This window comes from Williamsia sp. Y844 (assembly GCF_056786475.1).
On the sequence record NZ_JBXCJB010000001.1, the window covers coordinates 57672 to 114965 of the forward strand.

A 57294-nucleotide genomic window follows, 5' to 3' on the forward strand; every position below is an offset into this window, starting at 1 on the left:
TCTTCCAGCCGGACAGTGACCGCAGTCACGGTCTTGAAAAAAGTGTAACGTGTTTCAGTTTTGCCGCCAGTGGCAGTTTGTATAAGTGGTCAGTGCAGCCCGGCATCCTTGCCGCCATACTCCTTGCGAAGCGACGGCTTGATGACCTTGCCGGACGCGTTGCGCGGCAATTCATCGATGATGATCAGTTCCTTCGGCTGCTTGAACCGTGCGAGGTGTTCGTTCAGGAACTCGATGAGTTCGTCGAACTCGAGCGTCTGCTCCGGCTTCAAGACGACGATCGCCACCGGTACCTCGCCCCAGCGATCATCGGCCTGGCCCACCACCGCGGCCTCGAGGATCTTCGGATGGGCGAAGAGCGCATTCTCGACCTCGGCGCAGTAGATGTTCTCGCCACCGGAGATGATCATGTCTTTCTTGCGATCGACGACGTAGACGAACCCCTCTTCGTCCATTCGCACCAGATCTCCGGAATGGAACCACCCACCGGCAAACGCATCCGCCGTCCCCTGTGGGTTCTGCCAATAGCCTTCCATCATCGTCGGACCGCGGTAGACGATCTCGCCGACCTCACCCACCGGGACATCGTTCATCTCCGCATCGACCACGCGTGCCTGCACGGCCGGGATCACCTGACCCACCGAACCGAGTTTGCGCAACGCATCCTTGCCTTCGAGCACACAGGTGATCGGCGACATCTCGGTCTGCCCGAACACCGCGACGTTCACCGCATCCGGGAAGGTGTCGGACATCGCGCGCAACACGGTGTCCGAGGCCGGCGCCGCGCCCCACGAGATGACCCGGAGTTTGAGGTTGCGCGGCTTGGCCTGCTGGACGGCACACACGACCTGCCACTGTGCAGGCACCAGGAAGATCGATGTGATCCGTTCTGCCTCCAGAACATCCAGCAACGCCTCGGGATCGAATGCACCCAGTGGATGGATCACCGTGGGCACGCCCATGTAGAACAGCGGTGCCATCGCACCCATCGCCGCGATGTGGAACATCGGTGCCACACACGAGCCGATGTCGTCGATTCGAATCTGCAGTGCCGTGATACACGTCACCGCCTGCGCCTGCATGTTCGAATGAGAAAGCATGGCGCCCTTGGGTTTACCCGTGGTTCCCGAGGTGTACATGATCATGGCGGTCGAGTTCTCGGGCACATCGATCGCCGGCAGGTCGGACGGATCCTCGGCGAGGAGGGTCTCGAAGTCGAGAGCATTTTCCACATCGGAGGGCCCGACGATGACCAGGTTCTCGACACCGGGCGTACTCCCCCGGACCGCATCTGCCAGCGGGGCAAGCAGCGACTCGGTGACGATCACGGTGGCACCCGAATCGGCGATCAGGAAGCCGATCTCGGGCGGTGTCATCCGGATGTTGACCGGCACCGCGATCGCACCGATCAGGTTGGCGCCGAAGATCACCTCGACGTATTCGCTGCGGTTGAGCATCAACACCAGCACCCGGTCACCGAAGCGCACCCCGCGGCGGTACAGCGCTGCGGCGAATGCGGTGGACCGGTCGTCCAGTTGCTTCCACGAGGTGTTCTGCCCGCCGAACCGTAAGGCGGCCGCGTCGGGCTTCATCGCCGCGTGGCGACGGACATGGGTGTTCCAGTTGTTGCGCCGAGACCGGAACGGTTCGGAGACGAGATGATCGGATTGGGGCAATGTGGTGCTCGTCATTTTCCGCTTCCTTGTTATGTACCATTCGCCGAAATCGACCCCCGGCGATGATGTTTCGAATGCTACTGAGATGCCGCCGTCGGTTTTGCCTTTTTGCCACGTGCGAATGCGGTGATGAGAGCCGCGAATTCGGGTGATTGCAACAGTTCTGTCTGACCTTCGGTCTCCAGCTGCAAAGCCAGATCGAAGCCGGTCATCGTCTGGGCATCGATGGCCTTCTTGGTCAGGGCCAGTGCCCGGGGCGACGCCGAGAGTAGCTTGTCCACGACTTGATCAACCTTCTCCGACAACGCTTCTGACGGCAGAACAGCGGTCACCAGTCCGTCGGTGAACGCCTGGGTCGCAGGCAGGCGCTCACCGAGCAGCGCCAGTTCATTGGCGCGGGCGCGACCGACGGCCGCAGCGACTGTCGCCGTCGCGGCGCCGTCGGGCATCAGACCGATGTTGACGAAGGCGAGTAGAAAGTACGCCGTGTCGGAGGCATAGATCAGGTCCGAGGCAAAGGCGATCGAGGCGCCGATGCCGACCGCCGCACCATCGACAACCGCGACGACCGGAACCTGCAACCCCCGGATCGCCCGGACGACGTCGGAACCGGCATTGATGGTCCGCTCGGCGCGCAGGCGCGCTTCGTCCTCGGAGGTCGGCGGCGGTGCCGTGGCCATTTCGATGAGGTCGGCGCCGGTGCAGAAGTCCTGGCCCGGAGCCCCGATGACCACGACCCGAACCGAGGGGTCGACCGCCCACTTCCCGAACACTTCGGTCAGCGCTGTGTTTGCCGCCGAGTCGATGGAGTTCTTCCGGGTAGGCCGGTTGATCAGGACGCGTGCAACGCCCCGATCGTCGACAGATGTAATCAGGCCTTTGTCCCCTGGCATGGTCGCCACCCTAAGCTCAAATACTCACAATTGCGATGTAGATCACGTGAATCCACATTAACTTGTCAGATCCACGCCGGACGCGTCAAGTGTTTGCGAGCGCTTGTCCTCGCTGGTCGGCGGGACCCGGCCCCTCTGGTGCAGATGATCGGTACCTGCCGCTAACATGGATAAATGGCTTCCGCCAACGGACGCGTCAACGACGCCCCCACACCCGCTGCCGTCGCACCGAAAACTCGGCAGCGACCGAAGGACCGCCGCGAACAGATAATTCGTGTGGCCGCCGAGTCCTTCAGCGAACAGGGTTATTTCGCCACCGGTGTCGATCAGATCGCCGGGCAGGTGGGCATCAGCGGCCCGGCGCTGTATCGACACTTCCCCAACAAGTACGCACTGTTCTCCGAGACGGTCCGAACCCTTGGCTCCGACCTGGATCACGCGATCGCACAGGTGCCGGTCCTGCCAGGCGATCCCGAACGCGAGTTGCATCTGCTCATCACCGAACTCACCCGGACCACGATCGAGAACCGATCCCGTGGCGCCCTCTACCGATGGGAGGCGCGATACCTGAATCCAGAGGACCGCAGGCACCTCGGTGAGCTGGTCGGCCGGATGCATGCCCGGTTCGCCGCACTTCTGGACCAGATACACCCGGACCTGGCGACCGGGGGTACACCGCAGCCGGGTCGCCTCGGCACCGATGCGCAATACCTCAGCGGCGCGGTGCTCAGCGTCATCGGATCGATCACCACGCACCGGGCCTCGTTACCCCGCAAGCGGATCGAGGCCGTGATCCTCGACGCCGCAATGAATGTGGCACGTACCGATCTGCCGCCGAACGATCTGACACCATCGACCGCACGACCGGCCGCACCTGTTGGACTTCCGATGGCATCAAAGCGCGAGGCGCTGCTGACCGAAGCGATCCGGTTGATGAGTGCGCGCGGATTCCACGACGTGACGATGGAAGAGATCGGCGCCGCGGTCGGCATGAACCAGTCGGGCGTGTACCGACACTTCGACACCAAGGTCGCCATGCTGTCGACCGCCTTTTCGCGGGCCAGCGAACGCATCACCGCGGGAATCAGCGACGCCCTCGCCGAGTCCGCGACACCGGACGAAGCCGTCGACAAACTGGTCGGCAAATACGTCGATCTCTCGTTCGCGAACAGCGATCTGCTCAACCTCTACCTGTCAGAAATCGGCAGTGTGCCCGAACCCCAACGGGTCGAACTCCGTGATCAGCAACGTCGCAACGTCGAGGAGTGGGCACAACTGGTCGGCCAGGTCAGGCCGGGCGTGCATCCCGTCGAGGCCCGGTACCTGGTGCACGCGGCCTTCAACACCGTTCTCGACCTCGGCAACTGGGTGCGTTACGATCCCCGTCCGGCCACCAAGCGTCGCATCGAGGCCGTGATGACCACGATCCTGCGCCCGAGCACCTGACCCCGCCCAGGATGGCGATTTGGCTCAGACGACCGCGAGGTCCGCGAGCAGCCATACCCCGTCCACCAGTGCGAGCGTCACCTTGACCATCGACTGATACGAAATCCCTTCGGGCAGTTCGGCATCTGTTTGCGGCGACTTGACCCTCTGATCCATCGCCACCAGTACCACCGCGGTGGTCGGTGAAATCGATTGCAGTGCGGCCTCTTTGACTTTCGCCGATGCAACCGCCTGCGCACTCGCGCTGCCTTCACGAGCCTGCCTCGACCCCTCGATGAAGTCCTTGGCGAATGCCGGGGTCGAAATGTCGGTGATCCGCGAATCGAGCTCGGCGAAGTTCGCGGAGTCGTAGGTCAGCAGATCCGCGGCATATTGACCTGCAACCTCGACCGCGCCGGGTCGCAGTTCGTTGAGCTGATCGTCGCCGGACGCCCGGTTGTCGGCCTCGCGATACAGGTAGGCCAGCACCCCGGTCGCCACCAACGCCGCGATCAGCAGGACCGAGAGCACCGGAACCAACCAGCCGACACTTCGACGGACCGGCGCATCGCCGGCCGACTCAGCCGACTTCGCCCCGACGCCACCTCCACGATTGGAGCGCCGCTGCGCGCGGGCCGCTTCCTTGGCTCGCTTGGCCTCGGCGGTCGCGCGCATCTTGTCGCGGTTCCGGCGATTCGCCTCGAGGAACTCGGCGGAATCGAAGGGCGACGGATCCGACCGGACCTCGGAATCGGTGTCGGTCGCCGTGATCTCGGTTTCGGCTGTCGTCGGCGCCGGGGGCTCGGTCGGCGCGGACATGGTCGTCGCGGGTTCAGGTGCTACCTGCTCGTCGCCGGGTTCCCCGGTTCGATCAACCTTCGCTTTCGGACTCATGCCGCCAATGTAAGCCCTCCAGAGACCTGCACCACACCGCCTCCCGCACGCCAGTCGCCCATCTGCAGGTATTCCATCAAATATATGTGATGTGTTAGGTTCAGCCCGAGCCGAACCCCTAGCCAGGAGCATCGTCATGACCACTTTCACGTCTGAACAGACCGACTTCGCCAAGTCGGTCGCAGATTTCTGCGCCCGCGAGGCAGGCACCCGCGAACAACGCGACGCACTGACCGCAGGCGGCACAGAGCTGCACTCGGTGGAGCTCTACAAGAAGATGGCCGACCTCGGATGGGCCGGAATCCTGGTGCCCGAGGAGTACGGCGGCGCCGGCGCCGGAAACATGGAGATGTGCATCCTGCTCGAAGAAGCGATGCGTGGCAACGCCCCGATCGGCGGAATCGGCCCGACCCTGATCACGGCCGCGGCCTACCAGAAGTTCGCAAACGAGCAGTTGAAGAAAGAAGTCCTCGCCGATGTGGTTGCGGGCGAGTCACTCTCGATCTCGATGTCCGAACCCGAGGCGGGTTCCGACGTCGCCGCTCTCACCTGCCGGGCCGAGAAGGTCGACGGCGGCTGGGTCATCAACGGACAGAAGACCTGGTGCTCCAACGCGCACTTCGCCAAGAGCATCCTGCTCGTCGCCCGCACGGATCGCACCGGCAAGAAGCACGAGGGCCTGACCCAGTTCCACATTCCTGCGGGTACCGAAGGTCTGGAGATCAGCGGGATCGACACACTCGGCGGCCGCGAGGTCAACGACCTCTATTTCACCAATGTGCGTGTACCGGACAGCGCGGTCGTCGGCGAGGTCGGCAACGGCTGGAACCAGCTCATGGGCGGGCTCAACACCGAACGCCTCATCCTGGCCGCCATGCAACTCGGCGTCGCGGAACGCGCGTTCACCAACACCCTCGAATTCGTCAGCGAGCGCAAGCAATTCGGCCGCCCGGTGGGTACTTTCCAGGCACTGCGGCACCGCCTGGCCGACCATGCCACCGAGATCGAGTGCACCAAGCTGCTCGTCTACAGCGTGGCCGCACAGTCTGACGCGGACCCGACAAAGATGCTGCCGCGCGAAGCGTCGATGGCCAAGCTCAAGGCCACCGAGGTCTCCAAGGCGATGACCATCGACGGCATGCAGATGATGGGTGGATACGGCTACGCAACGGAGTTCGATGCAGAGCGCCTGATGCGGGGTGCGATCATTTCCACCGTGTATGGCGGAACCAACGAGATCCAGCGCGACATCATCGGCAAGACCTACGGTCTGTGATTTGCCAAGACCTACGAGCGGTAATTTGCACTGATGACCACATCGCGAGCGGCCACATCCCGAAACTCGCTGCGCAGGCGACCTCAACTCTCCGAGGAGGTGGCCGGCCATCTTCGTCATCTCATCATGACCGGCTCCATCCGCCCGGGTGAGTTCATCCGGATGGACGAAACTGCCGTCGACCTGCAGGTCAGTGTGACGCCGGTGCGCGAGGCACTGCTCACCCTGCGTGGTGAGGGGATGGTCAATCTGGCACCGCATCGCGGATATGTGGTCGCCGACCTGACCCGACAGGATGTCGAGGACATCTTCTGGCTCCAAGGCGTGCTGGCCGTCGAACTCGCGGTCCGGATCGCGAAAACGGTGACGCCGGCACAACTCACCGAACTCACCGAACTCAACGACGAGCTCAGGGTCGCGGTCGAATCCGGGCGTCCCGCCGACGTCACCACTGCCGAGTTCGAGTTCCATCGCGTCCACAACCGCATCGCCGACGGCGGCAAACTGGCTTGGTTCCTGCTCAACGCCACCCGCTACACACCACATGAGCTCTATGCCAATGACCCACAGTGGGGAGCAGTTGCCTGCGAGAGCCATGCGAAACTCATCGACGCCTATCGCAACGGCGATCGCGACGAGGTGATCGCGCAGACCCGACGCCAGTTCACCGATGGCGCCGAACGTCTGACCCGTCATCTGGAATCCATCGGCCTGTGGGCAGAGGACCCCGACGCCGACGCGACAACAAAGCGCTGAAGGCAATCCACGCAGCTGTCGCCCACGACTGGATCGACAAACCGATCTGACGCGATGGTCTCGATTCTCTATTCTCATGGCATGCCAGACATATCGGTGCGAGTACTCGGCGCGCTCACTGTCATCCGGGACGGCGAACCGGTTGCACTCGGTGGACCACTCCCCCGCGCTCTGCTCGCCCGACTGGTGATGGCCCGTGGCCAGATGGTCCCCGATACCGGCTTGATAGACGACCTCTGGCGCGACACTCCCCCGCGGTCCGCTCAACTGACTCTCCAGGGTTATGTGGCTTCGCTCCGCAAAGCGCTCGAACCCGAACGTGGTCGATCGGCCCCTGCGATCCTCGTCCGCCGCGGCACCGGATACGCGCTCACCATCGACCCCCAACAGGTCGATGCCGGCAGATTCGAGACCCTGGCAAAGGCAGGTCACGATCAGTTGGCCGCGGGAAACGCCGACGCAGCGCGGCACACGTTGGCCGAGGCCCTCGAATTATGGTGGGGCCCAGCCTATGCCGACGCCGCCAACTGGGAGTTCGCCGCCATCGAGTCCGTCCGCCTCGAACGCCTTCGCGACGATGCCCTCGAAGATCACCTCGCGGCCCGGTCCGATTGCGGCGAATACGCCGCGGTCACTGCGGGGCTCGAAGCCATCGTCGCGGCCGACCCGCTCCGGGAACGCGCATGGGAACTGTTGGCGCTGGCGCAGTACCGGGCCGGCAACCAGGGTGATGCGCTCGCATCGCTGCGAACGGCCCGCGAACGTATTGCCGACGAACTCGGTACCGATCCACGTCAGAGCCTGCTCGATCTCCAGAGTGCGATCCTGAACCAGGACTCGTTCCTGATGTCGGGGCAACCCGATCTCCGGGCGACACCGAAATCGGGTCCGACCGCGAATCCTGAACGCCCCACCGGGAACATACCGTTGGCTCTGACCTCTCTGGTCGGACGTGTCGAACAGATCAAGGACATCGCCGACCTCGTCGCCGAACAACGCCTTGTCACACTCGTCGGCCCCGGGGGCATGGGCAAGACCCGGGCCGCACTCGAGGTGGCCCGAGAACGCAAAGACATCGACGGCCCATGGCTGGCCGAACTCGCCGGCGCACAGAGTGCCGCCGCGGTACTCGACACGGTTGTCTCCGCGCTCGGCCTGACACTCAACGGCGGGATCCCGGTGCTGACGTCGCTGTTGCACGACCGCGATTTCCTTCTCGTACTGGACAATTGCGAACACCGACTCGACGAGGTCGCAGCGTTGACAACCGCGATCCTGCGCACGTGCCCACGGGTCCGGATACTCGCCACGAGTCGTGAGGCATTGGGTGTCGCCGGAGAATCGACCTTCGAGATGCCTCCTCTCGCGGACTCGGCCGAACTCTTCCTCGAACGTGCCGGTTCCGCCGCAGCCGACGCCACGCCCGAGGACATCGAAACACTTTGCGCTGCACTCGATCACATGCCGCTGGCGATCGAGCTCGCAGCCGGCCAATCGGCAACACTGTCGGTCCGGCAGATCATCGACATGCTCGACGATCGATTCGAGATCCTCCGCGGTGGACCCCGGACCAACAAACGGCATGCCACGATGCAGGCCGCCATCGAGGGTTCCTACCAGTCGTTGACCGTGAACGAGCGGCAGTTGTTCTGCGATCTCGCGGTCTTCACAGGCGGCTTCGACCTCGATGCCGCAAAGCAGGTCACCGGCCACCGCGGACTCCTCGCCGACCTGACCGCACTGGTGAACAAATCGATGCTCAAGGTCATGGGCGGTGATCCCCGCCGCTACATGATGCTCGAAACCCTCCGCAGCTACGCACAGGTGCAGCAGGATCCGGAACGCGCCGCATATCTACGTCAGGCCCACATCGACTGGGTGGTCACTCTTGCCACCGCCGCCTATCTGGGTCTACGCGGCCCACGCTGCTTGCAGTGGACCCGTCGCCTCGACGCCGAGATGGCCAATGTCCGCGCTGCGATCGACTGCGTCGACCCCCATTCGCGGACATATCTCGAGATTGTCGGCAATGTTTATTGGTTCTGGTTTCGGCGGGGTTTCGCCGACGAGGGCATGCGCATGCTCGAACCCGCTGTCGACGCTCCGACAAGCGTTCCCATCGCCACCCGGTCGCGCGCGATCGCCGGCCGCGCGATCATGTGCTACCTCGGCGCCGACCTCCCGGCCCTGTTTGCAGCATTGACCCGCCTCGGCGAGATCTGTGCCGAGTTCGATATCCGGTCCGATGACGGGGTCGAACAAGTCGCCCGCGGCGACGCCACGGTGACACTGGCCTTTTTCGAAGCCGGCTCCGGCGTGGTCGACGCCGCCCGGATACATGCCGACGAAGCACTCGAGATCGGTCGTAGGTACAACTCACCATGGACTGTCGGCGAGGCCTTGATGTCCTTGGGTACCGCAGACTTCCGCGCAGGCAACCACGTGTCGGCGGGTGAATACCTGGATGCCGCCGTCGCGACCGCACGCGACTGCGGCTACGACTGGCTGGGCGCATCCGCACTCTGGATACATGCCAAAAGTGATATCGCCCAAGGGAAGTGGGATGGTCCCGCAGAGCGCAAGCTGGCCCAGATGGTCGGATACTGCGAACGGGCCTACGACCTCACCTCTTGGATGGTCGCGCTGTTCACATTGGCATATGCCCTTTTCCGGCGCGGGCGCCATGACATCGCGAGCCGTCTCATCGGCGTCGTCGACAACATGACCGAACTCACCGGCTACAGCCCGGAGAAGATGGACGTGGTCGAGCTCGCCTCTTTTGGTGCGACCATGCGCTCGGAGATGGACCCAGAGGTCTTCGCCAGCGAATCATCAACCGGCCGCGCAATGACCCGCGACGAGATCCGCGGTCTGGTTCAAGAATGGGCGGGATCAACAGAGATCTCTTGATCTGATTTCCATCCGTTTCCCTAACGTAATACGGACAAGTCGGTAGTGATCTGCCCACCGCTCGGTTGATGTCGGGATCCACGATCAGAGCGCTGTATGCCGATGTTCTAAGCCATCAGATCTATGCTTGGACTTGTCGAACCCCCAACTATTGCGTTCTTTTGCCTTCTTCTCAGGTCAAGTTGTTATGATTGACCTCCATCAGCCTCGAATTGGTGTTCGTCGGTCGCAAAAATGAGTGGAGAGTCCAGAAGTGGCTAAGAAGCAAGTAGTAGAGTTCATCGACGACCTCGACGGAAAGGTTCTCGAAGAATTCGAGACCGTGCGATGGGGACTCGATGGCAAACAATATGAGTTCGATACTTCCCCGAAGCACGCAGAACAATTCCGCCGGGTACTCGCCAAGTACCTGAGCGCATCGCGGCGTGTCAACACCTCCCGCCAGGGCGGCCGGGCAGCGGAGAAGGTCGAAAAGGCTCCCACACAAGCGATTCGGGAGTGGGCCAAAGAAGAGGGATACGAGATCAGCGACCGGGGTCGAATTCCGGGAGCGATCATCGAAGCATACGACGAAGTGCACTAGACATCACCGGATCCGAGCCCGCCATTGCGCACAAATAGGGCACGGACCACCGCGTAGCGCGGCCAGAACACGTCTGCCCCGACCCCGACCAGGGTTGGGGCAGACGCATTTGTCAGACCAATTCCCCGTACCGGCGATCTGCAGTCCTGACGAGCACCCCATCGTGCAAGTCACGGTGGGGACCACCTATTGCGCAGGTCACACTTCTCGATTTCCGGGGTATTCCTCTCGCTGACGACGCACGAATCCGCAAGGTTTTCGACTACCCCGCACACTCATCCAACGAGGGCCTCGTACTCCGCTGCAGCACAACATAATTCGTTTCCATCAACGATGGTTTCGTGACACCTACTGGCGCGCAAGAACTTAACGCCCATCGGCGTCACACCGCTCAAATTTCGCTCATAAGCGCTCCGCCTATTCGCATACGCTCCACGTGGGACGCGTGTAAGTGGAGCAGATCGATCCAGGCGGAGCATTTGCTGCATCAGGGCCGCCACACCGGCATATGGTGAATCCACCAATCCACCCTCTCAGGCCGCCTCGGCGACAGATTGGGTCGGCGCCGGCTGTACGTCGTCGGAATCACGATTTTCGTTATCGGCAGCCTTGTGGCCGCCACGGCAGACAGTGCGACCAGCTTGATCGTGGCCAGAGCTGTGCAGGGTGTCGGTGGCGCATGTGTCCTGCCTGCCACGTTGTCCACGATGAACTCCATCTTCCGCGGCAAGGACAGAGCGGTCGCATTCGGTGTGTGGGGTGCCGTCATCGCAGGCGTTGCCGCAATCGGGCCACTGCTCGGAGGCTGGATCACCACGGACTTCACCTGGCCATGGATCTTCATCATCAACGTTCCGATCGGCGTCGCCCTACTGATCGCGACGTTCGTGGTGGTTCCCGAAACGCGCGCAGGCGTCCTCGAACCGGGACTGGACGTACCGGGACTGCTACTGAGTGCCTTGGGTTTCGGCGCATTGATCTTCGCCCTCATCGAAGGTGGCACGCTCGGCTGGTGGACGCAGAAAGCAGATCTGCATCTATTCGGACTGACGTGGTCGACTGACGCACCACTGTCCGTGGTGCCGACGATCGGCACGATCGGGATCGTCTTGCTGATCGCATTTGTGTTGTGGGAGGGACATCGCGGGCGAGTCCATCGGTCCGCGATCCTGGACTTGAACCTCTTTCGCACATCTACATTCAGCTGGGGCAACGTAACGGCCATGACGGGGCGATCGCCGAGTTCGGACTGCTGTTCGTCATGCCTCTCTATCTCGTCAACGCGCTGGGTCTGAGCACGATGGGGGCCGGCTTCGTACTCGCGGCCATGGCAGGCGGCGCATTCATATCCGGTTCGCTCGCAAGGCATCTCACCGCACTCATCGGTGCCCCCGGGACGGTGATCCTGGGATTGCTCCTGGAACTCGTCGGGGTGATCGTCGTCGCGGTATTCGTCACTTCGACTGTGGCACCGTGGCTTTTGGCCCTACTCCTGGTGATCTATGGAACCGGACTCGGACTCGCTTCCGCGCAGCTCACCGGAATCACCCTGGCTGACATACCGCCGCAGGAATCAGGTCAAGGATCAGCAACACAGAGCACCGTCCGACAGTTGGGTTCAGCCATCGGAACTGCCGTGGTCGGTGCGGTGTTGGCTTTCGGGTTGTCGAAAAACCTGCCGGACACACTCGAATCAGGCGGAGTACCGCCGCCGGAAGCCACTCGACTCTCCGACGCGACACGGGAATCCGCGGGCAGTGCCATCGGAGCCCTTCGAGAACAGGGCGGCCACGGGCAACTGAGGGAAACGGGGCCGGACGTGGTGCGTTTGTTGTCCGACGGGTTTGCCGAGGCAACGCGCTACTCGCTCTACGTGTCCGCGGCCTTCCTGGCGGTGGGTCTGCTCGGGGCGCTGCGGGTCAGGGCGAGTGCCCGAAAAATCGCGTCGCAATGAGCCCGAAAGGGGGTCCAACCGCGAGACCATGGTGGGGCGGGCGGGGCTCGAACCCGCGACCTATGGATTATGAGTCCACGGCTCTAACCAACTGAGCTACCGCCCCATGTGCGGCGAAATCGTCGCCACAAACCTCGCTGATGCTACCGAGTGAGCGCCTCTTTCGCGTAACCCGCCCCCCGGCACGGCGCGTTGGCCATGCGCCGGCGAAGTGCGGACCAACAGCAGTCGACGATCGTGGACATCGATCACCGGTCCGTGGGCGACGACGGGTGCAAAAAAGGTCCAGATCTCTCGGCGGAAACCGGGTGACCTGGACCTTTGCGCTCCCCCAACTGGACTTGAACCAGTAACCCTTCGATTAACAGTCGAATGCTCTGCCAATTGAGCTATGGGGGAATATCTTGGCCCTTCGGCCGAAAAGAACTTTAGCGCATGAGGGTGGTTGAGTGCCAAATCGTGCTGGTGACAGGCATTTTGTAGGCCAGTTTCCCCCACCCTCGACGGGATCAGGCAGGATGGGAACACCACCCCGGCGGACGCACCGACGACGTCCGCTGCGCACTGCACCACGGAGGCCTGAGCACTTATGGTTCGATTTCTCGCTGCACTCGGCATTGGCTACGTCCTGGGGGCCAAGGCCGGCCGAAAGCGCTACGAGCAGATCAACCGGGCGTACCGCTCCATCGCCGAGTCCCCGGCCACCAAGAAAGCCGTGGACGTCGGCAGGCAGAAGCTCTCCGAGAAGATCAGCACGCAGCCGAAGCTGACGGAATTGCGGACCATCGATGAAGAGACGACCGTGCTCGGTCCGGACGAATACCGGAACAACTGAGCACGACGAACACCCGGCCGAACTAGGCCGTGTTCTCGTCCGGTCCCACGGCCAGCTCCAGCAGACTCCGCCGATAGGCCTCCAAGGCCACCAGATCGCCAAATAGAGCGTTATAGGCGTCTGGGTCGTCCCCTGGTGACATCCGGCGCAGTTTCGACTTCAGATCAGCGATCTGAGAGCCAACCCAGACTTCCTGGAGCCTGGCGAGCACGCTGCCGATGTACTTCGGGATCATGTTCTCCGACACCAGCATCGACTCGACCGCAAGTTCTGTGACCAACGACTCCAGAACCGCGCCGTCCATCGACTGACCGATCGTCTCGACCCACTGCGCTCCCCCATGGGATGCGCTGGTGCCCCCGGCAGCCTCGATCGCCGCCCGGATCAGCTGGTAGGCGGGCTCGGTGAAGCACTCCTGCGGCAACGAGTCGAAGACGGTCCCGGCGATGGCCGGATACTGCAGCGCCGATTTGAGGGCCTCGCGCTGGGCCCACAACTTCGGGTCGGACGGCCGTGGCCGCACCACTCCCGGGTTCTTCGCGTCGATATCCGGTTCGGGCACCGAGGGGGTTGTCGTCTGCACCCGCCGGTCCCGCGACTTCGAGGTGTCGGGGGCACCCGACCGCGCGACCTTCGCCTGCCTGACGGATTCCTCACGCACTCGCTGCAACACCTGCGGGACTTCTTCCCAGCCCACCCATCCGGCCAGCTGGCGCGCGTACTCGCCCCGCAGCGCCACATCACGAATCCGGGCCACAACCGGTACTGCATCGCGCAGCGCATGCACGCGGCCTTCTGCGGTGTCCAGATCATGGTTGCCCAGCAGTGCCTTGACCGCGAACTCGAACATCGGGATACGACGGGCGATCAGATCCCGGACCGCGGCATCACCATGGATCTGCCGCAGCTCACACGGATCCATACCGTCCGGGGCCACCGCAACGAAGGTCTGTCCGGCGATACTCTGCTCGCCCTCAAAAGCCTTCAGTGCCGCAGCTCTTCCGGCGTCGTCGCCGTCGAATGTGTAGATCACCTCGCCGCGGAAGTAGCTGTCGTCCATCATCAGCCGCCGCAACAATGCCAGATGGTCTTCGCCGAAGGCGGTTCCACACGACGCAACCGCGGTGGTCACGCCGGCCAGGTGCATGGCCATGACGTCGGTGTATCCCTCGACCACCACCGCCTGATGTCCCTTGGCGATGTTCTTCTTGGCGTGATCGAGACCGAACAGCACCTGAGATTTCTTGTACAGCATGGTCTCTGGCGTGTTCATGTATTTGCCGAGGTTGTCGTCGTCGAACAACTTGCGGGCACCGAAGCCGATGATGTCGCCGCCGAGGTTCCGGATCGGCCACAACAGGCGACGATGGAACCGGTCGATCGGTCCGCGCTGACCTTGCTTCGACAGACCGGCCGCCTCGAGTTCGGCGAACTCGAATCCCTGCGTCATCAGAGCCTTGGTCATCGTGTCCCAGCCGGCCGGCGCATAGCCGCAGCCGAACCGCAGTGCCGTGGCGCCGTCGAAGGACCGTTCCGTGAGATAGTCGCGGGCCTTTTGAGCCTCCGGCGACTTCAGCTGTTCGGCGTAGTACTTCTGCGCCGCTGCGTTGGCTGCCACCAGCCGCGCGCGGGTCCCGCGATCACGCACGACACTGGTGCCACCACCCTCGTAGCTGATCTGATAGCCGATCCGATCGGCCAGCTGCTCGACGGCTTCGACGAAGCTGACGTGTTCGACCTTCTGGAGGAACGAATAGACGTCGCCGCCCTCACCACAGCCGAAGCAGTGGAAGTGTCCATGGTTGGGACGCACATGGAACGACGGCGACTTCTCGTCGTGGAAGGGGCAGAGCCCCTTCAATGAGTCGGCGCCCGCCTTGCGAAGCGCGACGTAGTCGCCGACAATCTCCTCGATGTGCGTGCTTTCACGGATTGCCGTGATGTCACGATCGGGAATTCGGCCTGCCACGCAGATCAGTCTAGGCGGAACTCCTTATGAGTCCGCCTGCCCCCGACGTTTAGCCCAGGTGGGCCGATGCGCCCATGTTCTGACGATCCATCCGCTCGAGGCGTCCTTCGGTCATCGAGGCGATCTGATCAACGACGACCCGCACTCGAGCGGCGTCGTCGGCTGCGGAATTCCAGGCCGGTACCAGCAACGGATCCAGACCACCGGGCGCGGCGTGGAGAAGCCAGTTGGCCACCCGGTGGATGCGGTCACGCTGACGGGCCTGATGAGACCGGTGCCGCGGATCGGAGAAGATGAACCGCAGCGCCAGCGTCTTGAGCATCGCGACCTCGGCGGCGACGATCGGCGGGACGACGAGGTCTGCCTCATAACGACAGACCGCCCGCTCGGACGACTCTCGACGGGTGGTGGTGATGGCCGCCGATGCGAACCGTCCCACGAGCTCACTGGTCAGACGTTTGAGCGCCACCAACCGGATCATGGTGCCGTCGTAGGCGCCGACATCTTGCACGATGTCCATCGCCCACAACCGCGCCGCGGCCTCGACCAGAACGTTTTCTTCCAGGTCCGGGAATTCCTTTAGGCCCACTGCGGCCAGATCGCGCTGTTCGGTCCGGTCACCGAGGCTGCGAAGATCGATACGCCCGGCCATCACACCGTCTTCGACGTCGTGGACGGAGTACGCGACATCGTCGGACCAGTCCATCACCTGACACTCGAGCGACTGCCGGGTATCGGTACGACCGTTCCGGATCCACGCCAGCGCGGCGGCATCGTCGTCGTACGCACCGAACTTGCTACCGGGCTTCTTGCGTGTCCACGGATATTTCAACGTGGCATCGAGCGACGCCCGCGTCAGGTTCAGCCCGACGCTACGGCCTTGCGAATCAAGGAGTTTCGGCTCGAGCCTGGTCAGGATGCGCAAGTTCTGCGCGTTGCCCTCGAACCCGCCGAACGCACTGGCGACCTCGTCCAGCGCCCGTTCACCGTTGTGTCCGTACGGCGGATGGCCGATGTCGTGCGCCAGTCCGGCCAGCTCGACCAGATCCGGATCGCAACCGATACCGATGGCGATGCCCCGCCCGATCTGACCCACTTCCAATGAATGGGTCAGTCGGGTACGCGGGGTATCACCTTCGTGTGGACCCACGACCTGGGTCTTGTCGGCCAACCGGCGCAGTGCCGCGCAGTGCAGTACGCGAGCGCGGTCGCGGGCGAACGCACTGCGGTAGTCATTGCGGGTGCCGGTCAGCCCAGCAACCTTCACGCCCTCCGGAATCGGCCGCTCTACGTCGGATTCGTCGTAGTCGGCACGGAGAACCGCGGGCGGTGTATCCGCCGACAAGTCAGTCAAGCACCCAGCCGCGAGCGATCGCGAAATCGGTGACACGCTGACGGATCGCCAGGATCTGGGTTGCGGTCAAGGTTCCGGAGGCATCGAGCAGCAGCTCGGTGATCTCCTCCGAGAACGCACCCGAATCGAGCGTCGCCGAATCATTGCTACGCGACGGCCGACGACGATCGTCACGACCGGCGCCACGGCTCTCCTCATGGCGACGTTCCGGACGTGCCCGCTCTTCGCGACGCGGACGCTCGGGTGCGGCACCGGCAGGCGCCGCTCCGGTCACCACGAGATTGACCGCCTTGGATCCACGGTCGGTCTCTTCGATGTCGAACTCGACCTCAGCGCCCGGTTTGAGGGAACTCTCGTCGATGTCGATGTCGTTGATATGCAGGAAGACATCCGAGCCGCCGGCATCAGGCGCCAAGAATCCGAAGCCCTTGTTGGCGTCGAAATGAACGATTTTTCCACTCACAGACACGGTTTACCCACTCTCTCGCCGCATATACCGACCTCACCCCATGTGTGGCCGAACGGCTTGCCCAACCTTCAGTATCTCAGATACCGGCCGGTTCATACACCCAACCGGCCACGGGCCTGCCGAATCGACTGCGAAAGTGACGCGCGTGGGCTAACGGTGGTCCTTCTTGGCCTGGCGTCGCTTACCCGCAGCCTTCGAAGAGGCCTCGTATTTTTTGCGGCCGGATGACTTACGCGTCGCATCGACACGGTCTTTGCCTGCGGAGATGACCTTGCCCTTGCCCTCGGCCGACCCGCTGAACGACTTACCGTCGCCTTTGGCCTGACCCAGGCGAAGGTCCTTGAGGTCGGCAGCGCTCTTCTTCGCAATCACCCCGAGCTGACGACTGACCCGCGACAATGCGGCCTCGAACACTTCGGCTCGGGCCGCATTGTCGGCGTTGGCGGGACGCGCGACGCCCCGGCCACCCTTCTTGGTGACCTTGGCGGCGCCCGCCTGCCGATAGTTCTTCACATGCTTGTTCCGCGCCCGCCGCGTGCGCATGTGCAGGTCGATCAGAGCGTCCTCATCGAGATCCGCGAGTTTCTTCCGTTTGGTCTTCCGGACCAGACGGTATTCCTCGTCGGACAATGACCTGTGGATCTTCTTCATCAGTCGCTCCGACCTCTACGTGTCAGCCTCGTTGCCGTTTGGCGATCATAAGCAATCGAAGCGGATCTCAGCAGCCGATCAGCCGGACTGCCAGGTAGTCGACAACCTTGTCCAGGGCGACGCGTTCCTGCGTCATGGTGTCGCGCTCGCGCACGGTGACCGCCTGATCGTCGAGTGTTTCGAAGTCGACCGTGACGCAGAACGGTGTACCGATCTCGTCCTGACGGCGGTAACGCTTGCCGATGCCCTGGGCGTCGTCGAATTCGACGTTCCAGTTCTGCCGGAGCTCGGCGGCCAGCGCCTTCGCCTTGGGCGAGAGCTGCTCGTTACGCGAGAGCGGGAGCACCGCGACCTTGACCGGCGCGAGTCGACGGTCGATCTTCAGTACCGTTCGAGTGTCGGTGCCGCCCTTGGCGTTCGGCACCTGCTCCTCGGTGTAGGCATCACACAGGAACGCCATCAGCGAACGCGTCAGGCCGGCTGCCGGCTCGATCACGTACGGCGTGTAGCGCTCGCCGGTGGCCTGATCGAAGTACGACAGGTCCTCGCCGGAGTGCTTCATGTGGGTGCTGAGGTCGAAGTCGGTGCGGTTGGCGATGCCCTCGAGCTCGCCCCACTCACCGCCGGCAAAACCGAATCGGTATTCGACGTCGACGGTGCCCTTGGAATAGTGCGAGAGCTTTTCCTTGGGATGGTCGAACAGACGCAGGTTCTCCGGATCGATACCCAGATCCGTGTACCACTTCAGCCGGTGATCGATCCAGTACTGATGCCACTGCTCGTCCTCGCCCGGCTTGACGAAGAACTCCATTTCCATCTGCTCGAACTCACGCGTGCGGAAGATGAAGTTGCCGGGTGTGATCTCGTTGCGGAAGCTCTTACCGATCTGGCCGATGCCGAACGGCGGCTTCTTACGCGACGTCGTCATCACGTTCTTGAAGTTGATGAAGATGCCCTGAGCGGTCTCTGGACGCAGATAGTGCAGTCCTGCCTCATCATCGACAGGGCCGAGATAGGTCTTCATCAAACCAGAGAATGCGCGGGGTTCGGTCCACGCACCGGGCTGACCGGTGTCCGGATCGTTGATGTCTGCCAAGCCGTTGGGCGGCAGATGTCCGTGCTTGTTCTCGTATGCCTCGATGAGGTGATCGGCGCGGTAACGCTTATGCGTGTGCAGCGACTCGACGAGCGGATCGCTGAACGTCTCGACGTGTCCGGACGCTTCCCACACCTTGCGCGGGAGGATCACAGACGAATCGAGCCCGACGACGTCGTCGCGGGAGGTGACCATGTTGCGCCACCACTGCTTCTTGATGTTGTCCTTGAGTTCAACACCCAAGGGCCCGTAGTCCCACGCCGATTTGGTGCCGCCGTAGATCTCTCCACACTGATACACCAACCCCCGGCGTTTACAGAGGTTGACTACGGTTTCCACGAGATTGGTTTTGCCTGCCACGGATCACAGCCTATCGGGCGCCGCGGGGCACCTGACGCCCGGCGGGCGCCCGCCTCATCGGGCGGTGCGAACCCGCGTCAGGATGTGCTTGTTTGACATGGCCGCTCACGCATATGAAAATGGTTTCCAACAGCCGCTCGATTCCCCCCGCCGCTACGGAAGTGCCCTGTGACAAGTCAGCACGCAACCCCGGCTTCCACCGCCGTCGACAAGAAGGCGCTGGACGCTGCAGGCGAACTACTGCGGGCACTGTCCGCCCCCGTGCGGATCGCGATCGTGCTGCAATTACTCGGCGGCGGCCGGTGCGTCCACGAATTGGTGGGAACTCTGGCGGTACCCCAGCCACTGATCAGCCAGCATCTGCGCGTGCTCAAATCAGCGGGTGTGGTTCACGGTGAACGCTCTGGGCGCGAGGTCGTCTACTCATTGGTCGACGACCATCTCGCGCATATCGTCACCGACGCCATCGCACACGCGACCGAGGAGAGCGATTCATGAGTTCGGGTACCGAACAGCGCCCGGTCACCGGTGTCCGCTCCACCCGACAGCGCAGCGCGATCGCCGAACTCCTCTCCGGTAGCGAGGAGTTCCGCTCGGCTCAGTATCTGCATGACCAACTCAAGGCCGCAGGCCAGTCGATCGGGCTCACCACCGTCTACCGGAATCTGCAGGCGTTGGCCGATGCCGGCCAAGTCGACGTCCTACGTACCGACAACGGCGAATCGGTCTATCGGTTCTGCTCGTCGGCGCATCATCACCATCACCTAGTCTGCCGAGAATGCGGCAGCACGGTCGAGATCCAAGCCGACAGTGTGGAGCAGTGGGCCACCGACGTCGCCGCACAACACGGCTTCACCGACATCAGCCACACCGTCGAGATCTTCGGTCGCTGCCAATCCTGCTCGTGACCTCGGCCCGCAGGCGGCGTGTTCGGCCCGCTCGACGGTGATAGGTCAGCCGCGGATGGTGACGCCGACGTCCGCGCCGGTCCCGAGCACCATCAGCAGCATGGTTCGCAGCGCGTCGTCGCTCAGGGTTCCGGCCGGAAACGTGTAGTGCAGCAGCACATCTGCGGTCACCTCGTGGACCGCCAGTTTGACGGTGCCGAAGTTGGAGGCACCAGAGGCGGCTTCCACGTCGGTGCGCAACTGTTCGGTGACCGGTAGATCCCACGCCAGCACCTGCGTCAGCGACAGCACATCGAGACCCGGCGCCAGCGCGAGCGCCCTCATCGAGACCACCGTCCCCTGGTGGTAGATGGTCAGCGAATCGTCGTCGCCGCGCTGCACCGACATCTCCGGGGCCAACAGCGCTGCGGTCCGCTCGATGAGGCCGGACTCCCCGTTGTCCTCAGGCACCGGTAGACCCCGGTACCCCGCCGAAACGCCGGTCCCGGCTCGCATACTCCACGCACGCGTCCCAGAGGTCGCGGCGGTCGAAGTCGGGAAAGAGCTTGTGCTGGTACACCATTTCGGCGTAGGCCGATTGCCAGAGCAGGAAGTTGGAGATCCGCTGTTCCCCCGACGGACGCAGGAACAGGTCCACATCGGGCATGTCCGGCTCGTCGAGATACTTGGCGAAGGAAGCTTCGGTGATCCGTTCCGGATCGAGTGTCCCGGCGGCGGCACGACGAGCGATCTCTTTGGCCGCGTCCGCGATCTCGGCCCGCCCACCGTAGTTGACGCACATCGTCAACGTCATCACGGTGTTGTCCTTGGTGAGCTCCTCGGCGACCTCGAGTTCGCGGATGACGCTGCGCCACAACCGCGGTCGACGACCGGCCCACCGGACCCGCACACCCATCTCGTTCATCTCGTCGCGACGACGACGGATGACGTCGCGGTTGAAGCCCATCAGGAACTTCACCTCGTCCGGGCTGCGACTCCAGTTCTCGGTGGAGAACGCGTACGCCGACAGCCAGCCGACACCCATCTCGATGCAGCCGCAGACGGTGTCCATCAAGACGGCCTCGCCGCGCTTGTGGCCTTCGGTGCGGGGCAGTCCCTGATCGGTGGCCCACCGTCCGTTGCCATCCATCACCAGAGCAACATGCTTGGGTACGAATTGCGGTGGAATCGCCGGCGGGCGGGCTCCGGACGGATGTGGATCCGGTGGCCGGACCTCTTTTACCGGTTCAGCCTGCTGCGCTGTGTTGCGCCGTCGCGCGATCACGTGTGTCCTTCCTGCCGGTATCGGCATTCGCACCGGCGGCCGCCAGACCGCGATGAGGGGCCTCGCGCTCGATCAGCGGCAACGTGCGTAGCTGCCGTTCGAGGTGCCACTGCAGGTGCGCCGCGGTCAATCCACTGGCCTGCCGCCGAGCGGAGTCGGTCGCCTCGGTGGTGTGTTCCCATTGGCCACGGTAGAGCGCGTCCATCAGATCGAGGACGCCGGGTGAGGGCGTCGCCGATCCGGCCGGACGACAGTGCACACACACCGAGCCGCCCGCGGCGACGTGAAAAGCCCGGTGCGGGCCCGGATCTCCGCAGCGAGCGCAATGTTCCAGCGCCGGCATCCATCCCGCGAAATCCATGGCCCGAAGCAAGAACGCATCCAGTACAAATTCTTTGGGACGCTCTCCTGCCGCGATCGCCCGGAGTGCACCCACCGTCAGTCGTTGAAGGCGGTCGGCCGGGGCCCGCTCTTCACCGGCGAGCCGTTCCGCGGTTTCGAGGACCGCGCAGGCCGTGGTGTAGCGACCGTAATCGGACACGATGGCCGAGGCAAAGGTGTCGAGGCTGTAGACCTGGGTGATGATGTCGAGGTTGCGGCCCGGGTGCAGCAGCAGATCGACATGCGCAAACGGTTCGAGCCGGGCACCGAACTTCGACCGGGTGCGCCGTACCCCTTTGGCAACCGCACGGACCAGCCCGTGTTCCTTGGTCAGCAACGTGATGATTCGGTCGGCCTCCCCCAGCTTGTGCTGGCGGAGGACAACGGCCTCATCGCGATACAACCTCACTTGGTCAGTCTTCCACTCCCCACCGACCAACCGCACCGCGACATGCCTGCCCCGGATTTCTGATCACACTGCTTCGTGGACTCCCGGGTGAGCGGCCGGCTCCGGTGGACGACGGATCAGCCCCTTGCGGTCATACAAGATGCAGGCGATCGGCCCGGCGATCAGTCCGACCAGGGTGAAGATCACGAACATGACAACGGCCTCGAACAGACCGGCATCGACATTCGCATCGAAGTACAGGATCGAACGCAATCCCACGAATGCCTGGTGCAACGGTTCCACCACGGCCAACCCGCGGACGAACCCGGGCACCGCCTCCAACGGCACCGTGCCACCTGAAGAGGGTATGCCGAGGATGACGAAGTAGATCAGATTGATGATCAGGCCGGCGTTACCGAAGATCGCCAGGATCGCATTGGCGAGGACACCGATGCCGGTGATCACCAGCACCCCGAACATCCACAGCGCCATCTTGTTGGGTGTGTACATACCCACCCACTCGCAGATCAGTACGTAAAACCCCGAAACGATGATCGCGACAAGGAACATCGCCGACCACTTGATCACCATCGTCCCGAGCCGCGAGGACGGTAAGCGTTCGCGCAACCGGTAGAACGGTCCTATCTCGAGCGGCGCGAACCCGAGTCTGCCGTCGACGATGGCGGAGACGATCATCGTTCCGGTGAAACCGGCCAGGATCAGCAGCAACCCGAGGTAGAAAGCAGTCAGACCTCTGCCGGCAGAGTCCGGAAGCGGGTTCGCCTCCGAGGCCTTGATATCGATCGGTTTGCTGATGGCGGTCAGACTGGCGCCGGTGACCTTGACGCCGGCCGCATCGGTCTGTTCGACGAGTGCGGCAGTCAGCCTCTCGCCGAACTGGGTGTTCACCTGCTCCATCGCCTGATTGAAGAACAACGTGGCGATCTGCACGGTGAACGCACCCGCTCCCGGGTTCGTCAACACCTCGATCACGGGCTGCGGGACCTCGGTGTCGCCGATCGCCGAACCGAGAAACGCAAAGCTGGCCGAACTGAAGTCGGCGGGTACGACTATCGCTCCGTACGCCTTCGCATTGTCGAGCCGATCGAGCGCGGTCTGGCGGTCGACGACCTGCAGATCGAACTTACCCGGATATTGCTCGTCGACGCCGGCCTTGAGGCCTGCGATCAGCTCTTTGCCCAGATATTGCATCTCATCGGTGGTGCCGGGTTGCAGGGCCCCGGTGTCGGCGTCGACCACCACGATCGGAAAGTCGTCGAGGTACTTTTCCGGATTGACCACCGGCGCCATGTACATGAACCCGAGCAGGCCCATCACCAGCACCACAACAGTTACCGGAAAGGTCCACAGCTTCCACGACCGCAACTCCGCCGCAAGGCCGGCGTCGAGCGACCCTGGCGGAAGTTCGTGTTTGCCTTCCGGCTGTCCGGGTTCCGTCATACCGCCAATTCAACCCTGCCGGTACCGGGTCGTGGCTGCGAATCGCCGACCGGTCAGAAGCCGAGGCGCCCCATTTGTTTGGGATCCCGCTGCCAGTCCTTCGCGATCTTCACGTGGAGATCGAGGTAGACCTTGGCGCCGAGCATCTTTTCGATCTGCTTTCGGGCCACTGTGCCGACCTCCTTGAGGCGGGCACCCTGTTTGCCGATGATGATGCCTTTTTGGCTGCTCCGCTCGACGTACAGGATGGCGTGGACGTCGACCATCGGGATCTGATCGTCGCGGCGTTCGCGTTCGACGATCTCCTCGATCACCACGGCCAGAGAGTGCGGCAATTCGTCGTGGACGCCTTCGAGCGCTGCCTCCCTGATGAACTCGGCCATCAGTACGGTCTCGGGTTCGTCGGTGAGTTCACCGTCCGGATAGAACGCCGGACCGGGCTCCATCAGCCCGCGCAGGACGTCGATGAGTACGTCGAGTTGTTTGCCCTTGGTGGCGGAGACAGGAATGATCTCGCTGTCGGGCCCGAGGAGCTCCGACAGTGCCATCAGTTGCTGCGCAATGCGTTCGGGCTTGACCTTGTCGATCTTGGTGACCAGGCCGACCACGGGTGTCTTGGGTGCCATCTCCCGCAGTTGCTCCGCGATCCACCGGTCGCCGGGCCCGATCTTCTCGTCGGCGGGGACGCAGAAACCGATCGCGTCGACTTCGGAGTAGGTGTCGCGCACCAGATCGTTCAGGCGTTTGCCGAGCAGCGTCCGCGGCCGGTGCAGGCCGGGGGTGTCCACCAGGATCAGCTGTGCGTCATCACGATTGACGATGCCGCGGATGGTGTGGCGGGTGGTCTGCGGACGACTGGAGGTGATCGCGATCTTCTCGCCGACCAGAGCATTCGTCAGCGTCGACTTGCCGGTGTTGGGACGGCCCACAAAACACACGAAACCGGAACGGAAATCTTCGGACTGAGCTGTCATCGTTGATCCAATCGACGCGGGTTCCCGCCTCCTGCGTCCGCGACGATCGCGTACGCCGACGAGCTCACTTCAGTCAGCGCCGCCAGTCCGGGGTCCGTGTCTGCACGACCCCCGGTAGTCGCGGGACCGCCGACAAGCAGCCCCGCTTCGAGTCCTTCTGCACCGCTGGCGAGCGCCATCGCGATGGCCACCTGGAGCGCCGAGAGTTGTAGTGCGGCAAGTTCAACAGGTCCGGCCGCATAAGTACGTCCGTCGGAGTCGCGGACCGCGGCCCCGGAGGTCGCACCGGCCCGGGCCATCGCACCGCGGGCCAGGGTCAGCAGCTTGTTGTCTTCGGCATCAAGTTCCGATTCAACCGGTTCAGACGTCATGAGGCCTCCTCGTGCCGATCGGAACGTTCCGTGATCTCCGGCGAGTTGTCGGCCTGCTCAACCTGTTTCGTGTCGGACTCGTCAGAATCCGGTGCGCTGTCCCGCTTCTTCTTGCGCTTTTTCTTCTTTTCGAGCTCTTTTTCGGGGATCTTGTGGACCACCACGGACGCGATGCGAACGCGGCCCTGCCGGTTGGGTCCGCCTTCGGCAACCAGCCGCAGGCCGTGCATTTCGACGGTCGCACCGGGCAGCGGCACCCGGCCGAGCACGAGCCCGAAAAGACCACCGACGGTTTCGACGTCGTCCTCGTCGATCTCGACATCAAGTAGTTCTGCGAGGTCCTGGACCGGAAGTCGTGACGACACCCGGTAACCGCCGGACCCGTCCTCGAGCGGTTCGATGGGCGGTACCTCATCGCTGTCGTATTCGTCGTTGATCTCACCGACGATCTCCTCGAGCACATCCTCGATGGTCAGCAGACCGGCGACGCCGCCGTATTCATCGACCAGCACCGCCATGTGGTTGTGGCTGCGCTGCATGTCGGCGAGGACCTTGTCGAGTGGCTTGGAATCGGGGATGAACTCCGGCGCACGCATCAACTCCCGCACCTCGACAGCAGACGGCTGCGCAGGCGGAAGCAGGCGCTGGACAAGGTCTTTGAGGTACACGACACCGAGTACGTCGTCCGGGCTCTCACCGATCACCGGAAGACGGGAATGTCCGGAGCGCACGGCGAGCGAAATCGCCTGCGCGGCAGATTTGGTGGACTCGATCCACACCATCTCACCGCGCGGAACCATCACCTCACGAGCGCTGGTGTCGCCGAGGTCGAAAACCGACTGGATCATCTTGCGTTCCCCGGCCGCGACCACACCGGTGAGTTCGGCCATGTCGACGACCTCACGCAGCTCGACCTCGGTCGCGAACGGGCCGTTGCGGAAACCCTTACCGGGCGTGATGGCGTTACCGAGTGTGATGAGAAGTCTGGTCAGCGGCGTCAGGAGTACGCCGATGGCCTGCAATACTGCCGCCGAGTTCACCGCGATCGAATAGGCATGCTGCGCACCCAGGGTCCGCGGCCCGACACCGATCACGACGTAATTGATCACCGCCATGCCCGCAACCACGACCACGACGCCCCAGGCGGTTCCGAGCTTGTCCATCGCGTAGACGGCCGCGGCCACGGTGGCCGCGGTCTCGGCCGTGATACGCAGCAGCACTGTCAATGCCACGTACTTCGGCCGGGCGGACAGCACCTCCCGCAACCGTCGGGCGCCGGGGCGGCCGTCCTTCACCAGATCGTCCACCCGCGCCGGGGAGACGGTCATCAGAGCATTGTCGACAGCGGCAAAAAGTCCGCCTATGGGCACCAGCGCCACCGCAGCAAGCAGCGGCAACAAGTCAGAAAGCACCGGTGATCAGCTCTCCCCAGCCGGTTTGTCTTCTCCGAACCCGATGTTGTTCAAAAGCTTTGCGTCACGCTCGGCAACACGGGCGGCGCGCGCGCGCGACCGGCGGTCGTCGTACCACTCTTCGATGATCTGGCCCTGGAGTCCGAACATCAACTTCTCTTCCTCGGGCTCGGCATGATCGAAACCGAGGAGATGCAGCACGCCGTGCACGGTCAGCACCGACAGTTCGTGATCGGTGGAGTGCCGTGCGTTGGTGGCCTGCTCGGCCGCGAACTCCGGGCAGAGCACGATGTCGCCGAGCATCGACGGACCGGGTCCGGCCGTATCTGGCCGTCCACCTGGACTGAGTTCGTCCATCGGGAAACTCATCACGTCGGTGGGCCCTGGCAGATCCATCCACCGCATGTGCAGCTCTGCCATCGTCTCGTTGTCCACCAACACCATCGACAGCTCTGCTGCCGGGTGCACGTCCATGCGGCCGAGCGCGAACGTCGCGACGTCGATCAGCATCTCCTCCGGCACCTCGATACCGGATTCGTTGGCCACCTCGATGCTCATGCCCGCCTCCTGGCGTCGCCGGGGGTACTTCGGCGTCGTCGCCTCGCGTGAACTGACAAACTCAAAGCCGGGATCCTCATCGGTGTCGCCCATTTCCGGCACGGCGCTGGGCGCGGTTTCCGTGCAACTCGTTGGCGGCCTCGGCGCGCCCGTACGCGTCGACAATGTCGGACACCAGTCGGTGCCGGACCACGTCGGCGCTGGTCATGTGCGAGAAGTGGATGTCGTCGATGCCTTCGAGGATGCGGGCGGCAGCGCGCAGCCCGCTCTCGGAGCCACCGGCGGGGAGGTCGATCTGCGTACCGTCGCCGGTCACCACGATCTTGGACCCGAACCCGAGGCGGGTCAGGAACATCTTCATCTGCTCGGCCGTGGTGTTCTGGGCCTCGTCGAGAATGATGAAGGCGTCGTTCAGTGTGCGGCCACGCATGTATGCCAGCGGCGCCACCTCGATGACACCGGCTTCCATCAGCTTGGGAATGGCCTCGGGATCCATCATGTCGTGCAGCGCATCATGCAGCGGACGCAGGTACGGGTCGATCTTCTCGTGCAGCGTGCCGGGCAAGAACCCCAGCCGCTCGCCCGCTTCGACCGCGGGACGGGTCAGGATGATGCGGCTGACCTCTTTGTTCTGCAACGACTGCACGGCCTTGGCCATCGCCAGGTACGTCTTGCCGGTACCGGCAGGCCCCATCCCGAACACGATCGTGTTCTTGTCGATGGCGTCGACATAGTGCTTCTGGTTGAGCGTTTTCGGGCGGATCGTCTTGCCACGGCGCGAGATGATGTCCAGGCTCAGGACCTCGGCAGGCGACTGTCCGGAACCGTCGGTCAGCATACGCACGCTGTGCCGGACCAGGTCAGGGTTCAACTGGGTGCCCCGACGGACCACCGACACCAGTTCCGAGAGCACCCGCTCGGCGAGCGCGATGTCGGCAGACACCCCGGTCAATGTGACGGCGTTGCCCCGGACATGAATGTCTGCGGCGAGATGCGATTCGAGTTCTTTGAGGTTTTGGTCACCGGCACCGAGCAGTCCGAAGATGACATCGGGCGACACTTCGATTGTCGAGATCACCGCGCCAGGCGCCTTGCTTCCAGCCGCGCCGCTCCGCGCCCGGATCGCGCTGTTGTCATCACTCACGAAAAGTATTTCTCCTGCTCTGCCAGATTTGTCGGTGCTTTGATTCTACGTCCATCAAACGCCGCGATTCACATCAATATTTCGCGTCCTGTCAAGACCCTCATATCGCGTTGTCGAGGCCCTCATATCCCGAGCACCCGGACCGTTTCGCGATGCCCCCGGCTCCGCGGATCGACGAACACGTCGTGCCCCTCACCTGCGACCTCGATCAGCTCGGCCGACTGACCGGCCGCACCGGCGCGACGTACGTAGTCGCGGCTGACCTCGACCGGGACCGCAGTGTCCTCGGTTCCATGGATGGCCACCACGTGTGCTCCGAAGACCGGCTGGTCCACCGGCGAGGCATCGGCATATCGAGCCGGGAAATCGGTGATCGAACCGCCCATCAACGCCCGCAGGGACGGACGGGACGTGCGTTCACGAACCTGGAGGTCCAAGGGCGCGGCCTGGGCGATGACGGTGGAGATGGCCGACTTCCTGGTTCGGGCGCCGAGCCGCGCGGTTGCCCAGACGGCCAGCTGCCCACCCGCCGAGTGCCCGATGACGCTGACCTTCGACCAGTCGATCCTGCTCAGGATCTCCTCGGGCAGCGCATAGCGGACCGGTGCATCGAGTGCGGAGATCGCGGCGATCACATCGTTGCCGGTGCGTGGCCAGCCCCCACCGTCCTCGCCGACGCGGCGGTACTCGATGTTCCAGACCACCGCGCCGCGTGCGGCCAGATCACGCGCGACCGCGGTCTCGATGGTGAGCGCGAACTCGGTGCTCCAGAACCCGCCGTGGATGAGCACGATCACCGGCACCGAACCCGGCACCGGAATCTGCGGCAGGTAGACATGACCGAACTGTGAATTACGTTCCCCATAGGCGACTTTCACCCGTTTGACGGAGTTCACCACCGGGAGCGCACCTCCCACCGCGACGTGAGGGCACCGATCGCACCGAGTGCCACCGCGGCCGCACTCGACGTGCGCAACACCTCCGGGCCGAGCAGCACTGCCGTGGCGCCGACGGCGGTCAGATCGTCGATCTCGGAATCATCAAGTCCGCCTTCGGGACCCACCACGAGCATGATCTCGGGAACATCGAGTTCCAGCGAACGCAGGCTGGTGGTCGCGGATTCATGGAGTACCGCAACCACACCCCCGCGCACGACGACGTCGGAGGCCATCGATCGCACGTCACTGGTCCGGGCCAGCGGGGCGATGTGCGGAATGTGGGCCCGGCGACTCTGTTTGGCGGCCGCAATCGCCGCCGACCTCCACTTGGCCACACCCTTGTCAGCCTTCGGCCCAACCCATCTGGCGACGCAACGGGCACTCTGCCAGGGCACGATCTCGTCGGCGCCGGCCTCGGTGGCGAGATCGACGGCGAGTTCGGACCGTTCGGATTTGGGCAGCGCCTGAACCACCGTCACCCGGGGAACAGGTGACGGGGTGGCAACGGTTTCCAGGACCCGGGCATGCAGCGCCGACTTGCCCTCGGTGGCGATCACCTCGCACAGCCCGGTCATCCCGGCACCGTCGCCGAGGATGATCCGTTCGCCGACAACAACTCTGGTGACGGTGACGGCATGCCGTCCTTCGTCTCCATCAAGGAGGACGTCGTTGCCTGCGTCCGGCACATGGTCGACCCAGAACAGCGGTGGGCTCATCGCTGCGGTGTCAGCGCCCGGCGAATGCGTTGCGCAGGCGCGAGAACAATCCGCCGGTGTTGGACGATTCGCTGTTCACCAGCTCGATCTGATCATTCTCCGAGAGCTTGCGGTATTCCTTGAGTTTCGCGGTCTGCTGCGCATCGAGGCGAGTGGGCACCACGACATCGAGATGCACGTGGAGTGTGCCTCGCACGCCGGTGTGCAGATGGGGCATGCCCTGTCCGCGAACCTTCGAGACCTGGCCTGGCTGCGTGCCCGGTTCGATGGTCACCTTGGTGGATCCACCCAGGACCGTGTCGATCTCCAGCTCGCCACCAAGGGCCGCATCGACCATCGGCACCCGCACGGTGCAGTGCAGGTCGTCGCCGTCACGGACGAACACACTGTGCGGTACTTCGACAACCTCGACGTACAGGTCACCGGCAGGTCCGCCACCGGGTCCGACCTCACCCTGCCCGACCAGGCGCACGCGCATCCCGTCGCCGACACCGGCCGGGATCTTGACCGTCAGCTTGCGCCGGGCCCGGACACGTCCGTCGCCGCCACACTTGTGGCAGGGGTCGGGAATGGTCTCGCCTGCACCGTTGCAGGTGGGGCATGGTCGCGACGTCATGACCTGGCCGAGGAACGAGCGCTGGACCGACTGGATCTCACCGGCACCCTGACAGGTCGCACAGGTGACCTGCTTGCTGTCACCGTTGGTACCCGATCCGGTACACACGTCACACAGCACGGCCGTGTCGACGTTGACCTCTTTGCTGACCCCGGCCGCACACTCGTCGAGGTCGAGCTTCATCCGCAGCAACGCATCCGACCCGGCCTGCACTCGTCCGCGTGGTCCACGCCCGGAACCGCCGCCGGCGTTGCCGAAGAACGCCTCGAACACGTCACCGAGGCCACCGCTGAATCCACCGTTGCCGAAACCGCCGTAGCCACCTGCACCGGCCGATGCCAGCGGGTCACCACCGGCGTCGACGATGCGGCGCTTCTCCGGATCGGTCAGCACCTCATATGCGGCCGAAATATCCTGGAATCGGGCTTGGGCGGACTCGTCGGGATTGACGTCGGGGTGCAGCTCACGTGCCAATTTGCGGTACGCGCGCTTGATCTCCTGATCAGTGGCACCCCGTTCGACGCCCAGAATCCCGTAGTAATCACGTGCCACGGCGATGCGTTATCCGTTCTCTCTTCAGTTCCGGAAGTTCACCCAACCGGTGTCCGGAATATCTCTGTTTATTGGTCAATGTGCTTCGTTGCACGTCATCGGTCGGCGAGAACCTCGCCGACATATCTGGCAACGGCCGCGACCGAGGCAATTGTTCCCGGGTAGTCCATCCGAGTCGGGCCCAGGACTCCGAGCCCGCCGAATACTGTTCCCGAGGCACCGTACCCGGTCGAAACCACCGCCGTACCTCTCAGGTTCTCCTCGCGGGTCTCCTCACCGATCTGAACCGTCACGGTTCCGGTGTTCTGGGTGGCAGCCAGCAGTTTGAGGACCACCACCTGCTCCTCGAGTGCCTCGAGCACCGAACCCATCGCGCCTGCCATCGGCGCGAAGTCAGCGGCGGCACGGGCGAGGTTCGATGTGCCACCGAGCACCAACCGGTCGGCGGACCGTTCCACCAGGGTCTCGACCAGCACCGTGGCCACCCGGATGAACGGCTGGCGGAGATCTTCGGGCGCCTGGTTGGCCAGTTCGGCCACTGCATGCGAGGCGACATCGAGTCGCTGTCCGTTCAGGGCCGCCGAGAACATGTCCCGCAGCTGGGCGATGTCGCGGTCGCCCAGGTCATCACCGAGATCGACGATGCGCTGTTCCACCCGTCCGGTGTCGGTGATCACCACCAGCAACAACCGGGACGGTGTCAGCGAGACCACCTCGAGATGGCGTACCGCCGACGACGAGAGCACCGGGTACTGGATCACCGCCACCTGGCGGGTCAGCTGCGCCAGCAATTGCACCGAACGCCGCAGCACGTCATCGAGATCGACGCCGGAGTCGAGGAAGCTCAGGATCGCGCGGCGCTCGATCTTCGAGATCGGCTTGACCTCGCTGATCCGGTCGACGAACAACCGGTAACCCTTGTCCGTTGGCACTCGCCCCGAACTCGTGTGCGGCTGCGTGATGTAGCCCTCGGCCTCGAGTACCGCCATGTCGTTCCGGACTGTGGCACTCGACACACCGAGATGGTGACGATCGACCAGCGCCTTGGATCCGATCGGTTCCTGCGTGGCGACGTAGTCGGTCACGATCGCGCGCAGAACCTCGAAACGACGGTCCTCAGTGCTCGACACGAGCGGTCACCTCCAGCCCTCACGTTGGCGTTTGCGTGTTCGGTGAGGGACGTATTCGCCCTCACGGCGTTTGACCAGTCTACGGCGACCGATACCGGTTACGGTGAACCGGTGATTTTCAAGGGCGTCCGCGACGGCAAACCGTATCCGGACCATCAGCTGTCGATCCGCGACTGGGCCAAGATCCCACCGAGGCAACTCCGGCTCGACCAACTGACAACCGTCACCACCGTGCTCGCCCTGGACAAGCTGTTGTCCGAGGATTCGACCTTCTACGGCGACCTGTTCGCGCACGCCGTGCAATGGCACGGAGAGATCTACCTCGAGGACGGACTGCACCGGGCCGTGCGGTCAGCGCTCCGGAACCGGAACGTCATCCATGCCCGACTACTCGACCTCGACCATCTCTCCGCCGCCTCGGCCAATCCGGAGAACATGGACAGCACAAATGATCTACCTACCCCGCCAACAGGTTTCGGACGACGCCGTCCGCGAGTAGCCGACCACGGTTGGTCAGAACCAGGTCATCGCCGACCAACTCGATGAGTCCGTCGGCAATCGCCTGACGAGCCCGGGACTGCTCACCGGCGTCCAGTTCGGTCCACGGCAACCCACTCGATCGCCGAACGGTCAGCATCACCGTCTCGGTGTGCTGATCCTCGGGGGTCAGTTCCTCACTGCCTGCCACCGGCAGGTCGCCGGCGGCCACTGCGGCCGCGTACCTGGCCGGATGCTTGTGATTCCACCAGCGGACCCCGGCCACGTGCGAATGCGCGCCGGGCCCGGCACCCCACCAGTCCGCGCTGTCCCAGTAACCGAGATTGTGACGGCACTCGGCGCCCGCGACATCGGGTCGGGCCCAGTTCGACACCTCGTACCAACGCATCCCCGCCGCGGTGAGCCGCGAATCGATCATCTCGTACCGACTGGCCAGCACATCGTCGTCGGGAGCAGGCAGATCGCCTCGCCGAATCCGCCGGGCCAGCGCCGTCCCGTCTTCGACGATGAGCGCATAGGCCGAGACGTGATCGACGCCTGCCTCCAGGACTGCGTCCAGCGACAGCGCCAGATCCTCATCCCGTTCACCCGGCGTCCCGTAGATCAGGTCGAGATTGACGTGCTCGATCCCGGCGGCGCGTGCTTCCCGCGCGGCGGTCACCGCCCGGCCGGGGGTGTGGGTGCGATCGAGGACCGCGAGCACATGGCTTGCGGCAGACTGCATTCCGAGTGACACCCGGTTGAACCCGGCCGCCGCGATTCCGGAAAAGAACTCCGGTGATGTCGACTCCGGGTTGGACTCGGTGGTGATCTCGGCGCCGTCGGCGATGTCGAAGTAGTTCCGCACCGACGTCAAGACCTGTGCGAGCCCGGCCGCACCGAGGAGCGAGGGCGTGCCGCCGCCGACAAATATCGTCGAGACCGGACGCACCGGAGTCAACTGCCGGGCGGCCATCTCCAGCTCTCCGTCCAGCGCGGTCATCCACTGGTCCGGCGACGAGGCACTGCCCAGCTCACCAGGGGTATAGGTGTTGAAGTCGCAGTACCCACAGCGCGTGGCACAGAATGGCACGTGGATGTAGAGCCCCAGCGGTGTGGCACTACTGGACTGCGGAATCAGAAAGTTTTCCATCGTAAAACGATCATCCCAGGCACGCTGGTCACAACAAACTCAGGACGACTTCACGCGACAGGGGTCATGCCATGCCAACCACAGACGAGTCGGACACAGGCGGGTCTGGCACAGGCGGGCCGGGCACGCCTGTGGTGGACGCACGGAGGGCTGGTGCGCACGAGGCCACCAAACCGGACTGGCCGACGACCATGTTCGTCTGGGCGCTGGTGCGGTCGGTGATCACTGTTCTGGCCTACCTCGTCGCCTACTTCGTTTTCCCCTGGGACAGGTTCAGCGACTGGGCCGGGCTGTTGATCGTGATCGCATTCCTGGTCATCGCGACGATCACCGCGGTCTGGCAGGTAGGTAAGATACTGAGATCGCACGTCCCGGCCGTTCACGCCATCGAAGCCCTGGCGATCATCGTGCCGATCTACCTGCTTGCGTTCTCGCTGGGCTACTTCATGTTGTCGGACAACAATCCGGACCAGTTCACCGAAGAACTTTCGCGGATGAGTGCGCTCTACTTCACGCTCTCGGTCTTCGCGACCGTCGGCTTCGGTGACATCACCGCCGCCGTCGATGTCTCCCGTGCCGTGGTCAGCGTCCAGATGGTGCTCAACCTCATCGTTGTCGGGGTGGGGATCAAAGTCATCCTCGCCGCCGTGCAATGGAGCCGCGACATGCGCAATGGAAAGCTTCCACCTCGGAATGACTCCTCCTCACGGGTTGTTGACTCTGATTTGAAGGCGAAACAATCCGACCGGCCGACTTCCACTCAGCATGAGTCGAAGTAAGCCCAAGTAGACGCATCGAGGGGGGCCGTGGCACTATGGGCGACGTGACTTCTCAAGGGGTGTGGCTCGCAATGCGGCGGCACATTGATCTCAAGCGCGCATGCAGCGCGCTGTGTCGCATGTAACCAGCACGTCCGCTTCGCGTCCCGCAGTCCGGGATCGCACCGGGTTCTCATACGTGCCACTCACGGCTTCCCCCTCACTTCATTTCGCAGGATCATTCGGGTGCCATCGGCACATGCCCAGCGCTGCCCTGAATGGATCCGTCAGACAGGAGCATCATGACGTCGACGACCGACGCCCCCGGAAAGCCGCCGCAGCGCCGCGCGCGTCCCACCAAACGCCGGGCAGAAGGTCAGTGGGCGCTCGGCTACCGCGAACCGCAGAACCCCAACGAGCAGGTCAAGAAAGACGACAACCCGCTCAACGTTCGGGCCAGGATCGAGAACATCTACTCCAAACAGGGCTTCGACTCCATCGACAAGCAGGATCTGCGTGGCCGGATGCGCTGGTGGGGGCTCTACACCCAACGCGCCGAGGGCTACGACGGCACCTGGACCGGTGACGACAACATCGACATCCTCGAGGCCAAGCACTTCATGCTCCGGGTGCGGTGCGACGGCGGTGCGCTGACCACCGAGCAGCTGCGTACCGTCGGCCAACTGTCGACGGAGTTCGGCCGCGACACCGCCGATCTCTCCGACCGGGAGAACGTTCAGTACCACTGGATCGACATCCGCAACGTCCCGGAGATCTTCAGCCGCCTCGAGGCCGTCGGACTCAAGACCACCGAAGCCTGCGGCGACTGCCCCCGCATCATCCTGGGATCCCCGCTCGCGGGTGAAGCGCTCGACGAGGTCCTCGACCCCACTCCCGCGATCGACGAGATCGTCCGCCGCTACATCGGCGATCCGAAATACTCGAACCTGCCCCGCAAGTTCAAGACCGCGATCTCCGGCCTGCAGGACGTCGCCCACGAGATCAACGACATCGCGTTCATCGGTGTCAACCATCCCGAACACGGTCCCGGACTCGACCTCTGGGTCGGCGGCGGCCTTTCGACCAACCCGATGCTCGCGCAGCGGGTCGGCGCGTGGATCCCGCTCGACGAGGTCCCCGACGTCTGGGAAGGCGTCGTCTCGGTCTTCCGCGACTACGGCTACCGCCGACTGCGCACCAAGGCGCGCCTGAAGTTCCTGATCAAGGACTGGGGCATCGAAAAGTTCCGTCAGGTTCTCGAAGACGAGTACTTGGGCCGCAAGCTGATCGACGGACCGGCGCCCACACCGCTGACCGCCCCTCGTGATCACATCGGCGTTCAGCGGCTCAAGAACGGCCTGAACTCGGTCGGGTTCGCCGCCATCGCCGGCCGCGTCTCCGGTACCAAACTGACCGCAGTCGCCGATGCCGCGCAGCGCGCCGGCTCCGACCGTGTCCGGTTCACGCCGTACCAGAAGCTGGTTGTCCTCGACGTCCCCGACGACAAGGTCGAGCAGCTCATCGAAGAGGTGTCACAGCACGGCCTCGAGGCCCGCCCGTCACCGTGGCGTCGCAACCTGATGGCCTGCTCGGGCATCGAGTTCTGCAAGCTCTCGTTCACCGAGACCCGCAAGCGTTCGCAGATCTTGGTTCCCGAGCTCGAAACGCGGCTGGCCGACATCAACGACCAGCTCGACGTGCCGATCACGGTCAACATCAATGGCTGCCCCAACTCCTGCGCCCGCGCCCAGATCGCCGACATCGGCTTCAAGGGCATGCTCGTCGAAGACGACGCGGGCAAGACGGTCGAGGGTTTCCAGGTTCACCTCGGTGGCAGCCTCGGGCAAGATTCCGCATTCGGCCGAAAGCTGCGCCAGCACAAGGTGCTCTCAACCGATATCGGTGACTACATGGAGCGGGTTGTCCGCAACTTCGTCAAGGAACGCAATGAAGGGGAACGCTTCGCCCAGTGGGCGATCCGTGCCGATGAGGAGGATTTGCGATGAGTACCGCAGTTCGTAATGAAGCGGAATTGCGTGAGCTGGCCCAGGCCGGCGCCGCAGAACTTGGTCCCGATGCCTCCGCGCAGGATCTGTTCCGTTGGACCGCAGACACATTCGGCAGCGACTTCCTGGTCGCGTCGAACATGCAGGATGCCGTCCTGATCGATGTTGCGGCGGGCGCGATCGATTCCGAGCAGCTCGGCGGGAACAAGCTCAAGGTGCTCTTCCTCGACACCGGCTATCACTTCGCCGAGACCATCGGAACGCGCGATGCGGTCGAGCAGGTGTACGGCGTCGAGATCGTCAATGCGGTGGCCGAGCAGAGCGTGGCCGAGCAGGACGCCATCGTGGGACGCAACCTGTTCGCCACCAACCCCGCTGAATGCTGCCGCCTTCGCAAGGTGGTGCCGCTGAAGCGGGAGCTCTCGGGTTACCGGGCCTGGGTCAGCGGAATCCGCCGGGTCGAATCCCCCACCCGGGCCGATGCCCCACTGATCTCGTTCGACGATGCCTTCGGTCTGGTGAAGATCAATCCGCTGGCCGCCTGGACCGACGAGCAGTTCCAGGACTACATCGACACCAACGGCGTACTCGTCAATCCCCTTGTCGACGAGGGCTATCCATCCATCGGATGCGCGCCCTGCACCAGCAAGCCGATTGCCGGTGCCGATCCACGAAGCGGCCGCTGGGCCGGTCTGGCCAAAACAGAATGCGGGTTGCACGCCTCATGACCATCGAACAGAGCACCAACACTTTCCCTGTCGACACCCTGCCCGCCGACACCCTGCCCGTCGAAACCGCCGATGAGTTCACCACTCTCGACGCCCTCGAGTCCGAGGCGATCCACATCTTCCGTGAGGTCGCCGGAGAGTTCGAGCGTCCGGTGATCCTCTTCTCCGGAGGCAAGGACTCCACCGTCCTGCTGCACGTTGCCCTGAAGGCCTTCTGGCCGGCCCCGCTGCCGTTCTCGCTACTGCACGTCGACACCGGGCACAACCTGCCCGAGGTCTTGGCGTTCCGCGACGACGTGGTGGCCCGCCACAACCTGCGTCTGCACGTCGCAAAGGTCGAGGACTACCTCGCCGACGGCCGGCTCACCGAGCGGCCCGACGGCATCCGCAACCCGCTGCAGACGGTGCCACTGCTCGACGGCATCACCGAGAACCGCTTCGACGCGGTCTTCGGTGGCGCCCGCCGCGACGAGGAGCGCTCCCGCGCCAAAGAGCGGATCTTCTCGCTCCGCAACGCATTCGGCCAGTGGGATCCGAAGCGTCAGCGCCCCGAGCTGTGGAACCTCTACAACGGCAAGCACGCACCGGGTGAGCACGTCCGGGTGTTCCCGCTGTCCAACTGGACCGAACTCGACGTCTGGCGTTACATCGCCCGCGAGCAGGTACTCCTCCCGTCGATCTACTACGCCCATCAGCGTGAGGTCTACTCACGTGACGGTATGTGGATGACCCCGGGCGTCTGGGGCGGTCCGGCCGAAGGCGAAGAGCTGCAGACCCTTTCGGTTCGTTACCGGACCGTGGGCGACGGCTCCACCACCGGCGCGGTTCTGTCCGACGCCACCGACAACGAAGCCGTGCTGGCCGAGGTCGCCGCTTCCCGACTCACCGAACGCGGAGCCACCCGCGGCGACGACCGCGTGTCCGAAGCCGCCATGGAAGACCGCAAACGAGAAGGCTACTTCTGATGAATCACGCTACTGATCTGCTCCGACTGGCAACAGCAGGCAGCGTCGACGACGGCAAGTCCACCCTGGTGGGCCGGTTGCTCTACGACACCAAATCGGTTCTGGCCGACCAGATCGACGCCGTCACCCGGGCGTCGGTGGACCGCGGTCTCGACCAGCCCGACCTGTCGCTACTGGTCGACGGTCTACGCGCCGAGCGCGAGCAGGGCATCACCATCGATGTCGCCTACCGCTACTTCGCCACTCCGACCCGGTCGTTTGTTCTGGCCGACACCCCCGGACACGTGCAATACACCCGCAACACCGTCTCGGGCGCCTCCACCGCCGGACTGGTGATCCTGCTTGTCGACGCCCGCAAGGGTGTCATCTCGCAGACCCGTCGCCACGCCGCAGTGATGGCACTGCTCGGTGTACCCCGATTGGTGTTGGCGGTCAACAAGATCGACCTCGTCGACGACCCCGAGAAGGTCTTCAACGAGATCCGCACCGAATTCACCGACATGACAACGTCGCTCGGCTGGAGCGCCGAACGCGTCGTGTCCATCCCGGTGTCCGCGCTGCACGGTGACAACGTGGCCATCCGATCAGACAAGACGCCGTACTACAACGGCCCCACGCTGATCGAGCACCTGGAATCGGTACCTGCCAGCGAGGATCGCAAGCCGGTCGGGTTCCGGTTCCCGGTCCAGTACGTGATCCGGCCGCGCACAGCGGAATACCCGGACTACCGCGGCTATGCCGGTCAGGTCGCCGCCGGCCGCGTGACCGTCGGTGACGAGGTGGTGATCCTGCCGTCCGGCACCCGCACCACGGTCGAACGAATCGACACGGCGGACGGTTCGCTCGAATCGGCACACACCGGCCGCAGCATCACCCTCATCCTCGCCGAGGACGTCGATGTATCCCGCGGCGATGTCATCGCCGCCGTTGCCGACGCGCCCGAACCGATCTCACAGTTCAGCGCAACGGTCTGCTGGCTGGGAGACAAGCCGCTGCGTCCCGGCGCGCGACTGCTACTCAAGCACGGGGCCCGCACCACCCAGGCCATCGTCGGCGAACTCGAAGTGCTCTTCGACGAGCAGGAACTGGTCTTGCGTGAATCACCGGATTCGCTGGAGCTGAACCAGATCGGTCGCATCTCGGTGCAGACCGCACAGCCGGTCAGTGCCGACGACTACAACACCAACCGCGAGACCGGCAGCTTCCTGCTGATCGATCCGCAGGGTGGCAACACTCTCGGCGCCGGCCTGGTGGGTGACGCCCTGTCCACGTTGCACCTGAAAGAGCTTGTGTGACAACACTGGTTCTTGCTGCCCACGGTAGCCGCGATCCCCGGTTCGCGGCCACTGTGGAGCGGATCACCGCGGCCGTCCGCGCCCGCCTGCGCGACGTGGATGTCCGGCTGGCCTATCTCGACCTGAACACCCCCACGGTGTCGCAGGTTCTGGCCGGCTGCAGCGGCGAGGTTCTGCTGGCACCGCTGCTGCTGTCGGAGGCATTCCACAGCAAGGTCGACCTGCCCGCGCTGGTCGAACAGGCCTGCGCCGCGAACCCGACTCTGACGGTCCGCCAGTTGCCGACCCTTGGCGGTGACCCCCGGATCATCACCGCGTTGACGCAGCGACTCGATCAGGTCGGCCTGCGACCCACCGACGGCGTCCTGATGACCGCGGTCGGATCCAGTGACACCGCGGCCGACGACGCCGTCCGGCGCCGCGCCACCGAGCTTGCACTCGAAATCGGTACACCGATGGTGCAACTCGTGTTCGCCACCCGCTTGGGCGAGGACAACCGCAACCTGCGCGCAGCCATCGACACGCTGCACGGCGAGGGTGCCCGTCGCATCGTCGTCAGCCCGTATTTCCTGTCGGCAGGGCTGCTGACCGAACGGTTCGACAACGCCGTCGACAACCTGGCCCCCGGCGCCCAGATCGCCGGACCACTCGGAGCTCACCCGGCCCTGATCGACGTCGTCTGCGACCGCTACCGCGCCGCACTCCCCACTGGTTCCCGCGTCTACGTCTGACACCCCGCCCCGCCCCGCTCCCCCGCAAACGCTCCACTAATACAAGGATGCTCCACATATTTGTGGAGCATCCTTGTATTAGTGGAGCGTTTGGGCGCCAGATGGCACGGGCAGGAGCGGAATTCCGTCGTACGTTCCCGACAGCGCCCGACCGGCCGCGAGCAACGGCGCCTTGCTTCGCATCGTTCGTGCCATCACGAACGCACCCTCGAGCGAGCAGATGATTGCGGTGACGACTTCTTCGGCGAGATCTTCGTCCAGACCGCGACCCTGAAAGTACATGCGCCCGAGCGTGATCCAATCACCGAATACCGATGCCGCAGCCAGCCGCAATGATTCGTCGGCGTTGGCTACCTCTCCGGCGACGGTCGACACCGGGCACATGTTCGCGTATCCCGTCAGCTCCATGTCATCGGCGGCCTGGGTAAACGCCGCCCTGATCCCGGCACCCAACTCCGATTGGTCGGCCATCACCATGGGAATGACCGCAGCGTAGGCGACCCCGGAATTGATCAGCGCTTCCCTCGCGATCTGCGCCTTGCCCTCTGGAAAGTGGTGGTAGATCGAGCCGATCGGCGCACCCGACGACACCACTATCTGCTTCATGCTCAGTGCCGCGTAACCGTGGACACGCATGAGTTCGACAGCGGCCGTCAAGATTGTCTCGCGGGTACCCCTTGCCATCCGAACCTCCTGCATTCCATACTAGAACAGTCGCTCTAGAACGAACGCTCTAGGAGATCCTGATGGAGAACGTCGAACTGACCGCCGGCACCATCGAATACCGGGAGGCCGGCGATCCGCACGGGCCGCCGGTGGTGTTCACCCACGGCCTGCTCATGAACGACCACCAGTGGGACCTGGTATTACCACTGCTACCCAACACATTTCGATATCTGCTGCCGGTTCTACCCCTCGGCAGCCATCGCATCCCGATGAAGCCCGACGCCGACCTGACCATGCCCGGGATGGTCGGCGTTCTCTCCGACTTCCTGGCAGCGCTGGACCTGCGGGACGCAACAGTTGTGCTCAGCGACTGGGGCGGACCCCTGTTCTTACCCGAACTGCAGACCGGACAACGGGTGAGCCGCCTCGTGATCTGCCCGGCCGAAGCATTCGACAACTTTCCTCCCGGATTCCCGGGAAAGATGGCCGTCCTCGCGGCCACGGTGCCCGGCGGAATCAAGTTCGCGCTTCGTCAGTTCCGCAGCCGGATCCTTCGCCGGACCCCGATGGTGCTCGGACTGATGGCCAAGAAGCCCATCCCCGACGACATCATCACCGCATGGACCGATCCCGGCCTCGCCTCGGCCGACGTCCGCCGCGACGTACTCGCCTATGGCCGCGGAACCTCTTACGACAAAGCCACGTTGGTCGCCAACACCGAGAAGCTGCGTCAGTTCACCGGTCCGGCGTTGGTGCTGTGGGCACCGGAGACCAAGGTGATGCCGCGTGATCACGGCCGCCGATTGGTCGACCTACTCCCCCAAGGACGACTCGTCGAGATCGACGACGCCTACGTCCTGATCATGCTCGATCAACCCGAACGCACCGCCGAACTCATCACCGAGTTCCTGCAGACCACCTGACCAATGCCTCGCGGCCGCCTGACCCGCAAACGCTCCGGAAATACGAAGACGCTCCACTAATTTGTGGAGCGTCTTCGTACAGGTGGAGCGTTTGCGGGGGGTACGGGATCAGGCGAGGGCGGCCTCAGGGACGTGGGTGGCCCGCACGTACACCTCCTCGCCCTCGTTCAGACCCAGTGCCGCCGCGTCGCCGCGGGTGATCTGCGCGTGGAAGTCCTCGTGCGTGGCGAGATTCTCGAACTCCACCCGAACTTCGAAACCCAGGTACACCACACGCTTGACCCTGGCCTTCAAGACGCCTGTCTCCGCAGCCGCCTTGCCGGCGGTCTCCAACGCCAGATCAGGTGTGCGACCAACCCGAATGTCGTGGGGTCGCACCAGAACTCCGTTGAGCTTGGCAACCGAACCGAGGAAGGACATCACGAACTGATTCTCCGGACGATCGTAGAGATCCGACGGAGTGCCGATCTGCTCGATGCGCCCCTTGTTGAGCACCGCGATCCGATCGGCGACGTCGAGCGCCTCCTGCTGATCGTGGGTCACCAGGACGGTGGTCACGTGCACCTCGTCGTGCAGACGACGGAGCCACGCCCGCAGATCTTCGCGGACCTTGGCGTCGAGGGCACCGAAAGGCTCGTCGAGCAGGAGCACCTTCGGGTCGACGGCAAGCGCCCGGGCCAACGCCATCCGCTGACGCTGGCCACCCGAAAGCTGGGCCGGGTAACGGGTTTGGAAGCCGGCCAGCCCGACAACCTCGAGCAGCTCGTCGACCTTCTTCTTGATCTCGGGCTTCGGGCGCTTACGGATCTTCAACCCGAACGCGACGTTGTCCCGCACCGTCATGTGCTTGAACGCGGCGTAGTGCTGGAACACGAACCCGATATCGCGGTTCTGCGGCGACACGCGGGTGACGTCGTCGCCGTTGATGAGCACGGTTCCCGAGTCGAGCTGGTCGAGACCGGCGATCGCCCGCAGGAGTGTCGACTTGCCCGATCCGGACGGTCCGAGCAATGCGGTCAGCGAGCCGACCGGGATGTCGATCGATACGTTGTCGAGCGCGGCGAAATCTCCGTAGCGTTTGTTCGCGTCAATTACCGAGATGGTCATACCAGTTCACTCTCCTGGGCTTTCGGGCTGGTGGGAGCCGGGGCAACGGACGCATCGGCCTCTTTGCTCGCGCGTCGGCGGGGTATTTGATTGGTTTCGGTTCTCTGCCCGACCAGGGTCATCAGCAGCAACACGATGATTGCGATGATCATCAACAGAGTCGCGGCGGCATATGCGCCGTACTCGTTGTAGTCGTCGGTGTACCGCGACGACACCAGCAAGGTCAGCGTCTGCGAAACACCCGGCAGGTTGGACGACACCATGATCACGGCGCCGTACTCACCCAGTGCACGGGCAATGGTCAACACGATGCCGTAGGACAGACCCCACCGGATGGCAGGCAAGGTGATCCGCCAGAACGTCTGCCATCCATTGGCACCGAGTGTTGCCGCGGCCTCTTCCTGTTCGGTACCGATCTCACGCAGCACCGGCTCGACCTCACGGACCACAAAGGGCAGCGTCACGAACAGTGTGGCGAGCACCATGCCCGGCAGGCCGAAGATCACCCGGAATCCCAGGCTCTCCAGACCACCGAACCAACCGCCGTAACCCCACAGCAGGATCAGGGCCACACCGACAACAATCGGTGAGACAGCGAACGGGAGATCGACGATCGCCTCGACCACACCGCGGCCACGGAATCGACCACGTGCCAGCGCCAGTGCTGTGAACACACCGAAGATCACGTTGAGCGGCACCACAATCGCGACGATCAACAAACTCAACTGAAGTGCCGAGATCGCGGCCGGGGTGGTGATCCAGTCCCAGAACTGGCCGAGGCCGTGTTCGAAGGACCGCCAGAAGATGAGCCCGACCGGGATCACCAGCAGGACGAACAGATAGAGCAGCGCGATGATGCGCAACGAGATACGCGGGAAGGCAGACAGTTTCATGAGCTCATCTCCTCACGGCGTGAGGTCCGACGACCCGCAACGCGTAGTACCAGCAGCACCACAAACGCGATCAACAGCAACATCACCGAGACGGTCGCAGCGTCGACGGGTGAGTCGATCTCGATCTGCTGCTGGATGTACTGCGAGGCAACCTGCGTATCGCCGGGGATGTTGCCGCCGATCAGCACGACGGATCCGAACTCACCGATGGCACGGGTGAAGGCGAGGCCGGCACCGGACAGGACCGCCGGGGCCAGAGCCGGGAAGATGATCCTCCACCAGATCACCCAGTTGGTGGCGCCGAGGGAGGCCGCGGCCTCCTCGACCTCTTTGTCGATCTCGATCAACACCGGCTGCACCTGACGCACCACGAACGGGAGCGTCACGAAGGCCAACGCGATGACCAGCGCGGGCTTGGTGGCATTGAGTTCGATATCGATCGGGCTGTTCGGGCCGTACAGCGACAGCAGCACGAGGCTGGCGACGATCGTCGGCAGAGCGAACGGAAGATCGATCAGGGCATTGACGAATCGCTTACCCGGGAACTCGTCACGGACCAGCACCCAGGCGATGATCGTGCCCATCACCACGTTGATCAGGGCGACGACCAGCGAGACCAGAACCGTGATCTTGAGGGTGTCGATGGCCGCTTCGGCGGTGAAGGCGTCCCAGAAACCACTCCACCCGTCGTCGAACGCCTCGCTGGTGATCGCGGCGAGCGGCAGGAGCACGATCACGGTGAGCCACAGCATCGCAACGCCGACGCTCAGTGGGCCCACGCTGCCCCAGGTGCGCTTGGTTGGTCTGGCGGCGGGGGGCGGCTTCACTGCTGATACTTCAGTGCTGGTCATACCTTGCCTCCGGCGTTGTAGATCTCGGTGATGGCACCCGATGTGCCGAACAGCGCCTTGTCCACTGCGGACCAACCTTTGAGGTCTTTGCCGTCGTTCTTGGCAGCGGTTCCTTCACCGAGAACAGCGCCCAATTCCTTGATCGTCCAGAGTTTGGCGATGTCGCCCGGGAAAAGCGACTTGGTCTCCTCGATCACCGACTCATCAACTGGACGGAATCCGTTCTCTGCCCAGATCCGTTGCGCAGCAGGGGTGAACAGGTATTTGACGAAGGCGTTGGCCGCTTCCTTCTCCTCACTGAAGTTCACCACCGCGACCGGGTTCTCGATCTTGAAGGTCTCGGAGGGGATCACGTAGTCGACCCGCTGGCTGGGCTCGGACGTCGCGTTCTGATTCTTGAGGAAGATCGCTTCGTTCTCATAGCTGATCAGCACATCGCCCTGGCCCTGTTCGAAGGCCGTGGTGGCCTCACGTCCGGACTTCGGCTGGATCCGGGTGTGATCGCGAACGAGTTCCGCGACGTAGTCGAGGCCGGCCTGCTTGTCGACGCCACCCTTGCTCTTCGCGGCGAACGGTGCCAGCAGGTTCCATTTGGCCGAACCCGAACTGCCCGGGTTCGGTGTGACCACCTGGACGCCCGGCTTGAGCAGGTCGTCCCAGGTCTGAATGTTCTTGGGGTTGCCCTCACGAACCACCAACGCCACCACCGAACCGAACGGGGTGCTCCCGTTGGGGTACAACTCAGCCCAATCCTTGTCCACCACACCGGCTTTCACCAACCGTGTGATGTCCGGCGCGACCGAGAAGTTGACCACATCGGCCGGCACCCGGCGGGCGACCTTGCGCGACTGATCACCCGAGGCTCCATAAGAAGCCGAGAAACCGATGCCCTCACCTTCGGGTGTATCGCGGAACGCCGGGATGATCGCGTCGAAGCCGATCTTCGGCACCGCGTAGGCATAGAGATTCAGATGCCGCGAACCACTGGAGATGTCCTGGCCTCCGGGCTCATCTGTCGAGCCGCCCCCGCAGCCCGACAACACCAGCGCCGATACGACAAGCACGGTGAGCGAACCGGCGACGGACAGGTCTGTCCAACGCTTTCGCCCCCGTGGCCGCGCATGGCGCGAGAATCGGAAAAGCATAGTTGTGTCCCCTTGTTTCACGGTCAGAAGGTGATGGAAGAGCGAGTCGGCGGGCTCAGCGCCCGAACAAGACGGCGTTCAACGACAGAGAGCGTCGAAAACGCAGCGATAGTCAACCGCGATGAGCGCCAACGTATGGCGCACGCGGTAACCACTGGCTGCAGACATAGGCGGAACACTAGCACCAGAATTCGGCGTGTGAACCCGACCACCTCGGGGACCGGTCACGGCAACTCAGCGCAAAAAGAACCAGGCGACGACAACCAAAACAACCAGAGCAATCAACGCAACTGTCACCTTCGAGCGCGGCATTACCGTTCCCCTCCATCGACGTCAGCGGAATCGCGGCGGTCAAAGAGCCGAAACGATGCATCTACCAGCACATTCATCAACACAGCGATGCCAACGGCGAGCGGGACGACGATCGCCACGCAGACGAGTATCTGCGGCACGAACGACAACGACGTCAGCCACTCTTCGACGCCATCCCACCATCGGGTCAATGAATCCACCGGACCACCCTATCCCCTCCATTTTTGATCACCGTGATTAAAAGTCCACGGGTGCCATCACCAGGGGTCCGGGGTCCGCCACACCCGTCTCTGACCGAAATCCCTCCACCGGTGGCAGCGGAGTACGGCCGCCACCATGATGGATCCATGACAACCACATCCGAGGACAGCAGCATCTCTGGCCTCACCGACACCGGCACACCCGGTCCGACGGGCACGACCCACAAAACGACGCATTCCGCCCTGAGCTCACCAGCACCCAGTGCCTCTCCCGGAATGCCGCAGAATGCGTTCCCGCCGATCGGCGACTACGCATTCCTGTCCGACTGCGAATGCAACTGCCTGATCGCCCGCAACGGCTCGGTGGAATGGATGTGTGTCCCCCGCCCGGACTCCCCCAGCGTGTTCGGCGCCGTCCTCGACCGTAGCGCGGGCCATTTCAGACTGGCGCCCTACGGTGTAAACGTCCCGGTCGACCGCCGCTACCTACCCGGCAGCCTGATGGTCGAGACCACCTGGCAGACCGACACCGGCTGGCTCATCGTCCGCGATGCACTGGTGATGGGTCCCTGGCACGACAACGAGGCCCGATCGCGCACACACCGACGCACCCCCACCGACTGGGACGCCAAGCACGTCCTGCTCCGTACGGTCCGTTGTGTGAACGGCACGGTAGAGCTGGCGATGAGCTGCGAGCCCGCCTTCGACTATCACCGCGGCGGCACCAAGTGGGAATACGCAGGCCCGGCGTACAGCGAGGCGATAGCCACCGCGACCGGTGTCGCAGCAGGCGACGTGCAGTCATTGAAATTGACCACAAGCCTCAAACTCGGGCTCGAGGGACGCGAAGCCCGCGCACGTACCCGCATGGTGGAAGGCGACAACCACTACGTCGCCATGAGCTGGGGCAGTCAGCCGCCTCCGCAGGACTGGGCGGAGGCCGCCCAGATGATGTGGGAGACCTCCGAGAGCTGGCGGCAATGGATCAACATCGGCACCTTCCCGGACCACCCGTGGCGCAACTACTTGCAGCGCAGCGCCCTGACCCTCAAGGGGCTGACCTATTCACCCACCGGCGCCCTGCTGGCGGCGGCCACCACCTCGTTGCCGGAAACACCTCAGGGTGAACGCAACTGGGACTACCGCTACGCGTGGGTACGCGACTCGACCTTTGCCCTGTGGGGTCTGTACACCCTGGGCCTCGACCGCGAGGCCAGCGACTTCTTCTCGTTCATCGCCGACGTCTCCGGCGCCACCAACGGTGAGCATCATCCGTTGCAGGTGATGTATGGCGTCGGAGGTGAACGCACGCTCGAAGAAGCCGAACTCAATCATCTCTCCGGCTACGACGGAGCCCGGCCCGTCCGCATCGGCAACGGCGCCTACAACCAGAGCCAGCACGACATCTGGGGCACCATGCTCGACTCGGTCTACCTCAACACCAAGGCCACCGAAACGGTGTCCGAGACGTTGTGGCCGGTCCTGAAAGCTCAGGTCGAAGAGGCGGTCAAACACTGGCGCAAACCCGACCGCGGCATCTGGGAAGTACGCGGCGAGCCACAGCATTTCACCTCGTCCAAGGTCATGTGCTGGATAGCCCTGGACCGCGGCGCCAAACTCGCGGCCATCCACGGCGAGACGTCCTATGCGAATACGTGGAATGAGATCGCCGACGACATCAAGGCCGACATCCTCGAATTCGGTGTGAACGATCGCGGCATCTTCACCCAGCGCTACGGCGACGACGCGCTCGACGCGTCACTGCTGCTGGTCCCCCTGCTGCGGTTCCTCCCCTCTGATGATCCCCGCGTGCGCAACACCGTGCTCGCGATCGCCGACGAGCTGAGCGAGAACGGACTCGTGCTCCGCTACCGCGTCGAAGAAACCGACGACGGCCTGTCCGGCGAAGAGGGTTCATTCACCATCTGTTCGTTCTGGTTGGTGTCGGCGCTCGTGGAGATCGGTGAACTGCCGCGCGCGAAGACCCTGTGTGAGCGACTGCTGAACTACGCCAGCCCACTCAAGCTCTACGCCGAAGAGATCGAGCCACACACCGGCCGCCATCTCGGGAACTTCCCGCAGGCCTTCACCCACCTGGCGTTGATCAATGCCGTGATGCACGTGATCCGGGCCGAAGAAGCCCAGGGCCACAACACCTTCATCCCCGCCAACTGACCGCGGTCCACCCCAAACGCTCCGGTTATACGAGGACGCTCCACAAATATGTGGAGCGTCTTCGTAATTGTGGAGCGTTTGGGTGGTCGGGGTCAGGTCGGGAGGAGCCCCCGGCGACGCAGGAGCGGGTCGATCTCGGCGGGACGGCCCAGGAGTTCTTGATGCGCCGTGATCGGATCGGTGCTGTCGCCACGGGACAACGTGGTTGCCACGAAGCCGGCACCGCGTTCTGCGGAGAGTCCACCTCCGTCGAGGAACCATTGCTCGGTCTCGGCGTCGAGGACCTCGGACCAGATGTAGGAGTAATAGCCTGCCGAGTAGCCGCCACCGAAGATGTGGTTGAAGTACGAGCTGCGGTACCGCGGCGGGATCAGGTCGGACGACGCACCGGCCTTCACCAATGCGGCCTTCTCGAAGGTCTCGACGTCGGTGATCTCATCGTCGATGGTGACCCGATGCCAGGCCATGTCGAGGACAGCCGCGGCCAGGTATTCGATTGTGCCGTGCACTGATTCGACGTCGGCATCGGCGCGGGCCGCGTCCGCCAGCTCGGGTGGAATCGGCGCTCCGGTCCTGTGGTGCGTCGCGTAGTTGTCGAGCACCTGCGGGTGCAGGGCCCACATCTCGTTGACCTGGGATGGGAACTCGACGAAGTCCCTGGGCACCGACGTTCCCGACTGCGACGGGTACTTGACCGCCGACAACAACCCGTGCAGGGCATGGCCGAACTCGTGGAACAACGTGGTCAGCTGATCCATCGTCAGCAGACATGGTTGCCCCTCTTCGGGTTTGGTGAGGTTCAGGACGTTGACCACCACCGGACGCTTGTCGAGCAGGTAGCTCTGGTCGACGAAGTTGTTCATCCACGCCCCGCCGCGTTTGCTGGGCCGGGCGTAGAAGTCGCCGAGGAACAATCCGACTGACGTGTTCGACCGGTCGAGCACCTCCCAGACGCGTACGTCGGGATGGTAGACGGGCAGATCCGTCAGCTCCCGGAACGACAATCCGTAGAGCCGGCCGGCCGCATAGAACACACCCTTCGTGAGGACCGAGTTGAGTTCGAGGTAGTCGGAGAACGTGTCCAGGGGCACCGCGGCGCGTTGCTGATCGGCTTTGGCCAACAGATAGGTGAGGTCGGCCGCGCCGATCTCCGTACCGTGCTCGACGGACAGCGCGGTCAGTTCACGTCCGCCGGCTCGCATGGCCGATGCCACCAGGTCGGACAACAGGTCTTCGACCGCCTCTGGGCTGGGCGCGGTCTCCTCTGCGATCACGAACTCGGCGTGATCGCGGTAGCCGAGCATCCGTGCGCGTTCGGCGCGCAACCTGACGATCTCGAGGACGATGTCGCGGGTGTCGTTGGGGCCGCCCTGGGCGCAGCGCGTCACCGAGGCCTCGAACACCCGGTGTCGGGTTTCCGAATCCTCCAGGGAGGCAACCGTGGACTGGCTCGTCGGCAACTCGATGGCAAGCAGGTAGCCCGACGGATGGCCTGCGTCCTTGGCTGCCCGGCGAGCCGCCGCGATCTGCCCATCGGACAGTCCCGCAAGCTTGTCCTCGGTGTCGACCAGGACCGCGGCCTCGTTGCTGCCCTCGAGGACGCGTTGCCCGAATTCGGTTGTCAGGGTGGCCAGACGCTCCGAGATCTCGCGCATCCGTGGCTGCTGTTCGACGTCGAGTCCGGCGCCTGCCCGGATCGCCTCCCGATGACGCTTCTCGAGCAACCGCATCGACGGTTCATCCAGATCGAGACTTTTCCGGGTCTCGAACAGCTGGTTGATCCGCGCGAACAGCCCCGGATTCAGCGCGATCGTGTTGGCGTGGGCCGTCAGCTTCGGTGCAAGCTCCGTGGAGATCGCATTGCGCTGCGGATTCGTATCGGCACCGGTGAGGTTGTAGAAGATCCCCGCCGCCCTGGCCAGCGCCTGACCACTGCGTTCGAGCGCTTCCACCGTGTTGGCGAACGTCGGCTCGGCCTTTTGCCCGGCGATCTTGTCGACCTCACGCAGATGCTCGGCCATCGCCTCATCGAAAGCAGGCAGAAAATCGTCGTCGCTGATCGACGGGAAGTCGGGCAGGCCGTGCAGGTGCACACTGGGAATCAGGACAGGGTTGGATGCCATGGACCGATCGTAGTGTCGCGCGCCCGAAGTCTCCTGCTACTTGCCCTTCTTGTCGCTTGGGTCATCCGAGGACAGCGCCGCCACGAACGCCTCCTGCGGAACCTCGACGCGACCGATCGTCTTCATCCGCTTCTTGCCCTCTTTTTGCTTCTCGAGGAGCTTGCGTTTACGACTGATGTCACCGCCGTAGCACTTGGCGAGCACGTCCTTCCGGATGGCCCGAATGTTCTCTCGCGCAATGATCTTCGACCCGATGGCGGCCTGGATCGGCACCTCGAACTGCTGACGCGGGATCAGCTCTTTGAGCTTGGTGGTCATCTTGGTGGCGTAGGCCATGGCGCCGTCCTTGTGGACAATCGCACTGAACGCATCCACCGCCTCACCCTGCAACAAGATGTCGACCTTGACCAGCTGCGAGATCTGCTCGCCGGACTCCTCGTAATCAAGGCTGGCGTAACCGCGGGTCCGCGACTTGAGCAAATCGAAGAAGTCGAAGATGATCTCCGCCATCGGCAGCGTGTAACGGAGTTCGACCCGGGTCTCCGACAGGTAGTCCATACCGCCGAGCTCACCGCGCCGTGACTGGCACAGCTCCATGATCGAACCGACGAACTCACTGGGCGAGATGATCGTGGTTTTCACGACCGGCTCGTAGATGTTGCGGGCCTTGCCCTCTGGCCAGTCGGACGGGTTGGTGACGACGTGCTCGGTGCCGTCTTCCATCTCGACCCGATAGACCACGTTGGGCGCGGTGGAGATCAGGTTGAGGCCGAACTCGCGCTCGAGGCGCTCCCGGCTGATCTCCATATGGAGGAGCCCCAGGAAGCCGCAGCGGAAGCCGAAGCCCAGTGCCACCGAGGTCTCCGGCTCGTAAGCCAAGGCGGCGTCGTTGAGCTGCAGTTTGTCCAGTGCTTCACGCAGGACCGGATAGTCCGACCCGTCCACCGGATAGAGCCCCGAGTAGACCATCGGCCGCGGTTCGCGATAGCCGGTGAGCGGCTCGGTCGCACCGTTGCGCGCCAAGGTGATCGTGTCACCGACCTTCGACTGGCGGACATCCTTCACACCGGTGATGAGGTAGCCGACCTCGCCGACACCGAGCCCCTTCGAGGGTTTCGGGTCAGGAGAGACGATGCCGACCTCGAGTAGTTCATGGGTGGTCCCGGTCGACATCATCTTGATCTTCTCGCGGGGCACGACCCTCCCGTCGACCACACGCACGTAGGTCACCACACCGCGGTAGGTGTCGTAGACGGAGTCGAAGATCATCGCGCGGGCCGGAGCGTCCGGATCGCCGACCGGCGCCGGGATGAGCTTCACGACCTCGTCGAGCAACTCGGTGACGCCGACACCGGTTTTGCCCGACACCCGCAGCACGTCGTCGGGCTCGCAGCCGATGATGTGCGCGATCTCCGCGGCGTACCGATCAGGGTCGGCGGCAGGCAGATCGATCTTGTTGAGCACCGGAATGATCGTCAGCTCTTTGTCGAGCGCGAGGTAGAGGTTCGCCAGCGTCTGCGCTTCGATGCCTTGGGCCGCGTCCACCAACAGCACCGCACCTTCACACGCCTCCAGCGCCCGCGAGACCTCATAGGTGAAGTCGACGTGGCCGGGGGTGTCGATCAGGTGCATCACGTAGTCGGTGCCGTCGACGTTCCACGGCAGCCGCACGTTCTGTGCCTTGATGGTGATGCCGCGTTCCCGCTCGATGTCCATCCGGTCGAGGTACTGCGCGCGCATGTCGCGACCGTCGACGACTCCGGTGACCTGCAACATCCGGTCAGCAAGCGTCGACTTGCCGTGGTCGATGTGCGCGATGATGCAGAAGTTCCTGATCTTGGCCGGATCAGTGAACGTGGTGTCGGAAAGCCTGGGAATTGAACTCACTCCTTGGGTGACGCGGGTGATGCTGGTCGAGCTCGCCCCGGCGTCTTGGCGCCGCGCGTGACCTCCAGTTTCTCATGGCCGGGCCGCGGTGTCGGCATTCGGTGCGCTACGCAGCGGCTAGCGTGAGTTCATGACTGTCATCGACTGGGATTCCGACGGTGTGGTCGGGGCCCTGCACCGCCCCTCCGGCACCGCGCTCGCGGTGGCGGTTCTCGCGCACGGCGCAGGTGGAAACCATAATTCACCGATGCTGCGCGCGATGGCCGAACTGCTCTGCGAGCGTGATGTCGCAGTGGCCCGGATCGACCTCCCATACCGGCAGAAACGGCCCAAGGGTCCACCCAGCCCGTCCGGGGCTGCCGCCGACCGCGCCGGGATCGTGGCCGCGTGCGCCGCGTTTCGAAGTGAATCGACCGGACCACTACTCGTCGGTGGCCACTCCTACGGCGGACGACAGGCATCGATGGTCGTGGCCGACGACCCTTCCGTCGCCGACGGGCTGGTGCTGACGTCCTATCCCCTGCATCCGCCGGGCAAACCCGACCGACTGCGCACCGAACACCTGCCTTCGATCACTCGACCGGTCCTGGTGGTCCACGGCGCGAGCGACCCCTTTGCCACCACCGACGAACTCACCACCGCGCTCGATCTGATCCCGGCTCCCACCCGGCTCATCGACCTACCGAAAGTCGGGCACGACCTCAAACCGGACCGCTCTGGCGCACCCCAACTCGCCGCCGATGCGATCTTCGAGTTCTTTGCGATTGCCCGCGGCCAATAGGCTGAGCCGATGGCAGGAAAATTCAGCCGACTGGCGATGTCGCTGGTCCGGCAACACGGCCCGAGGCTGCTGCGCGAACTGACCAATTCGTCGGGCAAGAAGTCCTCGCCTGCACCCAAGCAGGCGACAAGGCCAGGCACCAGGTCCGGACCGACTCCCACCCGTCCCACCGGACAGCGTGCCCGCAAACTCGAGTACTCCCCCGAAGCCGACGGCAACGCCGACCCCGGCGAAATCGTTTGGACATGGGTCGAATTCGAAGAGGATCCCACTCAGGGCAAGGACCGACCCGTGTTGGTCGTCGGCCGCGACGACAACACCTTGCTCGGCCTGATGCTCTCGAGCCAGCAGCATCGTCGCGACGACCGGGACTGGGTCAGTATCGGCACCGGATCGTGGGATCGAGAGAAACGGGAAAGCTTCATCCGGCTCGATCGTGTCCTCGACATCGCCGAGAACGGGATCCGCCGCGAAGGCGCCATCGTGCCCCGCGCGCAGTTCGATCAGGTGGCCGCGGTCCTGCGCAGCAGATACGGCTGGCACTGAAAGCGGCACTAAACACAACAGCCCTGAAAACTGTGAAATAGGCAGGTGCCGAGGGATATTTGCCCTCGGACACCCGCTATACAACAGTTTTCAGGGCGTACAGATCGGTCAGGCCAACCGGGTGATCTCGACCTTCACTTCGAGGTCCTTCGCGCCGGCCCCGGTGTAGATGCCCTTGAGCGGTGTCACGTCGGAGTAGTCGCGACCGACGCCCACCGACACGTGCCGCTCGGTGATCGTCACATCGTTGGTCGGGTCGTAGCCCCACCATCTGCCGGTCCAGGATTCGATCCACGCGTGAGACTGGCCTTCGACGGTTCGGTTGATGGCCGCTTTCCGGTTCGGATGCAGGTACCCGGATACGTAGCGCGATGGGATACCCAGGCTCCGCAACATCACCAGGCACAGATGCGCGTAGTCCTGGCAGACGCCCTTCTTTTCCTTCCAGGCGTCGACGGCCGAGGTGTGCACGCCGGTGGTGCCCGGCACGTATTCCATTTCCGTATTCACCCACTGGCAGACCGCGAGTACCGCTTCCTGCGGAGTCATCCCTTTGGTCAATCGCTTTGCGATCTGCGTCAGCTGACGGCTGTTGGGCACATAGCCGGTATTGCTGAGGAGCTCGTCATACCTGTCGATGACGCCGTAGGAGTGCAGGTCGTCCCAATCGAGTTGTTCTTCCTCGCTGGGTATTTCGTCGGGTTCGGTCTCGACGACCGACATCCCCGAGACCTCCAGCTCCTCGTGCGGGGCGTGCAGGTCGAACGCGGTGACCGCGGTACCCCAGTAGTCGGTGTAGCGGTATGAACGAGTGGCCGGAATGGTCTCGACGCGGTTGATGATCACGTTCTGGCGAGTGTCGCTGCGAGGCGTGAGCCGGGCCTCGTTGTACGACGATGTGACCGGGGCGTTGTAGGCAAAACCCGTCGAATGCACAACCCGCAGACGCCAGCTCACAGTTCACTCTCCTCGATGAAACGGTCTACGGAATCGCTGGCCGATACCCCGGCCCACGCGACATAGGGCGAGACGTGGAAGTACTGCGCCGTCACGGCCTCACTCACTTCCCGGCAGGTCTCCTGCAGGTCCACCAGTCGAGGTTGCAGGTCTTGCAACAGAATTCCCGGTTGCATGAACTCCAGGCCGCTGCGTGCACGTCCGAGCAGACGCTGTGCCTCGGCCCGCGCGCCGACGCGGCTGGGGCGATTGTCGAGTTCGAGGAGCTGCTGTTCGGCCAGATTGATGGCGTGGAACACCGACCGCGGGAACAGTCGGTCGAGCAACATGAATTCGACGACACGGGTCGCGTCGAGGGCGCCGCGGTAGGTCCGCAGATAGGTGTCGTGGGCGCCCGCCGAACGCAGGACGGTGACCCAGGCCGGTGAGCCCGAGCGATCCCCGGCCCGCGACAACAGCATTCGGACGGTCATATCGACCCGCTCCACAGAACGTCCCAGCAACAGGTAGCGGTACCCGTCGTCGTGGCTCAGGGTGGCGTCGGCCAATCCGGCGAACATCGCAGCGCGGTTCTTCACGTAGGCGAGGAACTCGTAGGGTCCCAACTTGCGGGCAACCCGTTCGGCATCACCGAGGCCGTTGTACGTGGTGTTCAGACACTCCCACATCTCACTCGACGTGACTTCCCTTGCCCCGCGGGCATTCTCGCGAGCATGGCCGACACTGTCGACGATCGAGCCTGGCAGGGTCTTCGAGTACGCGACGCGCTCGGTCAGCGACCAGGCATCCAGTGCCTCACTTTTCGGGGGCAGCTCCATTCCCAGGACCTGCAGGACCAGCCGACACCGCGCATCCGGGTCAACGGTGGTGTCCTCGAGGAGCTGATGGACCGCGACATCGAGGATGCGGGCGGTGTCGTCGGCACGTTCGACGTAGCGACCGATCCAGTAGAGCGACTCAGCATTTCGGGCCAGCATCATCAGCGGCCACCGCCTTGCTGCTGCTGTTGTTGCTGCTGCTGATCCTGCTGTGTCGCGATGTCGGGTCCCTGTTCGGTCGGCGCGCTGGGTGTGGAGATGTGCGACGGACTCACCAATTCGTCGCCGGCCAGTTCCCGCTCTTCGGCAGAGCTGCGGGTGGCGAGCACCCAGGTGTCCTTGGAGCCGCCACCTTGACTGGAGTTGACCACCAGCGAACCCTCGGGCAGCGCAACCCGCGTCAGCCCACCGGGCAGCACCCACACCGATTCGCCGTCGTTCACCGCAAACGGCCGCAGGTCCACATGCCTGGGCGCCAGCTGTCCCCCGATCTTGGTGGGAACGGTCGAGAGCTGAACAACAGGCTGTGCGATCCAGCCGCGCGGATCCTGACGAACCTTGCGGGCCAACACATTCAGCTCATCGGCTGTGGCATCCGGTCCGAACACGATGCCGTAACCACCCGATCCTTCGACAGGTTTGACGACGAGTTCGTCGATGCGGTCGAGAACCTCTTCGCACTCGTCTTCGAGCCAGCAACGCAATGTGTCGACATTGCCCAGGCTCGGCTTCTCCCCCAGGTAATACTCGATGATCTCGGGAACGTAGGTGTAGGTCAGCTTGTCGTCACCCACTCCGTTGCCGACGGCGCTGGAGATCACGACGTTGCCTGCCCGCGCGGCGTTCAACAACCCGGCAACACCGAGCATCGAATCGGGGCGGAACTGCATGGGGTCGAGGAAGTCGTCGTCGATACGGCGATAGATGACATCCACACGCTGCTCACCTTCGGTGGTGCGCATGTAGACAATGTTGTCACGGCAGAACAGGTCTCGGCCTTCGACGAGCTCGACACCCATCTGGCGAGCGAGCAACGAGTGTTCGAAGTACGCCGAATTGGCCACACCGGGGGTCAGGACCACAACATTCGGATCGGCCTCATTGAACGCCGCCGATGCCCGCAGGGCCCGCAGCAGGTGCGACGAATAGTCGCCGACCGCGCGCACTCGATGGGAGGCGAACAGGTCGGGGAACACCCGGGCCATCGTGCGCCGGTTCTCCATCACATACGACACACCCGAGGGCGACCGCAGGTTGTCTTCGAGCACGCGGAAGTCACCGTGCTCGTCGCGGATCAGGTCGATACCCGCCACATGGATCCGCACACCGTTGGGCGGACGGATGCCCATGGCCTGGCGATGAAAATGCTCACAGGAGGTGATCAGCCTCTTCGGCACCACGCCGTCACGCAGGATGACCTGGTCGCCGTAGATGTCGTCGAGGAACATCTCCAGTGCCTTCACGCGTTGCGTGATTCCGCGTTCGAGCTTTGCCCACTCACCAGCGGAGATGACCCGGGGAACAACGTCGAGCGGGAAGGGACGTTCCTGACCCGAGTGCGAGAACGTGATGCCCTGGTCGATGAATGCCCTGCCGAGTGCGTCGACCCGGGCGTCCAGATCGGCGCCGTCATAGCTGCCGAGTGCCTTGTGGATGCCCTTGTACGGACCACGGACCTCGGCGCTGTCATAGCCGTCGAACATCTCGTCAAAGGCCGCACGGTACGGGCCCGCCTCATATCCCTCGAAGATCCCGACTGCGTCGTTCGCCGACTTCGTCGTCGCGCCGGCAGCAGGTTTCTTCGCAGGCGCCTTGTCACGCGCCGCGCGTGTGCCCGCTACCTTCGCGGCCTTCTTCTTGACTGTTGGAGTGTCCCCCGCGAT

Annotated in this window: 55 protein-coding genes and 2 tRNA genes (1 of these 57 cut by a window edge); 21 read left to right on the forward strand and 36 right to left on the reverse strand. The window is 63.8% G+C overall.

Annotation, left to right across the window (positions count from 1 at the left end):
• Positions 1-89 precede the first annotated feature (89 nt).
• Entirely contained in the window at positions 90-1691 is a 1602-nt protein-coding gene (gene fadD5, locus AC1TQG_RS00290; RefSeq protein WP_482134965.1) for a fatty-acid--CoA ligase FadD5, read from the reverse strand.
• Between the two features lie 62 nt (positions 1692-1753).
• Positions 1754-2569, reverse strand: a complete 816-nt coding sequence (locus AC1TQG_RS00295) for an enoyl-CoA hydratase-related protein (protein WP_482134967.1) — start codon at positions 2567-2569, stop codon at positions 1754-1756.
• Between the two features lie 174 nt (positions 2570-2743).
• Between AC1TQG_RS00295 and AC1TQG_RS00300 the strand changes: the two genes are divergently transcribed.
• Positions 2744-4015 carry a TetR/AcrR family transcriptional regulator gene (locus tag AC1TQG_RS00300; protein ID WP_482134968.1) on the forward strand — a complete coding sequence of 424 codons (1272 nt, stop codon included), beginning with the start codon at positions 2744-2746 and terminating at the stop codon, positions 4013-4015.
• A 24-nt stretch (positions 4016-4039) separates the two neighbouring features.
• On the opposite strand, the gene AC1TQG_RS00305 is transcribed toward AC1TQG_RS00300, so the two are convergent.
• The gene (locus AC1TQG_RS00305; RefSeq protein ID WP_482134969.1) at positions 4040-4888 is read right to left on the reverse strand and encodes a hypothetical protein; all 849 of its coding nucleotides are present in this window, start codon (positions 4886-4888) and stop codon (positions 4040-4042) included.
• Positions 4889-5024: 136 nt separating this feature from the next.
• Here AC1TQG_RS00305 and AC1TQG_RS00310 point away from each other — a divergent pair, with 136 nt between their 5' ends.
• The 6 genes from AC1TQG_RS00310 to AC1TQG_RS00335 all read left to right on the forward strand — a co-directional run bounded on the left by AC1TQG_RS00310 (position 5025) and on the right by AC1TQG_RS00335 (position 12367).
• On the forward strand, positions 5025-6164 hold the full coding sequence (locus AC1TQG_RS00310; protein WP_482134970.1) for an acyl-CoA dehydrogenase family protein: 1140 nt from the start codon (positions 5025-5027) through the stop codon (positions 6162-6164).
• 33 nt (positions 6165-6197) lie between these two features.
• Positions 6198-6920, forward strand: a complete 723-nt coding sequence (locus tag AC1TQG_RS00315; protein WP_482134971.1) for a GntR family transcriptional regulator — start codon at positions 6198-6200, stop codon at positions 6918-6920.
• An 81-nt stretch (positions 6921-7001) separates the two neighbouring features.
• Positions 7002-9830, forward strand: a complete 2829-nt coding sequence (locus tag AC1TQG_RS00320) for an AfsR/SARP family transcriptional regulator (protein ID WP_482134972.1) — start codon at positions 7002-7004, stop codon at positions 9828-9830.
• Between the two features lie 253 nt (positions 9831-10083).
• Entirely contained in the window at positions 10084-10413 is a 330-nt protein-coding gene (locus AC1TQG_RS00325; protein WP_482134973.1) for a histone-like nucleoid-structuring protein Lsr2, read from the forward strand.
• 554 nt (positions 10414-10967) lie between these two features.
• Positions 10968-11708: an MFS transporter gene (locus AC1TQG_RS00330; RefSeq protein WP_482134974.1), complete on the forward strand. Its 741-nt coding sequence runs from the start codon at positions 10968-10970 to the stop codon at positions 11706-11708.
• Positions 11675-12367 carry an MFS transporter gene (locus AC1TQG_RS00335; RefSeq protein ID WP_482134975.1) on the forward strand — a complete coding sequence of 231 codons (693 nt, stop codon included), beginning with the start codon at positions 11675-11677 and terminating at the stop codon, positions 12365-12367. Before AC1TQG_RS00330 ends, AC1TQG_RS00335 begins: the two co-directional genes overlap by 34 nt.
• A 29-nt stretch (positions 12368-12396) precedes the next feature.
• On the opposite strand, the gene AC1TQG_RS00340 is transcribed toward AC1TQG_RS00335, so the two are convergent.
• Positions 12397-12473 (reverse strand) — tRNA-Ile (locus AC1TQG_RS00340).
• Positions 12474-12693: 220 nt separating this feature from the next.
• Positions 12694-12766, reverse strand: a tRNA-Asn gene (locus AC1TQG_RS00345).
• Positions 12767-12956: 190 nt separating this feature from the next.
• Here AC1TQG_RS00345 and AC1TQG_RS00350 point away from each other — a divergent pair.
• Positions 12957-13202, forward strand: a complete 246-nt coding sequence (locus tag AC1TQG_RS00350; protein ID WP_482134976.1) for a hypothetical protein — start codon at positions 12957-12959, stop codon at positions 13200-13202.
• Positions 13203-13224: 22 nt separating this feature from the next.
• Here the strand turns inward: AC1TQG_RS00350 and dnaG are convergent, their stop codons facing one another.
• From dnaG to AC1TQG_RS00375, 5 genes are all read right to left on the reverse strand, one after another.
• The gene (gene dnaG, locus AC1TQG_RS00355) at positions 13225-15171 is read right to left on the reverse strand and encodes a DNA primase (RefSeq protein ID WP_482134977.1); all 1947 of its coding nucleotides are present in this window, start codon (positions 15169-15171) and stop codon (positions 13225-13227) included.
• A 49-nt stretch (positions 15172-15220) separates the two neighbouring features.
• Positions 15221-16516: a deoxyguanosinetriphosphate triphosphohydrolase gene (locus tag AC1TQG_RS00360; protein ID WP_482137210.1), complete on the reverse strand. Its 1296-nt coding sequence runs from the start codon at positions 16514-16516 to the stop codon at positions 15221-15223.
• Position 16517: 1 nt separating this feature from the next.
• Entirely contained in the window at positions 16518-16994 is a 477-nt protein-coding gene (locus AC1TQG_RS00365) for a cold-shock protein (protein WP_482134978.1), read from the reverse strand.
• Positions 16995-17144: 150 nt separating this feature from the next.
• On the reverse strand, positions 17145-17645 hold the full coding sequence (locus tag AC1TQG_RS00370) for a hypothetical protein (RefSeq protein ID WP_482134979.1): 501 nt from the start codon (positions 17643-17645) through the stop codon (positions 17145-17147).
• A 67-nt stretch (positions 17646-17712) separates the two neighbouring features.
• Positions 17713-19101, reverse strand: a complete 1389-nt coding sequence (locus tag AC1TQG_RS00375) for a glycine--tRNA ligase (protein WP_482134980.1) — start codon at positions 19099-19101, stop codon at positions 17713-17715.
• Between the two features lie 168 nt (positions 19102-19269).
• Between AC1TQG_RS00375 and AC1TQG_RS00380 the strand changes: the two genes are divergently transcribed.
• Positions 19270-19599: an ArsR/SmtB family transcription factor gene (locus tag AC1TQG_RS00380; protein WP_482134981.1), complete on the forward strand. Its 330-nt coding sequence runs from the start codon at positions 19270-19272 to the stop codon at positions 19597-19599.
• The gene (locus tag AC1TQG_RS00385; RefSeq protein WP_482134982.1) at positions 19596-20009 is read left to right on the forward strand and encodes a Fur family transcriptional regulator; all 414 of its coding nucleotides are present in this window, start codon (positions 19596-19598) and stop codon (positions 20007-20009) included. Before AC1TQG_RS00380 ends, AC1TQG_RS00385 begins: the two co-directional genes overlap by 4 nt.
• A gap of 45 nt (positions 20010-20054) precedes the next feature.
• Here AC1TQG_RS00385 and AC1TQG_RS00390 read toward each other — a convergent pair whose 3' ends face one another.
• The 13 genes from AC1TQG_RS00390 to hrcA form a co-directional block, all read right to left on the reverse strand.
• Positions 20055-20459: a hypothetical protein gene (locus AC1TQG_RS00390; RefSeq protein WP_482134983.1), complete on the reverse strand. Its 405-nt coding sequence runs from the start codon at positions 20457-20459 to the stop codon at positions 20055-20057.
• Complete coding sequence (locus AC1TQG_RS00395; RefSeq protein WP_482134984.1) at positions 20452-21273, reverse strand: isoprenyl transferase; 822 nt, start codon at positions 21271-21273, stop codon at positions 20452-20454. Before AC1TQG_RS00395 ends, AC1TQG_RS00390 begins: the two co-directional genes overlap by 8 nt.
• Positions 21236-22063 (reverse strand): DNA repair protein RecO, encoded by an 828-nt coding sequence (gene recO / locus AC1TQG_RS00400; RefSeq protein WP_482134985.1) that lies wholly within the window; start codon positions 22061-22063, stop codon positions 21236-21238. The genes AC1TQG_RS00395 and recO overlap by 38 nt, the downstream gene beginning before the upstream one ends.
• A gap of 63 nt (positions 22064-22126) precedes the next feature.
• Positions 22127-23503, reverse strand: a complete 1377-nt coding sequence (locus tag AC1TQG_RS00405) for a YhgE/Pip domain-containing protein (RefSeq protein WP_482134986.1) — start codon at positions 23501-23503, stop codon at positions 22127-22129.
• A gap of 53 nt (positions 23504-23556) precedes the next feature.
• Entirely contained in the window at positions 23557-24477 is a 921-nt protein-coding gene (gene era, locus AC1TQG_RS00410; protein WP_482134987.1) for a GTPase Era, read from the reverse strand.
• Positions 24474-24848: a cytidine deaminase gene (locus AC1TQG_RS00415; RefSeq protein WP_482134988.1), complete on the reverse strand. Its 375-nt coding sequence runs from the start codon at positions 24846-24848 to the stop codon at positions 24474-24476. Before AC1TQG_RS00415 ends, era begins: the two co-directional genes overlap by 4 nt.
• Positions 24845-26260 (reverse strand): hemolysin family protein, encoded by a 1416-nt coding sequence (locus AC1TQG_RS00420; RefSeq protein ID WP_482134989.1) that lies wholly within the window; start codon positions 26258-26260, stop codon positions 24845-24847. The genes AC1TQG_RS00415 and AC1TQG_RS00420 overlap by 4 nt, the downstream gene beginning before the upstream one ends.
• Before the next feature lie 6 nt (positions 26261-26266).
• A complete protein-coding gene (gene ybeY / locus AC1TQG_RS00425; protein WP_482134990.1) occupies positions 26267-26818 on the reverse strand; it encodes an rRNA maturation RNase YbeY in 552 nt (183 codons plus the stop codon).
• Between the two features lie 76 nt (positions 26819-26894).
• On the reverse strand, positions 26895-27962 hold the full coding sequence (locus tag AC1TQG_RS00430) for a PhoH family protein (protein WP_482134991.1): 1068 nt from the start codon (positions 27960-27962) through the stop codon (positions 26895-26897).
• A gap of 122 nt (positions 27963-28084) precedes the next feature.
• Positions 28085-28861 (reverse strand): alpha/beta hydrolase family protein, encoded by a 777-nt coding sequence (locus tag AC1TQG_RS00435; protein WP_482134992.1) that lies wholly within the window; start codon positions 28859-28861, stop codon positions 28085-28087.
• Positions 28855-29616, reverse strand: coding sequence for a 16S rRNA (uracil(1498)-N(3))-methyltransferase (locus AC1TQG_RS00440; RefSeq protein ID WP_482134993.1), 762 nt, complete (start codon positions 29614-29616; stop codon positions 28855-28857). Before AC1TQG_RS00440 ends, AC1TQG_RS00435 begins: the two co-directional genes overlap by 7 nt.
• 10 nt (positions 29617-29626) lie before the next feature.
• On the reverse strand, positions 29627-30784 hold the full coding sequence (gene dnaJ, locus AC1TQG_RS00445) for a molecular chaperone DnaJ (RefSeq protein ID WP_482134994.1): 1158 nt from the start codon (positions 30782-30784) through the stop codon (positions 29627-29629).
• Positions 30785-30879: 95 nt separating this feature from the next.
• A complete protein-coding gene (gene hrcA / locus AC1TQG_RS00450; RefSeq protein ID WP_482134995.1) occupies positions 30880-31914 on the reverse strand; it encodes a heat-inducible transcriptional repressor HrcA in 1035 nt (344 codons plus the stop codon).
• A gap of 111 nt (positions 31915-32025) precedes the next feature.
• On the opposite strand from hrcA, the gene AC1TQG_RS00455 reads away from it, so the two are divergent.
• Complete coding sequence (locus AC1TQG_RS00455; protein WP_482134996.1) at positions 32026-32460, forward strand: type II toxin-antitoxin system VapB family antitoxin; 435 nt, start codon at positions 32026-32028, stop codon at positions 32458-32460.
• Here AC1TQG_RS00455 and hemW read toward each other — a convergent pair.
• The gene (hemW, locus tag AC1TQG_RS00460; RefSeq protein WP_482134997.1) at positions 32372-33544 is read right to left on the reverse strand and encodes a radical SAM family heme chaperone HemW; all 1173 of its coding nucleotides are present in this window, start codon (positions 33542-33544) and stop codon (positions 32372-32374) included. The two genes, AC1TQG_RS00455 and hemW, sit on opposite strands and share 89 nt — an antisense overlap.
• A 71-nt stretch (positions 33545-33615) precedes the next feature.
• Here hemW and AC1TQG_RS00465 point away from each other — a divergent pair, with 71 nt between their 5' ends.
• The 6 genes from AC1TQG_RS00465 to AC1TQG_RS00490 all read left to right on the forward strand — a co-directional run bounded on the left by AC1TQG_RS00465 (position 33616) and on the right by AC1TQG_RS00490 (position 40027).
• On the forward strand, positions 33616-34323 hold the full coding sequence (locus tag AC1TQG_RS00465; RefSeq protein WP_482134998.1) for a potassium channel family protein: 708 nt from the start codon (positions 33616-33618) through the stop codon (positions 34321-34323).
• Positions 34324-34604: 281 nt separating this feature from the next.
• Positions 34605-36308, forward strand: coding sequence for a nitrite/sulfite reductase (locus AC1TQG_RS00470; protein WP_482134999.1), 1704 nt, complete (start codon positions 34605-34607; stop codon positions 36306-36308).
• On the forward strand, positions 36305-37036 hold the full coding sequence (locus AC1TQG_RS00475; RefSeq protein WP_482135000.1) for a phosphoadenylyl-sulfate reductase: 732 nt from the start codon (positions 36305-36307) through the stop codon (positions 37034-37036). Before AC1TQG_RS00470 ends, AC1TQG_RS00475 begins: the two co-directional genes overlap by 4 nt.
• Positions 37033-38001 carry a sulfate adenylyltransferase subunit CysD gene (cysD, locus tag AC1TQG_RS00480; protein WP_482135001.1) on the forward strand — a complete coding sequence of 323 codons (969 nt, stop codon included), beginning with the start codon at positions 37033-37035 and terminating at the stop codon, positions 37999-38001. The genes AC1TQG_RS00475 and cysD overlap by 4 nt, the downstream gene beginning before the upstream one ends.
• The gene (locus AC1TQG_RS00485) at positions 38001-39296 is read left to right on the forward strand and encodes a sulfate adenylyltransferase subunit 1 (RefSeq protein WP_482135002.1); all 1296 of its coding nucleotides are present in this window, start codon (positions 38001-38003) and stop codon (positions 39294-39296) included. Before cysD ends, AC1TQG_RS00485 begins: the two co-directional genes overlap by 1 nt.
• Positions 39293-40027 carry a sirohydrochlorin chelatase gene (locus tag AC1TQG_RS00490; RefSeq protein WP_482135003.1) on the forward strand — a complete coding sequence of 245 codons (735 nt, stop codon included), beginning with the start codon at positions 39293-39295 and terminating at the stop codon, positions 40025-40027. The genes AC1TQG_RS00485 and AC1TQG_RS00490 overlap by 4 nt, the downstream gene beginning before the upstream one ends.
• Positions 40028-40105: 78 nt before the next feature.
• On the opposite strand, the gene AC1TQG_RS00495 is transcribed toward AC1TQG_RS00490, so the two are convergent.
• Positions 40106-40711, reverse strand: a complete 606-nt coding sequence (locus AC1TQG_RS00495; protein WP_482135004.1) for a TetR/AcrR family transcriptional regulator — start codon at positions 40709-40711, stop codon at positions 40106-40108.
• A gap of 62 nt (positions 40712-40773) precedes the next feature.
• Between AC1TQG_RS00495 and AC1TQG_RS00500 the strand changes: the two genes are divergently transcribed.
• Positions 40774-41616 carry an alpha/beta fold hydrolase gene (locus tag AC1TQG_RS00500; RefSeq protein WP_482135005.1) on the forward strand — a complete coding sequence of 281 codons (843 nt, stop codon included), beginning with the start codon at positions 40774-40776 and terminating at the stop codon, positions 41614-41616.
• A gap of 108 nt (positions 41617-41724) precedes the next feature.
• Here the strand turns inward: AC1TQG_RS00500 and AC1TQG_RS00505 are convergent, their stop codons facing one another.
• The 6 genes from AC1TQG_RS00505 to AC1TQG_RS00530 form a co-directional block, all read right to left on the reverse strand.
• On the reverse strand, positions 41725-42723 hold the full coding sequence (locus AC1TQG_RS00505) for a sulfate/molybdate ABC transporter ATP-binding protein (protein WP_482135006.1): 999 nt from the start codon (positions 42721-42723) through the stop codon (positions 41725-41727).
• Positions 42720-43616, reverse strand: a complete 897-nt coding sequence (gene cysW / locus AC1TQG_RS00510; protein ID WP_482135007.1) for a sulfate ABC transporter permease subunit CysW — start codon at positions 43614-43616, stop codon at positions 42720-42722. Before cysW ends, AC1TQG_RS00505 begins: the two co-directional genes overlap by 4 nt.
• Positions 43613-44467, reverse strand: coding sequence for a sulfate ABC transporter permease subunit CysT (gene cysT / locus AC1TQG_RS00515; protein ID WP_482135008.1), 855 nt, complete (start codon positions 44465-44467; stop codon positions 43613-43615). Before cysT ends, cysW begins: the two co-directional genes overlap by 4 nt.
• Entirely contained in the window at positions 44464-45612 is a 1149-nt protein-coding gene (locus AC1TQG_RS00520; protein ID WP_482135009.1) for a sulfate ABC transporter substrate-binding protein, read from the reverse strand. The genes cysT and AC1TQG_RS00520 overlap by 4 nt, the downstream gene beginning before the upstream one ends.
• Positions 45613-45690: 78 nt before the next feature.
• Positions 45691-45780 carry an Ms4533A family Cys-rich leader peptide gene (locus AC1TQG_RS00525; RefSeq protein ID WP_482135010.1) on the reverse strand — a complete coding sequence of 30 codons (90 nt, stop codon included), beginning with the start codon at positions 45778-45780 and terminating at the stop codon, positions 45691-45693.
• 143 nt (positions 45781-45923) lie between these two features.
• The gene (locus AC1TQG_RS00530; protein WP_482135011.1) at positions 45924-46124 is read right to left on the reverse strand and encodes a hypothetical protein; all 201 of its coding nucleotides are present in this window, start codon (positions 46122-46124) and stop codon (positions 45924-45926) included.
• A gap of 147 nt (positions 46125-46271) precedes the next feature.
• Here AC1TQG_RS00530 and AC1TQG_RS00535 point away from each other — a divergent pair, with 147 nt between their 5' ends.
• Positions 46272-48299, forward strand: coding sequence for a glycoside hydrolase family 15 protein (locus AC1TQG_RS00535; RefSeq protein ID WP_482135012.1), 2028 nt, complete (start codon positions 46272-46274; stop codon positions 48297-48299).
• 92 nt (positions 48300-48391) lie between these two features.
• Here AC1TQG_RS00535 and AC1TQG_RS00540 read toward each other — a convergent pair whose 3' ends face one another.
• Together AC1TQG_RS00540 and lepA are read right to left on the reverse strand one after the other, a co-directional pair.
• Entirely contained in the window at positions 48392-50422 is a 2031-nt protein-coding gene (locus AC1TQG_RS00540) for a M3 family metallopeptidase (RefSeq protein ID WP_482135013.1), read from the reverse strand.
• Positions 50423-50458: 36 nt separating this feature from the next.
• Positions 50459-52309 carry a translation elongation factor 4 gene (gene lepA, locus AC1TQG_RS00545; protein ID WP_482135014.1) on the reverse strand — a complete coding sequence of 617 codons (1851 nt, stop codon included), beginning with the start codon at positions 52307-52309 and terminating at the stop codon, positions 50459-50461.
• Positions 52310-52439: 130 nt separating this feature from the next.
• On the opposite strand from lepA, the gene AC1TQG_RS00550 reads away from it, so the two are divergent.
• Both AC1TQG_RS00550 and AC1TQG_RS00555 read left to right on the forward strand, forming a co-directional pair.
• Entirely contained in the window at positions 52440-53090 is a 651-nt protein-coding gene (locus tag AC1TQG_RS00550) for an alpha/beta hydrolase family protein (RefSeq protein WP_482135015.1), read from the forward strand.
• A 9-nt stretch (positions 53091-53099) separates the two neighbouring features.
• Complete coding sequence (locus tag AC1TQG_RS00555; protein WP_482135016.1) at positions 53100-53636, forward strand: type II toxin-antitoxin system PemK/MazF family toxin; 537 nt, start codon at positions 53100-53102, stop codon at positions 53634-53636.
• A gap of 108 nt (positions 53637-53744) precedes the next feature.
• On the opposite strand, the gene AC1TQG_RS00560 is transcribed toward AC1TQG_RS00555, so the two are convergent.
• The 3 genes in view from AC1TQG_RS00560 to AC1TQG_RS00570 are tightly spaced (at most 2 nt apart) and all read right to left on the reverse strand, a layout consistent with a single transcriptional unit that may run on beyond the window.
• Entirely contained in the window at positions 53745-54593 is an 849-nt protein-coding gene (locus AC1TQG_RS00560; RefSeq protein ID WP_482135017.1) for a transglutaminase family protein, read from the reverse strand.
• The gene (locus tag AC1TQG_RS00565) at positions 54590-55570 is read right to left on the reverse strand and encodes an alpha-E domain-containing protein (protein WP_482137211.1); all 981 of its coding nucleotides are present in this window, start codon (positions 55568-55570) and stop codon (positions 54590-54592) included. Before AC1TQG_RS00565 ends, AC1TQG_RS00560 begins: the two co-directional genes overlap by 4 nt.
• A gap of 2 nt (positions 55571-55572) precedes the next feature.
• On the reverse strand, positions 55573-57294 hold the 3' portion of the coding sequence (locus AC1TQG_RS00570) for a circularly permuted type 2 ATP-grasp protein (protein ID WP_482135018.1). Its footprint extends 66 nt past the window's final position; 1722 of the gene's 1788 nt are visible here — the last part of the coding sequence; its start codon lies off the right edge, out of view; its stop codon occupies positions 55573-55575.

Excerpts from the sequence above, each read along its gene's own strand:
- fadD5 (WP_482134965.1), bottom strand. The coding sequence starts at position 1,691 with ATGACGAGCACCACATTGCCCCAATCCGATCATCTCGTCTCCGAACCG.
- AC1TQG_RS00295 (WP_482134967.1), bottom strand. The coding sequence starts at position 2,569 with ATGCCAGGGGACAAAGGCCTGATTACATCTGTCGACGATCGGGGCGTT.
- AC1TQG_RS00300 (WP_482134968.1), top strand. The coding sequence starts at position 2,744 with ATGGCTTCCGCCAACGGACGCGTCAACGACGCCCCCACACCCGCTGCC.
- AC1TQG_RS00305 (WP_482134969.1), bottom strand. The coding sequence starts at position 4,888 with ATGAGTCCGAAAGCGAAGGTTGATCGAACCGGGGAACCCGGCGACGAG.
- AC1TQG_RS00310 (WP_482134970.1), top strand. The coding sequence starts at position 5,025 with ATGACCACTTTCACGTCTGAACAGACCGACTTCGCCAAGTCGGTCGCA.
- AC1TQG_RS00315 (WP_482134971.1), top strand. The coding sequence starts at position 6,198 with ATGACCACATCGCGAGCGGCCACATCCCGAAACTCGCTGCGCAGGCGA.
- AC1TQG_RS00320 (WP_482134972.1), top strand. The coding sequence starts at position 7,002 with ATGCCAGACATATCGGTGCGAGTACTCGGCGCGCTCACTGTCATCCGG.
- AC1TQG_RS00335 (WP_482134975.1), top strand. The coding sequence starts at position 11,675 with ATGCCTCTCTATCTCGTCAACGCGCTGGGTCTGAGCACGATGGGGGCC.
- AC1TQG_RS00350 (WP_482134976.1), top strand. The coding sequence starts at position 12,957 with ATGGTTCGATTTCTCGCTGCACTCGGCATTGGCTACGTCCTGGGGGCC.
- AC1TQG_RS00370 (WP_482134979.1), bottom strand. The coding sequence starts at position 17,645 with ATGAAGAAGATCCACAGGTCATTGTCCGACGAGGAATACCGTCTGGTC.
- AC1TQG_RS00385 (WP_482134982.1), top strand. The coding sequence starts at position 19,596 with ATGAGTTCGGGTACCGAACAGCGCCCGGTCACCGGTGTCCGCTCCACC.
- AC1TQG_RS00405 (WP_482134986.1), bottom strand. The coding sequence starts at position 23,503 with ATGACGGAACCCGGACAGCCGGAAGGCAAACACGAACTTCCGCCAGGG.
- era (WP_482134987.1), bottom strand. The coding sequence starts at position 24,477 with ATGACAGCTCAGTCCGAAGATTTCCGTTCCGGTTTCGTGTGTTTTGTG.
- AC1TQG_RS00415 (WP_482134988.1), bottom strand. The coding sequence starts at position 24,848 with ATGACGTCTGAACCGGTTGAATCGGAACTTGATGCCGAAGACAACAAG.
- ybeY (WP_482134990.1), bottom strand. The coding sequence starts at position 26,818 with ATGAGCATCGAGGTGGCCAACGAATCCGGTATCGAGGTGCCGGAGGAG.
- AC1TQG_RS00440 (WP_482134993.1), bottom strand. The coding sequence starts at position 29,616 with ATGAGCCCACCGCTGTTCTGGGTCGACCATGTGCCGGACGCAGGCAAC.
- hemW (WP_482134997.1), bottom strand. The coding sequence starts at position 33,544 with ATGGAAAACTTTCTGATTCCGCAGTCCAGTAGTGCCACACCGCTGGGG.
- AC1TQG_RS00465 (WP_482134998.1), top strand. The coding sequence starts at position 33,616 with ATGCCAACCACAGACGAGTCGGACACAGGCGGGTCTGGCACAGGCGGG.
- AC1TQG_RS00470 (WP_482134999.1), top strand. The coding sequence starts at position 34,605 with ATGACGTCGACGACCGACGCCCCCGGAAAGCCGCCGCAGCGCCGCGCG.
- AC1TQG_RS00475 (WP_482135000.1), top strand. The coding sequence starts at position 36,305 with ATGAGTACCGCAGTTCGTAATGAAGCGGAATTGCGTGAGCTGGCCCAG.
- cysD (WP_482135001.1), top strand. The coding sequence starts at position 37,033 with ATGACCATCGAACAGAGCACCAACACTTTCCCTGTCGACACCCTGCCC.
- AC1TQG_RS00485 (WP_482135002.1), top strand. The coding sequence starts at position 38,001 with ATGAATCACGCTACTGATCTGCTCCGACTGGCAACAGCAGGCAGCGTC.
- AC1TQG_RS00495 (WP_482135004.1), bottom strand. The coding sequence starts at position 40,711 with ATGGCAAGGGGTACCCGCGAGACAATCTTGACGGCCGCTGTCGAACTC.
- AC1TQG_RS00500 (WP_482135005.1), top strand. The coding sequence starts at position 40,774 with ATGGAGAACGTCGAACTGACCGCCGGCACCATCGAATACCGGGAGGCC.
- AC1TQG_RS00505 (WP_482135006.1), bottom strand. The coding sequence starts at position 42,723 with ATGACCATCTCGGTAATTGACGCGAACAAACGCTACGGAGATTTCGCC.
- cysW (WP_482135007.1), bottom strand. The coding sequence starts at position 43,616 with ATGAAACTGTCTGCCTTCCCGCGTATCTCGTTGCGCATCATCGCGCTG.
- cysT (WP_482135008.1), bottom strand. The coding sequence starts at position 44,467 with ATGACCAGCACTGAAGTATCAGCAGTGAAGCCGCCCCCCGCCGCCAGA.
- AC1TQG_RS00520 (WP_482135009.1), bottom strand. The coding sequence starts at position 45,612 with ATGCTTTTCCGATTCTCGCGCCATGCGCGGCCACGGGGGCGAAAGCGT.
- AC1TQG_RS00525 (WP_482135010.1), bottom strand. The coding sequence starts at position 45,780 with ATGTCTGCAGCCAGTGGTTACCGCGTGCGCCATACGTTGGCGCTCATC.
- AC1TQG_RS00535 (WP_482135012.1), top strand. The coding sequence starts at position 46,272 with ATGACAACCACATCCGAGGACAGCAGCATCTCTGGCCTCACCGACACC.
- AC1TQG_RS00540 (WP_482135013.1), bottom strand. The coding sequence starts at position 50,422 with ATGGCATCCAACCCTGTCCTGATTCCCAGTGTGCACCTGCACGGCCTG.
- AC1TQG_RS00550 (WP_482135015.1), top strand. The coding sequence starts at position 52,440 with ATGACTGTCATCGACTGGGATTCCGACGGTGTGGTCGGGGCCCTGCAC.
- AC1TQG_RS00555 (WP_482135016.1), top strand. The coding sequence starts at position 53,100 with ATGGCAGGAAAATTCAGCCGACTGGCGATGTCGCTGGTCCGGCAACAC.
- AC1TQG_RS00565 (WP_482137211.1), bottom strand. The coding sequence starts at position 55,570 with ATGCTGGCCCGAAATGCTGAGTCGCTCTACTGGATCGGTCGCTACGTC.